We start from the raw sequence: 56,986 nt of genomic DNA on the forward strand, positions 1-56,986 counted from the left end.
CACCACCAGTGCGGTCTGCAGCACGAAGGCCTCGCGCGGCAGCATGGGATCCCATCCCGTGACGTCGCAGACCCGGCGCAGCCGGTACCGCACCGTGTTGGCATGGACAAAGAGCTCACGGGCTGTGGCTTCCAGGGAATGCCCCAGCGAGAGGTACGCGGAGAGGGTCTCCGCCAGGCCGTTCGAGGCCCCGAGCAAGGGGCGGTAAATGCTGCGCACCAGGGCTTTGCGGGCGATGTCGTCTCCGGACATGACCCGTTCGGGCCACAGGTCGTCAGCTGCCACGGGCCTGGGTGCCGCAAGCCATGCGCGGGCAGCCGTCAGGCCTGCAAAGGCCGCCTGAGCCGACGGTCCGGCCTCAACCAGGGACTCGGCCGGCGGACCGTACACCACGGGGCCGGGGCCGAAAAGTTCAGCAAGCCGGGTATAGGAGCCGGGCGTGTCCTCGAGCCCGCCCAGCACGAGGATCAGCCGTTCGCCCTGGATTCCCACCAGTGCGTCTTCGGTCAGCCGTGCGGTGGCGCGGCGCAGCTCATTGACGAAGGAAGCGTTGGTGTCCGACGGCGAGCTTCCCACCATGACGGTGATCCGGGCCGTGGAGGTCCAGCCGACGGCGGCAATCCGGGAGCGCAGCGCGTCTGAACTTTCGCCGCGGAGAATGGCGTCCACCACCAGGGCTTCGAGCCGCGTGTCCCAGGCACCGCGGGTTTCCGCGGCGCGGGCGTACACATCGGCGGCAGCGAAGGCCACTTCCCGGGAGTACCGGAGCACCGCTTCACGCAGCGGCCCCTGGACGTCGTCGCCGGCCAGTTCCGGAACGCGGTCCTCAACGACCTCCACCACCACCCGGATCAGCTGCAGGGCTTTCTGCAGGCTGATCGAGCGGGTCAGCTCGGTGGGTGCGGTGCCAAACACATCGCTGAGGACCCATGCCGGGGACGCCGGGCGCTCATACCAGTTCACGAACGACGCGATGCCCTTCTGGGCCACCATGCCCAGGGCCGAGCGCTCATCCGGCCGCAGTCCCCGGTACCAGGGCAGCGTTTCATCCAGCTGCTTAAGGGTGGCGGTGGAAAGCTTCCCGATGTTGGCTTTGAGCCGCTCCACCGTCGAGGGGTCCGCCGGGTCGGCACGCATCCTGGGTCCGGGCGCGGCTGTGCTGCGAGTCACTGGCATAAACCGAGCTTACGGGGTCTGCGGATCAAGCACCATTTTGTGCGAAGGCTACAACTCGGGGTATGGGTTCAGCCCACCGACCCGAGTTTACGGAACCGTTCCGTGCGCTGTGTGAGCCGCTCGTTTGCCGGCACCAGCTGAAGCGATGCCAGCTCGTATTCCACTGCAGAGGCCATGCGGCGGCAGAAATCCGGGGCTTCATCTGCGGCGTCGGGCTCTTCGGGAACAATGTGGTCCACGATCCCGTGGGCAGCCAGCGCGGACACCGTTACACCCTGGGCTTCGGCCATTTCGGCGCCGTGGTGTGTGTCCCGATAGACAATGGCACTGGCGCCTTCGGGCGGCAGCGAGGACAGCCAGGCGTGCTGCGCTGCGATGGTGCGGTCCGCCGGCAGCAGCGCCAGCGCACCGCCGCCGGCGCCTTGACCGAGCAGTACGGAGACCGTGGGGCAGTCCAGTCCCACGAGGTCGTTCAGACTGCGGGCAATCTCACCTGCAAGGCCTCCTTCCTCGGCCTCCTGCGACAGGGCGGCGCCGGCGGTGTCGATCACCGTCAGCAGCGGAAGGTTCAGTTCTTCCGCCAGCCGCATGCCGCGGCGTGCTTCCCGGAGGGACGCCGGTCCGAGGGCCGGTTGTTCGGTCCCGCGCTGGCGGTCCTGGCCGAGCACGACGCACGGTGTCTGTCCGAACCGGGCCAGCGCCAGCAGCAGCCCGGGGTCCTTTTCGCCCTGTCCGGTTCCGTTCAGCGGAAGCACGTCGGCGGCGCCAAAGTGCAGGAGCTGCCGCACTCCGGGCCGTTTCAAGTTGCGGGAAATGGTGATGGAGTCCCACGCCGGGGCGGCGGCGGGTGTGCTGTCCAGTGAAGCGGGAGCCGGCACGGCTGCGGCCGGACCCGGCACCAGCATGGACAGTGCCCGGTGGACGGTTTCCGCGAGGTCCTCAGGCCGCAGGACGGCATCCACCAGGCCGCGGGCCTGCAGGTTTTCGGCGGTTTGCACCCCCTCAGGGAAGGGCTCGCCGTACAGGGCCTCGTAAACGCGCGGACCGAGGAATCCCAGCAGCGCGCCCGGCTCGGCCACGGTGATGTGGCCCAGTGAACCCCAGGATGCCATGACGCCGCCGGTGGTGGGATGGCGCAGATAGACGAGGTACGGCAGGCCTGCTTCCTTGTGGGCCCGGACCGCGGCGGTGATCTTGACCATGGACAGGAAGGCGAGGGTTCCTTCCTGCATCCGGGTTCCACCGGACGCGGGTCCAGCCAACAGAGGCAGGCCTTCGCGGGTGGCCCGCTCGACGGCATCGGTCAGGCGGTCCGCGGCTGCCACGCCAATGGACCCGCCCAGAAAGCCGAATTCACAGACGACCAGCGCCACCCGGCGTCCCCGGACCAGGCCTTCCCCGGTCAACACCGACTCGTCCTCGCCGGTCTTTTCCCTTGCGGCGGCAAGGTCAGCCTCATAGGCGTCGCTGTGGGCGGCGTAGGCCACAGGGGAGTCCCACGAACGGAACGAGCCGGGGTCCACCACCAGATCCAGCAGTCCGCGGGCATTCAAACGCTTTGGTTTTGTTTCGACACTCATGCCTGTGCTGCCCGTTCGTTCTCCGGCGCCTCGGTGCCTTCAAGCCAACTGCGGATATCGGTGCCGTGCTGGTTGAGCAGGGGCGGAGCAAGGTGAGTGCGGTTGGTTGTTTCAGTGCCTTCTGCGGCTGAGAAAAAGCGCAGCGGCGGGCCGGGCAGGGTGATCGTGCCCAGGACGGGATGTTCAACATCAACTACGAGCCCCTGGGAATGGACCTGCTCCCACTCGTACACTTCATCGAGCGTGCGCACCTTGCCCGCAGGAATGCCGGCGGCGCGCAGCTTCTCCAGGAGGGGCTCGGCGTCGTATTCGGCGAAGGCCTCCTCCACGGCCTCGATCAGCGCGGCGCGATTGCGGACCCGCTGGGCGTTTCCGGCGAACTCGGGCCGGGATGTGTCGATGCCGAAAGCCGCGGCAAAGGTCTCCCACAGCTTTTCACTGCCCACGCTGATCTGCACCTTGCCGCCCCGGCAGGAGAACAGGCCGTAGGGGGCAATGGACGGATGGTGGTTGCCCTGGGCTTCGGGCACCTCGCCCGCCACGGTGTGGCGGGTGCCCTGGAACGCATGGACGCCGACGACGGCGGCCAGCAGCGATGTGCGGACCACCTGGCCCTTGCCGGTGCGTTCGCGTTCAAGCAGCGCCGCCAGAAGGCCGAACGCGCCGTACATCCCCGACAGCAGGTCAGCGATGGGGACACCGACACGCTGGGGATCATCGGGACCGGAACCGGTCAGCGACATCAGGCCGGCCTCGCCCTGGACAATCTGGTCATAGCCGCTGCGGGTGGCCTCCGGACCGTCGTGTCCGAATCCGCTGATGGAGAGGATCACCAGCCGGGGGTTGAGCTCATGCAGCTGCTCCGGCGAGAAGCCCAGCCGGTCCAGCACGCCCGGGCGGAAATTCTCCACCAGGACGTCGGCGCGCCGGACGAGGTCGCGGAGCACGGCCACGCCGTCGTCGGACTTCAAATCCAGGCTGATGGATTCCTTGTTCCGGTTGCAGGACAGGAAATAGGTGGCCTGCTGGTCATCCTCGGGTCCCACGAAGGGCGGGCCCCAGCTGCGGGTGTCATCGCCGGTGCCGGGTGTCTCAACTTTGATGACGCGTGCGCCGAGGTCGGCGAGCATCATGCCGGCATGGGGACCGGCCAGGGCGCGGCTGAGGTCGACAACGAGGTAGCCGTCCAGTGGTCCGCGGGAAACGGGAGTGGTGCTCATGGTGAAGTCTTTCTGTTGGGGAAATGCTGCGGCGCGGGCTGGAGGTTTAGAGCCAGCCGGGAACCACCATCACCAGCCAGGCCACCAGCGGTCCGGCGACGACAATGATTCCGCTGTAGCCAAGAATCTGCTTGTAGAAGCGGTCCTTGTCCACGCCTTCGGGCGCATTGGCCAGGACCAGGGCGCCGTTGGTGGAGAAGGGGGACACATCAACAATCGTGGAAGAGACGGCCAGGGCGCAGATGAGGCCGACGGCTCCAATCTCGCCGGAGGCAAGGAACGGAACAGCCAGCGGAATCAGCGCGGCGAGGATGGCGGTGGAGGAAGCGAAGGCGGAGACGACAGCACCGATGTAGCAAATGAGCAGGGCAGCCAGCAGCGGCATGCCCAGGCCGACGACGGCGTCGGACACGTACTCAACGGTGCCCGCTTCCTGCAGGACTCCCACGAAGGTGAGCATGCCGCAGATGAGCAGGACGGTGGTCCAGCTGATCTTGTTGATGGCGCCCTTCTGGGCCTGCGGGGACACCAGGGCCAGGACCATGGCGATCGTGATGGAGACAAAGCCAACGTCAACCTTGAAGCCGAGGGCAATGACCGCCAAAGCAATCAGCCCCGCAATGGTGACGATCTGCGGGAACAGCTCGCTGCGGCTCTTGGTGGCTGCAACGCCGTCACCGGCGGGGTCGCGGGGGCCGTACATGCCGGAGCCGAAGCCCTTGAGGGCCACGTCGCCGCGGCCGGCGGTGCTGAGGTTCATGCGTGCCTGGGCCACCTCTTCGACAAAGGCACCCGCCTTGCCGCTGCGCAGCTTGCTGCCGCCCAGGACAAAGAACAGGATGAGGGCGATGAACGTGTTGAACAGCAGGCTGGCCATGAAGACGGCGAAGGGGCTGGATTCCAGGTCAGTGCCGCCGATGATGCCGTTGACGGTGACGCCGTACACGGCAATGGGGGAGAAGCCGCCGGCCTGTGCGCCGTGGATCACCATCATGCCCATCATCAGCGGGTTGATCTTGTGCTTGGCGGCGAATCCGAGGGCGATGGGTGCCACGATGGCGACGGCAGCGGGGGACAGCGCACCGACGGCGGTGATGATGGCCGTGATGGCGAACATGATCCAGGGGATCAGCGCCACCCGGTTGCCGACAAGGCGCACGGCTCCCCGGACCAGCAAATCGATGGTTCCGTTGTTCTGCGCTATGGCGAAGAGGTAGGTCACCCCCACAATCGTCAGGAACAGACCGCCGGGGAAGTTGGCGAGGATGTCTTCCGTGCTCATGCCGAGGAAAACGAAACCCAGAAGGAAAGCGCCAACAAAGGCAAGCGCCCCCATGTTCAGGGGCAACACCGTGGCCAGGAGGAACATGGCCACCAGTATCAGGATGGAGAGGATTGGAGCGGACATCAAAAGTTCCCTACGTCGAAGGTTCCGGCGCATACCAGTGTCGTCCGCCGGGGTGAAAGTGACAAACACCACACTTGCACTGGACTAGCCTCTTAGACTCTGGGTCTCTTTGTCAATTGCTGGCTATACTCATTTCGGACCGGCGGACGCCCGGTCACCGTAGAAAGAGGTTGCCATGCCCGGCTCAGACGGCAAGGGGTTTGTCCGGGTTTCACGGCCGCGGCTGTACGAGCGCCTGGTGGAGCAGCTGCTGGGTTTCATCGCCTCGGCCGGTCTCGGACCCGGTGACCTGCTGCCTGCCGAGCGGGATCTGGCAGAGCGGATGGGAGTGTCCCGTGCCACCCTGGCGCAGGCGCTGGTGGCCCTGGAAGTGCTCGGAGTCATTGACGTTCAGCATGGGACCGGCGCAGTACTGGTCTACCGTCCCAGTGTCGCGTCGGTGCTGCGGGAACTGCGCGAGCACCGCGACCGGATGCCGGAGATCGTGGAGGCCCGAAGCACCTTGGAAGTGAAGCTGGCAGCACTCGCCGCAGAGCGCAGGACCTCGGAGGATCTCGAAACAATCGATGCGTCATTGACCGTGATGGCCAACGAGATCACCGACGGCAGCCGGGGAACCGAGGGGGACGAACTCTTCCACCAGGCCGTGGCCGCTGCTGCCCACTCATCCATCCTGGCGTCGATGATGACGTTCATTTCCGAGCTGGTGCGCGAGACCCGTTTGGCATCCCTGGGCCAGCCCGGACGGCCCGAGCGGTCCCTGGAATCGCACCGTGCCATCGCTGACGCCATTCGTTCGTCCGATCCGCAGGCTGCTGCGGAGGCCATGCAGGCCCATATCGATCTGGTCTCCGAAACCGCGATGTAGTTCTTTGGAAGCTGGTTCCCGCAACGGTGCCGGCTTGCCGGCGGGGGTCTGCGATGCGCCTGGTAGCCCCTGGGTTGCCTGTTCCCCACCTGACGAATCCATCGGTAGTTCTCCGAAAAAGACGGGTATCCGACCGGCAATAATGGGGCGCTTTTGGGCCTGCTTTGGGCTTTTTTGACGCTGGAAATGTCAGTGCCGGGTGACACCCTGAAGACATGGATCAGAACGGATCTCCCACCGGCCCCGGCCCCGGCCCCGGCCCCGGCACCGGCCCCGGCACCGCACAGGCGGCAGCTGGCAGCTTCTCGGTTTTTGTTGCCGGGTTCGGTATGGCGATTTCGGGTGACACTTGCCAGCCCGGCACTGTTGGCCAGCGGGCCGGCAGTGATCTCCAGGAGCAGGGCGGGGTTTACCGGGACGGATTCTCCGGTTCACTGGCGTTGCAAAGTGTGGGGTCTCTGAACGAGGAACAAGCCGGGGACGTGCTGTCCCGTTTGAACCACCTGTCCCGGTGGGTGCAGGCACAGCAGGCCAGGGTCCTGTCCCGGATGCAGACCATCTACGAGGATGAAAGCCTGTTCCTCTCCGGCCTTCCTGACAGGGACATGGCCTTCAGCCTGGCGGCGGAGGAAGCCGCGAGGATTCTGGGGGTGCCTACCGGTACGGGAACCAAGTTGATGCTCGAAGCCCGATCCCTCAGCACAACCCACGCCTCCACCCTGGAACGGTTGGGAACCGGGCAGGTCAGTTACGGACACGTTCAGACCATGGTTGAGCAGTCCGTAGGTGTGCCGGCCACCGAGCTGGCAGCGTTCGAAACCGAATTGTTGGAGTCTGCCGCGGGCGATACCGCTGCACAGTTTCGGGTGAAGGCTCGGCGGCTGCGCGAGAACCTGTATCCGGAAACCATTGTGGAGCGTCAGTGCACTGCGTTTGAGGCCCGGCGGATTTGCCTGCAGCCCGAAACCGACGGCATGTCCTGGATTTCAGCGCTTCTGGCCGCCGAGACAGCACAAACAATCTATAACCAGCTCAGCAAGGCCGCCCGGGGTGAGCAAGCGGCTGGAGATCCGCGCCGGGTGGATCAGCTGCGTGCGGATATCCTCGCGGAACTTCTGGAGGGGCATCATCATCCTGGCACTGGCACTGGCACTGGCACTGGCACTGGCACTGGCACTGGCACTGGCACCGGCGCCTACTCCGACGCCGGAGCGGATGCTGGGACCGACACCGACACCGACTCTGACGCCGACGGCGACAGTCGTGGCGTGCGCCGGGCCAAGACCAGCAAACAGTTCGATGATTGCCACGGATCAAAAGCCCGGACCGAAATCTTGGTGCTGATTAACGCCGAAACGTTGTTCGGAGCCGACGATCGCGCAGCTGAACTGCTGGGGTACGGTCCAATCAGTCCTGAAAGGGCCCGGCGGATGGCACGCGAAGCCGTGAAGTGGACACCTGTGGAGAGGGATCCCAACACCGCGGAGATCCTGCGGGTGGGCAATCGGCGAAAAGTTGCTGAGGGTCTCAAACGGTTCCTCCGGGCCAGAGACGGGACCTGCCGGTTCCCCGGTTGCGGGACCAACGCGCTGATCTCTGAGATAGACCATACAAAACCGTGGGCCCAGGGCGGAGCCACGCATCACGACAACTTGGAACACCTGTGCCGGCGGCACCACATGTTCAAAACCAGGGGTTTCTGGAAAGCCTGCCAGCCCAGTCCTGGAGTCATCGAGTGGACGTCGCCGGGAGGACGGAAGTACCGCACCGAGCCGCAGCTCAGCCTGGCCCGGGACAAGGACGGTTCTTCACCTGTGGAGGAGGCCGCAGATACTCCCGGTTGCCGCAACAGCCAAAGGGCGGATGCGATGGGAGGAACAGACCCACGGCTTCCAGGTTTATTGGACCGCGGTGACCCGGACGGTTATGGCTCCGATCCTCCGCCCTTCTAACAAGGCGTGCGATCTTTGTGAAGGCCTTCTTGCGACAGCTTCTTTCCGGGCGCCTGCCCTGTCCCTCAACTTTGCCGGCCGCTCGGCAACAGGAGCTCCGGTGGCAGAAAAGAAACGCGGGTGGCAGAACAAAGAAGAGAACCGCCGCAGGTTGCGACGGTTCTCTTCTTTACTCCTGTATCCAGGAGACCCTGTATCCAGAAGATGCCCTATTCAGGAAACCCTTGGCGCAGGAGCTGCCTGAACGCTTAGGCGTCGCCGCCGGCGTTGCCGGAGGTTCCCGCATTCACGTTGAGCAGGTCGTACTTCTTGATCGCTTCAGTCGGCGCACTGGCGTCAACCTCGCCGCGGCGGGCGAGCATTTCCAGGGTCCGGACAACCATGGAGTGCGAATCGATCTTGAAGTACCGGCGTGCGGCGGCCCGGGTGTCAGCGAACCCGAAGTCGTCAGCACCGAGAGTGGCGAATTCGTTGGGAACGAACTGCCGGATCTGGTCCGGTACGGCCTTCATATAGTCCGTGCTGGCGACGATCGGTCCGGTGGCGCCTGCGAGCTGCTTGGTGACAAACGGCACGCGGGGTTCGGCGTCGGGGTGCAGGAACGCGTCCTCCTCGGCAGCCAGGCCATCGCGGCGAAGCTCGTTCCAGGAAGTTACTGACCAGACATCGGCGGAAACGCCCCAGTCCTCGGCCAGGATCTTCTGGGCTTCCAGAGCCCACGGCACGGCAACGCCGGAGGCCAGCAGCTGGGCGCGGGGGCCGTCGATCTTGGCCGGCGCCAGCAGGTAGATGCCCTTGATGATGCCTTCGACGTCCAGCTCCTCAGGAGCCTTCGGCTGCAGGATCGGCTCGTTGTAAACCATGATGTTGTAGATGACGTTCGGATCCTTCGAATCCGGGCCGTACATCTCCTCAAGGCCGTGCCGGACAATGTGCCCGATCTCGTACCCGTAGGCCGGGTCGTAGGTCTTCACAGCCGGGTTTGTCGAGGCCAGGATCGGTGAATGGCCGTCAGCGTGCTGCAGGCCCTCACCGGTCAGGGTGGTGCGTCCTGCGGTTGCCGAAATCAGGAAGCCGCGGGCCATCTGGTCGCTGGCTGCCCAGATGTAGTCACCGGTGCGCTGGAACCCGAACATCGAGTAGAAGACGTACACCGGAATCAGCGGTTCACCATGGGTGGCGTAGGCAGTGCCGGCCGCGGTGAACGCAGCGATGGAACCGCCTTCGTTGATGCCCACGTGCACAATCTGGCCCTGCGGGGACTCCTTGTAGGCCAGGACGAGGTCCCGGTCCACGGAGAGGTAATTCTGTCCCTTGGGGTTGTAGATCTTTGCCGTCGGGAAGAAAGAGTCCATGCCGAAGGTGCGTGCTTCATCGGGGATGATCGGCACAATCCGCTTGCCGAATTCCTTGTCCCGCATGAGGTCCTTGAGCAAACGCACGAAGGCCATGGTGGTGGCGGCCATCTGCTTGCCGGAACCGCGGTTGGCAACCTCGTACGCCTTTTCATCCGGCAGCTTCACCGGTGCGTGCTTGACCCGGCGCTCGGGAACGTTGCCGCCGAGTTCGCGCCTGCGCTCAAGCATGTACTTGATCTCCGGAGCGTCGGGGCCCGGGTTGTAGTACGGGGGCTGGTACGGATCGGCTTCGAGCTGCTCGTCGCTGATCGGGATCCGCAGGTGGTCGCGGAAGGCCTTCAGATCATCCAGGGTCAGCTTCTTCATCTGGTGGGTCGCGTTGCGTCCCTCGAAGTGCGTGCCCAGGCCGTAGCCCTTGACCGTGTGGGCCAGGATGACGGTCGGCTTGCCCTTGAACTCCATGGCGGCCTTGTACGCAGCGTAGACCTTGCGGTAGTCATGCCCGCCGCGCTTGAGCTGCCAGATTTCCTCATCGGTGAGGCTCGCGACCAGTTCCTTGGTCTCGGGGCTCTTGCCGAAGAAGTGCTCGCGGACAAAGCCGCCGTTCTCGGCCTTGTAGGTCTGGTAGTCGCCGTCGGGGGTGGAATTCATGATGTCCACCAGCGCGCCGTTCTTGTCCTTCTCCAGCAGCGAGTCCCACTCGCGGCCCCAAAGAACCTTAATGACGTTCCAGCCGGCGCCCCGGAAGAAGGCTTCCAGTTCCTGCATGATCTTGCCGTTGCCGCGCACCGGACCGTCGAGGCGCTGCAGGTTGCAGTTCACCACGAACGTCAGGTTGTCCAGCTTGTCGTTGGCTGCAAGCTGGAGCAGGCCGCGCGATTCAGGCTCATCCATTTCGCCGTCGCCCAGGAAGGCCCAGACGTGCTGGTCGGACGTGTCCTTGAGACCGCGGTTCTGCAGGTACCGGTTGGACTGCGCCTGGTAGATCGCGTTCATGGGGCCAATACCCATGGACACGGTGGGGAACTCCCAGAAGTCCGGCATCGAGCGCGGGTGCGGGTACGAGGAAAGAGCGTGTCCCTCGCGGGACTTCTCCTGCCGGAACCCGTCCATGTCTTCTTCGGACAGCCGGCCTTCAAGGAAGGCACGCGCGTACATGCCGGGGGAGGCGTGACCCTGGAAGTAAATCTGGTCTCCGCCGCCCGGATGGTCCTTGCCCCGGAAGAAGTGATTCATGCCCACTTCATAAAGGGTTGCTGCACCGGCATAGGTGGAGATGTGTCCGCCGACGCCGATTCCGGGACGCTGGGCGCGGTGCACCATGATGGCGGCATTCCAGCGCAGCCATGCGCGGTAGCGCCGCTCGACTTCCTCGTCGCCCGGGAATTCCGGTTCCTGATCCACGGGAATGGTGTTCACATAGTCAGTGGTGGTGACCATGGGAACGCCAACCGACTGCGCACCGGCGCGCTGGAGCAGGGAACGCATGATGTACTGGGCCCTTTCGGTGCCCTGGGAACGGATCAGTTCATCGAGTGACTGCATCCATTCCGCGGTCTCCTCGGGGTCACGGTCCGGGAGCTGGTTGGTTAACCCGCTCAGGATGTCCGTTGTGTCTTCTGCGGCCACGGCAAACCTCTCTCATGTACAGATTGTGTCTGCACGAATACGTCTGTGGGGATCCGGTCTCTTTACCGGGCGATCACTCTCGGCTGCGCGGATGCTGGTGCCTCCGGAGCCTCTTCGCTCCACTCTAGTCCCGGCGGACGGGTGTTGCGTAGCCCGTTCGCTAACGGCGGTTGGGCTTCGGTTCGACATTACCCGTCCGCGCACGGGACGCGTACCCGCGCATGCGATACCTTGCCGCCGGAACCTTGTAGGTTCCGGACAAAAGGTGTTGGCTTGTGTCCTAGACACCACATCTCGCCCAAATATGTGATTCCCTTGTATTTATGCAGTCAACCAGGAGGAGTGAAGTGAGCGAGGCCGAAGCCGTCACGGATAAGAACGTGGCGGGAAGATTGGGTTTCAAAGACCAAGACCTGATTCAGGAATTCGGTTACGACGAGGACGTCGATTTCGACCTCCGAGACGGCCTCGAGGACTTGGTGGGGAGCGAGCTCCTGACGGAGGAGGACCACGAAGTCGTAGACGGAGTCATCCTCTGGTGGCGTTCCGACGACGGGGATCTGGTGGACGCCCTGGTGGATTCCATCACCACCCTCGACGACGGCGGCGTTGTCTGGGTCCTGACTCCCAAATCGGGACGGGACGGGTACGTTCCGCCTGCCGATATTGAAGAGGCAGCACCCACAGCGGGCCTGCACGTTACTACATCACCAGCAGTCAGCAGCGACTGGGCCGCAACCCGCCTCGTCGCCCGCCGCAAGAAGTAGCACCGGTTTGCCTCAAAGTCCGGAACCGGTTGCTGTTCGGCAGCGCCCGGCTCCGGACTTTGTGCTTTCCAACCAATTTGGCGAACCCTTGGCCTTGGCGGCCTTGCGGGGAACGCCCGTCGTCCTGGTCTTTTATCCATTCGCCTTCTCCGGTGTATGCACCGGAGAGCTGGATGAACTGCAGGGCGCCCAGACAGAGATCAACCGTGCGGGAGCCAGAATGCTGGCGGTTTCCTGCGACTCCAAGTACGCACTGCGGGCCTATGCGCAGCAGCGCGGATACACCTTTGACCTGCTGGCCGACTTTTGGCCGCACGGACAGGTGTCCGAAGCCTACGGTGCTTTCGACGCGGAGCTCGGCCGCCCGGTGCGGGCCTCGTTTATCATCGATGGTGGGGGACTGATCCGCAGCGAGATCCGGTCGGATCCTGGATCGCCCCGTCCTTTGCAGGCCTATCTGGATGCACTCAAGGAGATACCCCCGGCATGACCCACGCACCACAGCCATACGCAGGTTCGGGATCCGGATCGCCGGCCCCCGGACCTGCTTCATCCGGTTCCTCTCCCTCCGAGGCCCGCCCGGGCCTGGGACTTACCGGATTTGTCCGGTCGGAGCCGGCAACACCGGCCGCACCGGCACCCACACCCGAGGAGGAGCGCGGCCTGCGCCGCGCCGTCGAGCTGCTGAGCGGCCGACGGATCGCTGTCCTCACCGGCGCCGGTTTAAGCACGGACTCCGGAATTCCGGATTACCGGGGGCCGGAGGCGCCGCCGCGCAAGCCCATGACGTACCAGGAATTCGTGGGCGACGACGATCTCCGCCGGCGCTACTGGGCGCGGAACCACGTGGGCTGGCACCATCTGCGGCATGCCGCACCCAACGCCGGACACGCCGCCGTCGCCCGCTTGGAACGCCGGGGCCTGACCACCGGGCTGATCACCCAAAACGTTGACCGGCTGCACACCGATGCCGGCAGCGCCCTGTGCGTTGACCTGCACGGGCGCTTCGACCGGGTGCTGTGCCTGGATTGCGGCACCCGCTATTCGCGCCAAACGGTGTCCCGGCTGCTCGAAGAGCTGAATCCCGGATTCCTGGAGCGCACCCGGCTGGACGGGGACATCGCCCCCGACGCCGATGCCGACGTCGAGGACACCGCGGACTTTGTGGTGGCTGACTGTCCTGTCTGCGGCGGCATGCTCAAGCCCGACTTCGTGTACTTCGGCGAGAACGTGCCCCGGGACCGGGTGGCGGCCGCCTTCGCCATGCTGAACGCAGCCGATGCGCTCGTGGTTGCGGGTTCTTCGCTGACGGTCATGAGCGGGCTGCGCTTTGTTAAGCATGCGCATAAAACCGGTAAGCCGGTGGTGATCATTAACCGGGGGAGCACCCGCGGCGACGATCTCGCGGACGTGAAAATCGAAGCGGGCGTGGCCACGGCGCTGGAATATCTGGCTTCCGAACTGCCCGACCTCACCCGCCGATTCCCCGATGGGCAGGGGCAACAGGGCTCTGATTAGGTAATTTCCCAAAGCGTCGGGTAAAGTAATTCCTCGTGATGCGGCGCTGATCAAGGAGAACTTGAAAGGCATAACGGTCACAAAGGGTCTTTAGCTCAGCTGGTAGAGCGCCACGTTTACACCGTGGATGTCATCGGTTCGATCCCGGTAGGACCCACCGCAGAAGTAAGCGGTAAACAAGAAAACCCCGCCATCCGGTTCCGGACGGCGGGGTTTTCTGCTGTCTGCACCCGGCTAGCGGACGGCCAGGGCCTCCTGCGGAAGCTCCGACCCGGACACCGGCCCCGGTGCAAGGTAGGCCTCCAGGGTGTCATCCATCGCCCTAATCCACGGTGTGTGGTGCGGCTGTGACATGGTGCCGGTCATGACCGACCGGTGCACCCTGTCGCGGTAGCCCATGATGTCCTGCTTCTTCTCCCTCATCCAGGCCTTGAACAGCTCGGAGACGGCGTCCAGATCGAAGGTGGGGTAGTCCGTCCGGTCCATGAGGTCCCGCACATAGGCGCTTTGGAAATCGGCCTCGTCATCGTGCGTTTCCAGGGCATCCTGCGCCGAATGCCAGGCGGCTATGTCCGCGGCGCGTGCCTCGGCGGAAGGTATCCCGATCCGGCCCATCATCAGGTCGCGGGCGTACCAGGCCTGCACATCGAACATATTGAACGTGTAGTACTGGTCCTGCATGCCCAGGTAGATCAGGTTGGGGTTCTCCTGCCACAGGATGCCCTTGTACAGGTTCCCGGGGTAGAGGACGTTGCGCGAGACCAGGGACAGATCAGAGGGCAGGAAGGGGTACGTGTGGCGGTACCCGGTGCACAGTACGACGGCGTCGAAGTCTTGCGTTGTGCCGTCCAGGAAAGAAGCAGTGCTGCCGTTGAAGCCGGTCACCAGCGGGCGCTCCTCAATGCCTTCGGGCCAGTCGTAGCCAAGTTCATGGCTGCGGTAGCTGATGGTGACTGAGCTGGCACCCATCTTGTAGGCCTGCGAGCCAATGTCCTCCGCGGAATAGCTGCTGCCGATCATCAGGACATTGCGCCCGGCGAAGCGTTCGGCCCCGCGGAAGTCGTGGGCGTGCAGGACCTCGCCCGGGAACGTATTGATCCCTGCAAACTCCGGTACAACGGGGCTCGAAAAGTGCCCGGTGGCCACCACCAGTTTGTCGAAGACGTGCGTCTCAGTGAGGCCCGTTACAAGGTTTTCCACCTGAACGGTGAACTCATCGGCGGCCTCGTCCCAGGTGACCCACCGGGCCGCAGTGTTGAAGCGGACGTACCTGCGCACATCGCTCTTTTCCACCCGGCCCTTGATGTAGTCGAAGAGGACTTCGCGCGGAGGGTAGGAGGAAATAGGGCGGCCGAAGTGTTCGTCAAAGGTGTAGTCGGCAAACTCCAGGCACTCCTTGGGTCCGTTGGACCAGAGATGCCGGTACATGCTGGAGTGCACTGGTTCGCCGGCCCCGTCCAGCCCGGTCCGCCAGGTGTAATTCCACTGCCCGCCCCAGTCCGCCTGTTTCTCGAAGCAGATGATGTCCGGAATTTCCGCTCCGAGCTTGCGTGCCGACTCGAAGGCCCGCAGCTGAGCCATGCCGCTGGGACCGGCTCCGATGATTCCTACCCGTTGTGTCATGTGTCTCCTTGGTTCGGGGCCCCGGTGCCGCGGTGAGGCGTTCCCGGTCCGGAGGGGGAGCAGCGGTGCGCAAAAGTGCAAACATCAGCAGCGCCCGTGTTGAGGCTGCTGTTCAGCGAAGCGGAAGTGCAGCGCCCGGATCAGATCCGTCAGGAGAAAGGGGCGGCAAGTCGTTCAGGCAGAACCGGCAAAAGCGGTGTTCCGGCACAGTTTGCGTACGGCCAGCCCGGGGCCCGTAGCGCCGGCCGGCCGCACTGCAACCGAATCAGTTCTGCCGGGGCAAGTCAAAAGTGGCGGAACCAAAGGGCCGCGAAGCGGTGTTGGGCCGGTTGAGCGGGTAGAGTTCTCCGGGCCCTGAAGGTGAAGTTAGCCACCGGGAGCTTGCGGAGGCCTTGGATTTGCGCCGGAAACCGGTGGGTCACACAGATGACGGACAGGCTCCGCTGCTATTCCTGAATAACGGTACGAAACCAGACAGGAACAGGGGGCGCATGCTTTTGCAGACGGAATCGTCACGTACTTTTTTTCGGCGGCGTCCGGTCCTCCGGCGAACGCTCGCAGCGGCTGCTGCCCTGTTGATCCCGCTGACCGCCGGTTGCGCCGGGGTAACGGCAACAGAACAGGTCAAGGCTGCGGCAGAGTCCACCACGAAGGCAGCGCCGTCCGATGCACTGCCGGAGCAGGAAGCACGCCAGCTCGACGACGCCTTAACGGATTACGCCGCTGAGACCGGCTCCCAGTTTTCCGCGGCAATTTATGAGAAGTCGACCGGACGGTCCTGGTATTACAACGACGGCGGAACGTATCTGGAAGCCAGCCTGGTGAAGGTCCCGATCCTGCTGACGCTGCTGCGGCAGGCGACAGAAGAGGAACGGCAGCTGACGCTGGAAGAGGAATACCTTTCCGTCATGATGATCGAGTACAGCGACAATGACGCGACGACTGAGCTGTACCAGTCCGTTGGCGGGGCACCTGAGTTGTCCCGGACGTATGAGCTGCTGGGGGTAACGGAAACCAGCGCCACGGAAATCTGGGGAGCCAACGACACCCGGGCCGGGGATCAGCTGAAGATCGCCCGTGCGCTCCTAGAAGGGGTGGACTGGATCAGCGGCGGCCTGCAGGATTACGCCGTCGAGCTGATGGAAAACGTGGAGGACAGCCAGCGGTGGGGGATCAGCGCCGGGCTGGAGGAGAGCGGCGCCAAGATCGCGCTGAAAAACGGTTGGCTTCAGGACGATGACCTGGCGTGGAACGTGGGAAGCGTCGGCTTTGTGCGCGCCGGCGGCTCTGAATACGCGGTGGTGGTCCTGACAGCCGGAAGCGGATCAATGGAGGACGGCATATCGGCGGTGGAGGAAGTGGCCGGGGTCATTAACGCTTTCGAAACGACCGGAGGCACCAGTACCGGGATCCCGGGCAGGGACACCGGCGACACGCACGGCTCCGTGTGGCGGGCCGGTGGCCCGGAAGCATAGGCTGGAGGGTGAAGACGGCGGGTGAGCGCCGATCGCCACGCCCCTGGCTGGGGCCCCGAAGAATTCTGGAGAAAACTTGAGCGCACAAATTGGCGTCACCGGTCTGGCAGTAATGGGAGCAAACCTGGCCCGTAACCTGGCCCGGAACGGCTATACCGTGGCCCTTCACAACCGGTCCATCGAGAAGACTGACGCACTGCTGGAAGCACACGGCGACGAGGGCGACTTCATCCGCACCGAATCCCTGCAGGAACTGGTTGATTCGCTGGAAAAGCCGCGCCGGGTCCTGATCATGGTCAAGGCCGGAGCACCCGTTGACTCCGTCATCGAAAAGCTGGTGCCGCTGCTGGAAGCAGGCGACATCGTCATCGATGCCGGCAACTCCCATTACGAGGACACCCGCCGCCGTGAGGCTGCGCTGGCCGAAAAGGACCTGCACTTTGTGGGCGTCGGCGTGTCCGGCGGCGAGGAAGGTGCCCTGCTGGGCCCGTCCATCATGCCCGGCGGCTCCAAGGAATCCTACGATTCCCTGGGCCCGATGCTGGAAAAGATCGCGGCGAAGTACGACGGCGACCCGTGCTGCACCTGGATCGGCACCGACGGTGCCGGCCACTTCGTCAAGATGGTGCACAACGGCATCGAATACGCCGACATGCAGGTCATCGGGGAAGCCTATGATCTGCTGCGTTCGGCCGCAGGCATCGAACCGGCCGAACAGGCCAAGATCTTCACCGAATGGAACACCGGCCAGCTCAGCTCGTTCCTGATTGAAATCACCGCCGAGGTCCTGGCTCACACCGATGCCAAGACCAGCAAGCCGTTTGTCGACGTCGTCGTGGACTCCGCCGGTCAGAAGGGCACCGGCCGCTGGACCGTCGTTTCCGGCCTGGACCTGGGCTCGCCCGTGTCCGCCATCGCCGAGTCGGTCTTTGCCCGGGCCCTGTCCTCCCAGCGCGACCAGCGCGAAGAGGCTCAGGAAATCCTGGCCGGCGGCGAGTCCACCGTGGAACTGCCGGACACCTTCGTGGAAGACGTCCGGCAGGCGCTGTACGCCTCCAAGCTCGTCAGCTACGCGCAGGGCATCGACATGCTCACCGGTGCCGCCAAGACCTACGGCTGGGACCTGAAGCTGGATGAGATCGCATCGCTGTGGCGTGCCGGCTGCATCATCCGCGCCGAGCTGCTGGACGACATCATGAAGGCGTACGCCGGCGATGCCGCTCCGGCGAACCTGCTGCTCGCCCCGGCCTTCGCCGAGTCCATAGCAGCCGCTCTGCCGGCCTGGCGCCGCGTGGTGTCCGTCGCGGTCCAGCTGGGCATTCCCGTGCCCGTGTTCTCTTCTTCCCTGGCCTACTACGACGGACTGCGCCGCAAGCGCCTGCCCGCCGCACTGACCCAGGGCCTGCGGGACCTCTTCGGCGCACACACGTACCACCGCGTTGACGACGAAGGCACGTTCCACACACTGTGGGGCGCGGACCGTTCCGAGATTGCGGCAGTGGACACCCACTAAAGAAGCAGCCGCTCCCAGCCGGGAGCATCAAAAAGGCCGCCGTCACCCTGAGGGTGGCGGCGGCCTTTTCCTGCCCCGAGGCAGGTCAATCAGTTCATCTGCAGTGTCGGCTCAGATATAGATGGCCGGATCGATGTACTCCGCCGGATCCACCGCGGGCTGTGTTTCCTTGATCTGGCGGTGGCGCCAGCGGGCCGGAATTCCGGTAATGATGGAATCGGCCGGGGCATCCTTCACCACGACGGCGTTGGCACCGACGGCACTGTTCTTGCCGATCGTCACCGGGCCCAGGATCTTCGCGCCGGCGCCCACGGTCACGCCGTCACAAATGGTCGGGTGCCGCTTGATCCGTGCCAGGGAACGCCCGCCGAGGGTCACGCCGTGGTACAGCATGACGTCGTCGCCGATCTCGGCCGTTTCACCGATCACTACGCCCATGCCGTGGTCAATAAAAAACCGCCGCCCAATGGTGGCCCCGGGGTGGATCTCGATCCCGGTGGCAAAGCGGGTTAGCTGGGACAGCACCCGGGCCGGGAAACGCAGCCCCGGCCGGGCCCACATCCGGTGCGTCAGGCGGTGCATCCAGATGGCGTGAAGCCCCGAGTAGACCACGATGTTCTCGAGGGAGCCGCGCGCGGCCGGATCATGGGACGCGGCGGCGTCGAGGTCTTCACGCAGGCGTGCAATCAGGCTCACAGAGGACTTTCTGCTCGGGTGGATCCGGTCGGAAACCGGTGGAAGGCGGGTCTCAGCCGCGGATGTCGTCGTACAGCACGGTGGAGATGTAGCGCTCTCCGAAGTCGCAGACAATGGCGACAATCAGCTTACCGGCGTTCTCCGGGCGTTTGGCCAGCTCCAGGGCTGCCCAGACGATGGCTCCGGAGGAGATGCCGCCCAGGATGCCTTCCTGCGTGCCCAGGGCACGGGCAGTGGCCACGGAGTCCTCGATGGATGCGTCAATGACCTCGTCATAGATGTCAGTGTCCAGCACCTCGGGGACAAAGTTGGCGCCCAGGCCCTGAATCTTGTGGGGACCGGGGGATCCGCCGTTGAGGATCGCCGAGTCCTTGGGCTCGACGGCCACGATCTGCACGCCGGGATTGCGCTTCTTCAAGACCTGTCCGACGCCGGTGACCGTACCGCCGGTGCCGACGCCGGCGACAAAGATGTCAATCTTGCCGTCGGTGTCTTCCCAGATTTCCTCAGCGGTGGTCTGGCGGTGCACCTCGGGGTTGGCGGCATTGGCGAACTGCTGAGCCCAAATGGCGTTCTCCGTGGTTGCCACGATTTCCTTGGCCTTGTCCACGGCGCCGCGCATGCCTTCGGATCCGGGGGTCAGGACAATCTCGGCACCGTAGGCCCGGAGCATGACACGGCGTTCCGTGGACATGGTTTCCGGCATGGTGAGGATGACCTTGTAGCCGCGGGCGGCTCCGACCATGGCCAGGGCGATGCCGGTGTTGCCGGAGGTGCCTTCAACGATGGTGCCGCCGGGCTTCAGCGCACCTGCCTTTTCCGCGGCATCCACAATGGCGACGCCAATCCGGTCCTTCACGCTGTTGGCCGGGTTGTAGAACTCCAGCTTGACGGCGACCTCAGCGTCCAGGCCCTTCGTCAGCCGGTTCAGCCTCACCAGCGGCGTGCCGCCGACCAGCTGCGTCACGTCGTCGTAAATCCTTGCCATGGTGTGTCCTCAATCCGTTGGAGTGTCTTCGAAGTGCTGCGCCTCAACGCCGGTGGAAGATAGCTGCAGCGGGGGCCCGCTCCAGCTTATCCTCCAGCACGGGTGAGTATCAGTTGTCAAGCCATTCGGCGTAATATTTCCGGGCCTTGGCGAGCTTGGGGTTGATGATCACCTGGCAGTAGCCCTGTTCGGGGTGCTTCGCGTAGAAGTTCTGGTGTTCCTCTTCCGCCACATGGAACTCGGGCAGCGGAGAGATTTCCGTCACGATCGGATTGTCCCAATGTGCCTGGGCGCGGTCCCGCGCCTTCTCGAATTCCTCACGCTGGGTCTCGTCCGAGTAGAACATCGAGGACCGGTACTGCGTGCCGACGTCATAGCCCTGACGGTTCAGCGTGGTGGGGTCATGCGAGATGAAGAACATGTCCAGGATGACTTCGCCAGGGACGATGTCCTCGTCAAATGTGACCGCAACAACCTCTGCGTGGCCCGTGGTTCCCGAGCAGACGCTGTAGTAATCCGGCCGGGCGGTGTGTCCGCCGGTGTAGCCGGAAACAACCTCGGTGACCCCTCGGGTCTTTTGATAGAGCGCGTCGAGGCACCAAAAGCAGCCTCCGCCAAGTACATAGGTCTTCATACCCTCTATCAATGCACGCGGGCCCGGAACAATTCCCGGCTAGCGGTTTGCTCCGGGGCCACGGCCTGTGCCGCGCCACAGGCGGCCCGGAACTCCGGGCGGCACGGCGCGGCCGAATTGAGCGGGGGTACCCGAGCGGGTACAACTGAAACTATGGAAACAGACAAGCCCGCCGAAGGCAGCGCACCGGCGGCACCGGGAACGGTCCCCGCAGCGCCGGATGACAGCACGAAGCCCGCAGCAGCGGGGGATTCCGCTGAAGCGGCAACAGGCTCCGTTCCTACCCTTGGCGATGTCCTGCTTGCTGCCGAGGAACTGTGGCCCGAAGCATTGGCCGAAGGCTGGGACGCCGTCGGTTTGGTGGCCGGCCGCCCCTCCCGCCCCGTGGAACGCATCCTGTTTGCCGTGGACCCCACCACTGAGGTGATCGACGAGGCCCTGGAATGGGGCGCGGACCTGCTGCTGACCCATCACCCGCTGTTCCTGAAGCCGGTCCATTCGGTGGCCGGAACCGGATTCAAAGGTGACGTGGTCCACCGCCTGATTGAAGGCGGCTGTGCGCTGCTGACCGTGCATACCAACGGAGACAGCGCCGTCGGCGGTGTGTCCGATGTGTTGGCGGATGCCTTCGGCCTCGGAAACGTTGAACCGCTGGTCCGTGCCGAGGACGGACTGCCCGAGGAAGGCATTGGCCGGGTGGGGGACCTGCCCGAGGCCACCACCCTCGCGGACTTCGCGAAACTTGTCTTCAGCATCATGCCCGCCGTGGCCGGCGGTGTCCGCGTGGCCGGTGATCCGCACGGACTTGTCCGCCGGGTTGCTGTCTGCGGCGGCGCCGGAGACAGCCTTTTTGACGCCGTTCGCCGGCATCACGCTGACGTTTACGTCACAGCGGACCTGCGCCACCATCCGGCGTCGGAGGCCCGGGAAGCCGCCGTCAACGGGCGGCCGTACCTGATCGATGTGTCCCATTTTGGCAGTGAATGGCTGTGGTTGACCCCTGCGGCCAACGCCCTCGAGAACGTCCTCAATGACCAGGGCTTTACCGCGGAGATCCGGATCAGCGGCACCAACACCGATCCATGGGACTTTGTGCTGACCCCCGGGCTGAACTGACCCGCGCCCTTGGCATAGGCTAGGGGGAAGAACCGGCCAAGTTGGTCCGGTCATAGGTGGAGGTTTTTCGGTGGCAAAAGCATCGTCGGCGGAGCAGCTGAGGCTGCTCGATTTGCAGGCTCTGGACAGTAATATTCGTAAACTCCGGAACCGGGCTCGCAGCGTCAGCGACAACTCGGCCATCGCGGACCTTGGCGTGCAGCGCGCCGCCGCGCAGAGCAAGCTGGTGGCAGCATCCACCGAGGCGGCGGATGTTTCCCGCGAACTCACCCGCGCAGAGGCCGATGTTGCCTCTGTCGTAGCGCGCATTGAGCGCAACCAGAACCACCTGGACAGCGGAAAGGGCAGCTCCAAGGAACTCACTGCCCTGCAAAGCGAAATGGAATCGCTGAAACGCCGGCGCTCCGACCTGGAGGACGTGGAGCTCGAAGTCATGGAGCGACTGGAGGCAGCGAAAGCCGCCGAGGAGCAGTTCCGGGACGCAGCCCGTGCCCTGGACGCCGAGGTGGCAGTCCTGGAGGAAGCACGCGACGCCGAACTGGCGGAGATTGAGGCCGAGCGTGCCGCCGCTGTTGCCGAGCGCGCCGAACTGGCCGATACCTTTGAGCCGGCCCTGCTTGCGGTGTACGAGAAGACCCTCGCCAAGAACGGCATTGGCGCCGCGCGGCTGTTCAACGGCACATCCGAAGGCTCCGGCATGCAGCTGAGCCCCGGTGACCTTGCCGACATCCGCCGCGCCGCCGAGGACGATATTGTGTTTTGCCCGGATTCCGGCTGCATCCTGGTCCGTTCCGCCGAGTGGGGCAGCTGATCCGTGACCCTGTTTGACCCGTCCGACACTGCCGATCTTTCCGAAGGTGCCGGTGCTCCCCAAAGCGCGGCTCCTGCCGGTGGACGGACCGCGGCAGCAACCCGCCGCACCCTCATTGTGGAGGCCGACGGCGGTTCCCGCGGCAACCCGGGGCACGCCGGCTACGGCGCGCTGGTGCGCGATCCGGAAACCGGGGTAATCCTGGCGGAAAAGGCCGAGTACATCGGTAAGGCGTCCAACAACGTGGCCGAGTATTCCGGGTTGCTTGCAGCGCTGGAGATGGCCCACGAGATTGATCCCGACTGCTGGATCCTCGCCAAGATGGACTCCAAGCTTGTGGTGGAGCAAATGAGCGGGCGCTGGAAAATCAAGCATGAGGACATGCAGCGGCTCGCCGCCAAGGCACGCGGGATCGTCAACCCGCGCCGGGTGAAGTACCAGTGGATTCCGCGTGAGCTGAACAAGGACGCCGACCGGCTGTCCAACGAGGCCATGGACGCCGGGATGGCCGGGGTCCCCTGGGTCCACAAGGGGGGTCTGGCGCTCCAGGGCGGGGCGGCATTCGCTGCTTCCCGTGGTGAAACCGATGTCACGGCCGGGCAGGCCAGTAGTACAGCCGGGGACGCTGAAGAAAGCCAAGACCCACCCGTTGAAGCCCCCGTGCCGACCGGTCGGATCCACCACACGGAGCTCTGGGTCCGGGACTTTCCGGCCGCGGAAGCATCCCTGGGCTGGCTGCTGGAACGCCTGGGCTACGTGCGCGCCGACTCCTGGGACACCGGTGCGAAGTGGCAGGGCGCCGACGGTTATATCGTCATCGAGTCCGGGCCCGATGTGCTGGATGCCGCCCATGAGCGCCGGCGCCCGGGGCTCAACCACCTCGCTTTCCACGCAGGCGCACGGGCCGAGGTGGATCTGCTTGTCCGCCGGGCGGACAGCCACGGCTGGACACTGCTTTTTGCGGACAAGCACCCGCACGCCGGCGGGCAGAACCACTACGCCGCATATCTCGAAAACGCCGAAGGCTTCGAAGTGGAGCTTGTGGCGGACTAAGCCAGGATGATGTTCAGCGCGAACGGCTTGCGGGCGGTGGCCGGCACCAGCTCCGCCTCCCACTTTTCCTGCGCTGCCGCTAGTAGCTCTTCCGGTGTGGCGGGATCGCTGCCGTCCCGGGTGAGCAGATGACGGGCGAGCTCCCCACGGGTGTGCTTGGCGAAGTGTGAAACCACGGTCCGTTTTCCGTTGCGCACCTGGAAGACGTTGACGGCGGCGGCCGTCGACGGTTCCGGCCCCCACGCCGCCGCATAGGTGCTGGACCGGCAGTCCACCACCAGATGCCCGGCCGAGTACTCGTCCAAGACCCCAGTCAGGTGCTTCTTCCAGAAGGACGCCAGTTTGCCGGTTTCCGGCAGTTTTACGGCCATCGACAGCCGGTACGCGGGAATCGGATCGCTGAAGCCCAGGGCACCCCACAGTCCGGAGATGACGACGACGGCGGCGTCGGCTTTGGCCTGCTGCGCGGGTGTCATATCCGCATAGCCCAGGGCGTCATACAGGACGCCGGAGTAGATGCGGTGGGCCGGGGCACAGGGCTCGTTGTGGAGCACGGCGTTTCGGCGCACCTCAGCCGCCAGCGACGGACCGACGCCCAAAATGGTGTGAGCGTCGTCGGCTGCGCTGGCCTCTGCCAGGGCTGCCAACACCTTTTTTCGCGCATCGGTGAGCCCGGGGAAGTGCAGTTTGTCGGGGTCAAAGGCGGAACCGGTGACAGCCGGTGTTTTTCCTTCGGAGGGAGGCAGCAGAATCAGCACCAATTAATCCTACGCGAGGCCCGCGTGCCCTCCGTCCGGGACCCCCGAATCAGGAGAACCATGCGCAAGGCGGTAGCATTGAGGCTGGACGGGTTGGCCAGGCGATCGCGTTGGTTCCTTTTTTCGAAAGGGAGCCGCCGAGGAAAGTCCGGGCTCCGCAGAGCAGGGTGGTGGGTAACGCCCACTCGGGGAAACCCGCAGGCCAGTGCCACAGAAAAGAAACCGCCGCGGGCAGTGTTCCTCTTATAGGGAATGATTGCCCTCGGTAAGGGTGAAAAGGTGGTGTAAGAGACCACCAGCGTTCCGGGTGACCGGAGCGGCTAGGTAAACCCCACCCGGAGCAAGGCCATACAGGACACGTTTGAGGGCTGCTCGCCCGATGTGTCCGGGTAGGCCGCTTGAGGGCGCCGGCAACGGCGTTCCTAGATGGATGATTGCCGCCTCCGGTTTCGGTAACGGTCCGGAGCTACAAAACCCGGCTTATCGGCCAACCCGTCCCCTAAAACACGAAAACGCGTTCAGCCCCCGCGGATTCTCCCGGCACAAGAGTGCCGGGGCCCTGATGCCGGTTTTTCCACAGGATTTGCGAAAGACTGCCGCAATTAACGTGGCGCCGCTGCTCCCGGGACTATTCTGTGGCAATGTCCCGAACGATGACAAAGCCCCGGCCGCTGGTGGTCCGCAACGCGAATTTCCGTGCGCTGTGGGTTTCATCAACGGCGGGAATCTTCGGCACATCCGTTGCGGCCGTGGCTCTTCCCCTGATCGCGGCAGTGGAGTTGAATGCTTCAGACTTCGCCGTGGCGGCCCTGTCCGGCGTGGGCTTCCTACCCTGGCTTCTGTTTGGCCTGCCGATCGGCGCCCTGGTGGACAGGTACCGACGAAAACCCGTGGTCATGACCGCGCTGGTACTGAGGATTACCGTGCTGCTGTCTCTTCCGGTGGCGTTTTGGCTGGACCGCCTCACCGTGACGCAATTGTTCGTGGTCTCTTTCCTCTCCGGGCTGGCAGCCGTGTTTTCCATGCTGGCCGAGTCGGCTTTGCTGCCGCGGGCAGTGCCGCGCGGGGAACTGATCGAAGGCAACGGCCTGATGACGGGCTCAGCCGCCTCGGCCGACGCCGTCGGGCGCAGTTTGGGCGGGTGGCTGACGGGGGCGTGGGGCGCCTCGAACTCGCTCCTGCTGCAGGTGGGCGCATCCGCGGCGTCCCTGGCCTCCGTCGCAACCCTGAAGGTTTCCGAAACCGTGGCTGAACCCGGCGCCCCGAGCCGGATCTTTCGGGACATGGGGGACGGACTGCGCTACAGCTTCAGCACAGCACCGCTGCGGACCATCCTCCTCGCCGGTGCGCTGTGGAACCTGGGCGGAGCCATTGTTGTCTCCCTCATGGTGATCCTCGTGGTGCGCACCCTGGGGGAGTCGGGGGCGATGCTGGGCTTCCTGACCGCTTCCACCGCCCTGGGCGGCACCCTGGGAGGGCTCACCGTTACCCGCGCCACCCAGCGCTGGGGTTCCGGAACCGTCTGGCGGTTTTCCATGATCCCCGCAGTGCTGGGCTACGCAAGCCTGCTCCTGATGACCCCCGGCTGGGGCCTGGTTCCCGGCTTCATCGGCCTCTTCCTGGCCGGCTACGCCATCTCCATGAACGTTGTTGTCGGCACGAGTTTCCGCCAGCGCGTTTGCCCGCCGGGCATGCTGGGCAGGCTCGGATCAGCATCCCGCATGGTGACCTGGGGAATGCTGGCCATAGCCGGAGTCATCGGCGGAGCCCTCGTGGACCCGCTCGGCGTCCGCGGCGCCATCATCGCCGGCCTCGGCATCGCTGTCCTGGCACCGGCGGTGGCGGCCTTCGGCCCGCTGCGCAGCATCAAGCATCTGGAGGATCTGGAGCCTGCCCAGGAGGGGACCGCAGCCGAAAGCCGCTAGGTGATGTGACAAACATCTCCTGCAGCGTGCGGATGTGTCATGTGTGTCCTAATACACTTGGAGGGACCGAGGCGCGGGATATCCGCGGCCTCGGACGCACGTCGCACGTCCGCAGGTCCTGCAGCCATGAGCCGCAGTGCACCGCGGCGCAGTGGCCTGACCAACCGGCACAGAGCAGTGCCGGCTGAGAGAAGGATGTGAAAATCTTGAGCCAGATCTCCGATGCCTGCCTTGATACCTGGATGGACCGTGAGGCCATCGCCGAGGCAATGATCCCGCTGATCGGGCGGCTGTACCGGGAAAACAGTGTGGTCACTTCCGTTTACGGGCGGCCGCTGGTGAACCGGTCAGTCATCGACATTCTCAAGGCGCACCGCTTTGCCCGGCAGATCGACGAGGTGGAGTTGCCGGTCTCCGACACGTTCCCGCTGCTGCAGGCCCTCTCCGGGCTGGAACTTGGCGCGGCATCCATTGACCTCGCCCGCCTGAGCCTGAAGTACAAGTCCGAGGGCAACGGAACGGATCTGGTCGAGTTCCTCCGCGCGGAGCTGGCCGGTGTGGCCGGCAGGCACGGTGCTGACGACCGCACCAGCACCGACGTCGTGCTCTATGGCTTTGGCCGCATCGGACGCCTGCTGGCCCGCATTCTCATCGACCACGCCGGCGGCGGGCAGGGCCTTCGGCTGCGCGCCATCGTGGTTCGCCGGGGCTCGGACAATGACCTGGTCAAGCGCGCGTCGCTGCTGCGCCGTGACTCGGTCCACGGCGCCTTTGACGGCACCATCACGGTGGACGAAGAGAACAACACGATCCTCGCCAACGGCACGCTGATCCAGGTCATCTACTCCAATGATCCGGCCAGCGTGGACTACACGGCCTACGGCATCAACAACGCCGTTGTGGTGGACAACACGGGCCGCTGGCGCGACGAAGAGGGACTGTCCCAGCACTTGGCCGCCAAGGGCGTCTCACGGGTGCTGCTCACGGCTCCGGGCAAGGGCAACCTGAAGAACATCGTGCACGGCATCAACCACGCGTCGATCAGCGACGACGACAAGATCATCACCGCCGCATCCTGCACCACCAACGCCATCACCCCGGTGCTGAAGGTCCTCAACGACAAGTACGGGATTATTCACGGCCATGTGGAAACGGTGCACTCGTTCACGAATGACCAGAACCTCATCGACAACTTCCACAAGGGTGACCGCCGCGGCCGTTCCGCCGCACTGAACATGGTCATCACGGAAACGGGCGCCGCCAAGGCCGTGGCCAAGGCCCTCCCGGAGCTGGCCGGCAAGCTCAGCGGCAACGCCATCCGCGTGCCCACCCCGGATGTGTCCATGGCGATCCTGAACCTGAACTTCGAGACGTCCACCACCAAGGAAGAAATCAACGCGTTCCTGCGGGAAACGTCGCTGAATTCGGACCTGCACAAGCAGATCGACTACATCGATTCGCCGGAGGTCGTGTCCACCGACTTCGTGGGATCCAAGCGCGCCGGCATCGTGGACGGCCTGGCCACCATTTCCAACGGCAAGAACGCCGTGCTTTACGTCTGGTACGACAACGAGTTTGGCTACAGCTGCCAGGTCATCCGTGTGCTGGAGGAAATGGCGCACGTGAACCCGCCGGCCTTCCCGCGCGTCGAGGAGCTTGCCGCCTCGCTCTAAGCGGGGGCCCGCGAACAGTTCCCGTCCGCGAACTGGCAGAAGGTGCGCTTCCCAGGCCTGGGAAGCGCACCTTCTGCCAGTTCGGCGGGTGCTTTGCTAGTGGCCGAACGGATCGGGGTCCACGCCCGGCATCCAGGTCAGCCCCGGAACGTTCCAGCCGTTGGCCTTGATGGCCTTGCGGGCCTTGCGGCTCCACCGGTCGTTGAGCTTGTCCACGTACAGCTTGCCGTCCAGATGGTCGTACTCGTGCTGCAGGACCCGGGCAAACCAGCCGGTGGCCTCAAATTCCAGCGGTTTCCCGAACTCGTCACTACCGGAGATCTTGACCCACTCGGCGCGGTTCACCGGGAAATTCTCCCCGGGCACCGAGAGGCAGCCTTCGGCGTCCTCTTCCGGATCCGGGGCGGAACCGGGCACCTTGGAGGTGATGAGCACGGGATTGATGACGACGCCGCGGTCCGGTGCGTCGTCGTCGTTCTGGTAGGCAAAGGTGAACAGCCGCAGTCCCACGCCAACCTGCGTGGCTGCCAGCCCCACGCCGTTCGCCACATCCATGGTTTCGTACATGTCGGCAACCAGGGTGCGCAGTTCGTCATCGAACTTTTCCACCGGAAGGGCCCGGCGGTGCAGTACGGGTTCGCCGTGGATGACAATGGGACGGACGGTCATTGCTGGTCTTTCTCTAGGACGGATGGAAGGGGAGATCGGCTACGCGGTGATCTGCCGGCCGATGACTTCGCGCATGATCTCGGAGGTGCCGCCGAAAATGGTCAGCAGCCGGGCGGCGAGGAATGCCTGGGCCACCGGGTACTCCAGGATGTAGCCGTAGCCGCCGTGCAGCTGCAGGCAGCGGTCGGTGATGGACTTGACGCGTTCGCTGGCCCACAGCTTGGCCTTGGCCGCGGAAACGGCGTCCAGCTTGCCCTCATTGAAGGCCAGGATGGCCGAGTCCACGTAGGCTTCGGTCACCTCCACCTCGGTGAGGATGTCGGCGAGGACAAACCTGCTGTTCTGGAAGTCGGCCACACGCTCACCGAAGGCATTGCGTTCCTTCGTGTACTGCACGGTGGCTTCGTAGATCTGCCGGGCGACGGCGGAGGATGCGACGGCGATGGCCAGGCGGCCCTGCGGGAGCTGGCCGGCGGCGTACTCCAGTCCGCTGCCCACTTCGCCCACCAGGTTGCCCTCCGGGACGATGACGTTGTCGAAGAAGAGCTCGGCGGTGTCTGATGCCTTCAGGCCCATCTTGTCCAGCTGTCCGCCGGTCTTGTAGCCCTCGGTCTTTTCCACCATGAACATGCTGAAGGAGTCTTTGCCGCCGCGGCCGGTGCTGCCGTCAGTGCGGGCCAGGACCAGCGATGCGTCACCGCTGATGCCGTTGCCAATAAACGTCTTCTGGCCGCTCAGGCGCCAGCCGCCGTCGTCGGCACGCACTGCCTTGGTGCGGATCCCGCGCAGGTCGCTGCCGGCACCCGGCTCGGTCCAGGCGACCGAGGTGACTTTCTCGCCGCTGACCATGTCCGGCAGGAAACGCTGCTTCAGGTCATCGGAGCCGTAGGCCAGCAGGTGGGGGAGAACCATGTCGTCGTGCAGGTGGAAGGCCAGGCCGACGGCGAGGTGGTTGGCCCTGGCGAATTCCTCGTCCATGACGGCGCGGTAGCGGTAGTCGGGCATGCCGGCGCCGCCGAATTCCTCCGGAACCGCCAGGCCCAGCAGGCCCTGTTCGCCGGCGGCCTTCCACAGCTGCCGGGGCATGATGTGCTCGGCGTCCCACTGCGCGTACCCGGGAGCAACCTCGCGGGAGTTGAACTCCCGGGCGAGGTCGCGGAAAAGCTCATGGTCTTCTTCGAACAATCTGCGCTCCAAGGCGGCGTCTCCTCATTTGCTGGCCACACAGGGTTTAGTGGCTGAGTTGTCATAGTGGCGGTGTCTGCGCTGCGTCAGCACTGTGGCTGTCCCCGCAAGCCCGAACAGCACCGGTTACCAGTCAAACACAGCAAAGGCCGCCCCGAATTATCCGGAGCGGCCTTTGGGAAGCTGGACCTGCCAACCTCATTGGGGTGAGTAACGGGGGTTGAACCCGCGACCTCCTGGACCACAACCAGGCGCTCTGCCAACTGAGCTATACCCACCATGTGCCTCGGATAACATATTCGCAAAGTCCAGGCGAGTGGTCTTTGCGAACTCATTTATCTGAGGCAGCGGAATCAAGCTTACACGGTTTTTCGGGTGGCCCTGACCAACTTCGGTTGGAGCACCCCAAATGTGACCGAGCTAACCCTTCATGCCCTGGGCGATGTTCTTTGCCGTGGCGGAATCCGGGCCCGGAGCCGGGACAAAAATGGCCTCCCGGTAGTAGCGCAGCTCGTTGATGGAATCCACGATGTCGCCGAGCGCGCGGTGGTTTCCGGTCTTCGCCGGCGCCTGGAAGTACGCGCGGGGGTACCAGCGGCGTGCCAGTTCCTTGATGGTGGATACGTCGATGATCCGGTAATGCAGGTAATCGATCACCTCGGGCATGTCCCGGGCCAGGAACATTTTGTCGGTGCCCACGGAGTTGCCGGCCAGCTGGGCCTTCTTGGGCTCCGGGACCCATTTGGTGATGTATTCGATGACCTGCGCTTCGGCCTCCGCCATGGACATGCCGTTGGGCAGTTCGTCCAGGAGCTTGGATGTCGTGTGCATGTTCCGCACAAAGTCACCCATTTGGGCCAGGGCTGCGTCATCGGGGCGGATCACCACGTCCACCCCGTCTCCCAGGATGTTCAGCTCGGAGTCGGTCACCAGGACGGCCACTTCGATCAGGGCGTCATCCTTGATGTCCAGGCCGGTCATTTCACAGTCAATCCAGACAATGCGTTCATTAGTTATTGGCACAGAACCAATGTACCGCGCTGCTCCGGGAGGCACGGCAGCGTGGGATCGGGGCCGGGGAAACGGGTCCGGGGGAGTGGGGCCGGGAGGAAACGGTTCGGAGCGGCTCAGAGGCTGGAGTGGCTGCGCTGTTGGCGTTCCGTGCCGGAGGTGTCGACGGCGGATGCTGCGGCAACGTAGCGCTGGACCGGAAGCTGGCCGGTCTCGGGCGGCCCGAAGACCCGCGTCCACCGGCTTTCGCCGTCGCTGTTTTCGGCCGTGGCGGCAGTGTCTGTGGCGGCGTTGCCTGTGGCGGCAGTGGCTGCGGAAGCAGCGTCAGCGGCTGCCGTGGCGTCTGCTGGTGCGTCAGCTGGTACATCGCCTGGTTCATCGGGTGATGCGTCGGCCGGTGCATTGGTTGAGGGACCGGGAACGGATTGCGGACCCGCATCCGAAGCGGGCGCGGCAGGCGCGGCTCCCGCCGCGGCCTTCCCGGCGTTCTTCTTTTTGGTGGATGCGGCAGCGGCAGCAGCTGCGGCGCGTCGTGCCCGACGGCTGTCAGTGACAGCTGCACCGGTGTCGATACCCTGCAGGACAGCACCGGCCGGAGCCGCCGGAACCGCGGGATCCGCCGGGGATGAGCTGCTCCGGGCCGGTGACGTTGCGGGGCCGGAAGCCGGTTTGCGGGCGAAAACCGAGACCACCGGCATCACTCCGGTTGTGGGGTCGGCGGCGCGCATCTGCTTGCGGGTCAGCGGGGCTTCGGCGGCGGCCGCCTGGGAAGCCGCCGGGGCAGCTGCCGCCGGAACGGGCACCGGCTCCTTAGCGTTGGCAGCCTTGGCGCGGGTGGTTTCCTCAGCCGCAGCCATGGCCGACTGATGGTTCTTAGCCGGTTTCGCCACAGCTACCTTCGGCGCCGCAGTTTCCTTTGCCAGCGCAGCTTCGTCCACCGGAGCGGCGGGGGGCGCAGCCGGAGCGGCAGGGGGAGTGGAGGACACATACCAGACGGCACTGAAGGACAGCAGGAGAAGGAACCCGCAGACCGCAGTTACTTTCCAGTCAATGCCGGCCCACATCATGGCTGCGGCGGACGTGAGAGCGAGGAAAACCCCCCAACCGAGCAGGTCGTGGTTCCTCCGGACGGATTGCGGCAATGCGGTCCTGGCAGGCGATGCGGTCCTGACGGGTGCAGTCCGCGTGCTTCGGCTGGAAGTGCGGCGCGGGCGCAGCTGTGCACCGCCGTCGGCCTGTGCTCCGCCGTCGGCCGGCGACGACGCAGCGGTGCCTTGAGCCGGTTCGGCCGTGTCTTGAGCCGATGCAGCCGCCCCTTGAGCAGCCACACGGGCAATAGTGCCCTCCCCGGGCACCGGTTCGGGCGCTGGAATGCGCGGCCCGTCGTCGTGCCGTTGTCTGTCTTCACTGTCTGCCCGGTGGCGCCCCACAGCCAATACCGCCTTGCCTTGATGATCCAAACGGATTTCAGTCTATGTGACGCGCCCCGCATAGCCGTGTTCCGCTTCAGGCGCGTCACTGCCGTGCCGCGGCCGTCCCGGCCATGCAGGTCCCTCGATGCTAATATTTGGGCTAACTGACGGTCGTTGCCGCTGCGTGCCGCAGCTCGTGAAATCCGGCCTGCGCCGTGAATCCGGCCCGTGCCGCCACGCCGTTGGGCAATTTGTACGAACCCAAAGATTGGAACCACGCAGATGGCCGCCCAGGTCCCCGCGACCGAGCCTTCGCCTCCGGACACGGAAACGGCGAAAGCCCACAACCCCAACGTCGCGATTATCCAGGGGCTCGTTGGTTCCCTCATGATGCTCGCGGGTTCCCTTGGTGTCGGCTGGCTGTCGCTGGCTTCCTATGATCTTCGCCGCAACCCGGTCATCATGTGGCTGCGCTTTGAACCGGAGGGCTCCGTGCTCTCCGTCTTCCTGCTGGCGCTGGGCGGAATGCTTTTGGTTCGTTCCTGGCTGCGGCTTGGCCAGCGCATCACTTCCTGGGGACCGGAAAGCCGGCCGGTGGTGCTGAAGGCCGTCATTGCCTGGGGCGCCCCCATGTGCGTTGCCCTGCCGCTCTTCAGCCGTGACGTTTTCGCGTACATCGCGCAGGGACTGGTCATGGTCAGCGGGCTGAATCCGTATAAGGACGGCTATTCGCAGATCTCCAACTATCTGCAGATTGGCGCCGACGATCTCTGGGCGCAGAGCCCAACCCCCTACGGCCCGGTGTTCCTGTGGCTCGAGGAACTGGTCATCAGGGTCACCGACGGCCAGCCCGAATACTCCATCCTGCTCTTCCGCCTGATCTCCCTGATCGGCGTTGCACTGTGCGTCTACTACGTGCCCAAGCTCGCGGAACTGCACAACATCAACCCCAACCGTGCCCTGTGGCTCACTGCAGCCAACCCGCTGTTCCTGACCACCTTCATCGCCAGCATCCACAATGACGCGCTGATGATCGGACTGGCTTTGGCCGGCCTGTACCTGGCGGCCACCAAGCGCGCCATTCCGGGGATCCTGCTGATCACGCTCTCGGTCGGGATCAAGCCGATCACGCTGATTCTGCTGCCCTTCGTGGGCCTCCTGTGGGCCGGCAAGGGAGCATCCTGGCGGCGCAAGTTCCTCTACTGGTTCATGACGGCCGGCATTTCCCTGGGCCTGCTGTGGATCATGGGCGTCATCAACGGATTTGGCTTCGGCTGGGTGGGCGCGCTGAGCACCCCGGGCAGCGTCTGGATCTGGTACGCGCCCATCGGGTTCCTCGGTATGCTCGTCGCCACGCTGGGCAACGCCCTGGGCCTTCCCGGCTGGACGTTTGCGGACATCGTGCACACGCTGGGCCGCGTGGCCTCGATCATCATCGTGTTCTGGCAGATGTTCGTGGGCGAGTACAGCAGGCTGGTGCGCCGCCTGGCCCTGGCGTTCGCCGCCGTCGTGCTCCTGGCGCCGATGATCCAGTCCTGGTACGTGGTGTGGCTGATTCCGCTGTTTGCCGTGACCGGGATCCGCAACGACTGGCAGGTCAAGACGCTGTACCTGCTGGTGTCGTTCTTCATGGTCTACGCCATCAGTGACCAGCTCGATATCTGGCCCTACTTCGACTTCAGCCTCAGCGCCGCCCGGCAGATTGCTGCCGTGACGGCACTGGGCTTTGCGCTGTACCTGATTTTCCTGGACCCCAAAACGAAGGTCCTGTTCCGGAAAAAGCTTACGGAGCCGACTCCGGGCGAACTCCGGAAGCGGTGACCCGGCCGCTTCCGCCCGCCTTTGTCAGACGCACGATCCTCAGCAGGGACCAGCCGAACAGGACCAGGAGCAGGATATTGCGGACCGTGAGCAGCAGCGCAACAACCACGTTCAGGTCGTTGTACAGAGCTGCGTAGAACATGGGGTAAACCAGCGTGGTCAGCGAAGCAATGACCAGCATCAGGACGGCGGGGACCCGCCAGCTGCGGCCTTCCCAGGCAACGCCAACGGCCACCACCGCTCCGAGCCACAGCATGAACTGCGGCGAGCCCACCTTGTTGAAGACGATAAACGCCGCCACCAGCGCCAGCGAGCCCGCAATCAGCAGCTGGCCGGCGTCGGCGCCGCGGCGCATGGCCCAGAACAGCAGGACGACGACGGCGAGGGCCGCCAGCGCCAGCAGCGGCATCATGAGCGCGGCCACCGGTTCCCCCAGGGCGCCGCGGACCTCACGGGTGTTGATGAGCTTGTCCTCGTAAATGAAGGCATCGGACCCGCCCAGGATCGCCTGCCACAGCCCCGGAGTGGTGAACGGAGCCTCCATCTGCATTCCGCGTGCCCCCTGCGCTCCGACGAAGGACAGCAGATGGGACAGGCCGCCGCCGGCGATGACGATTCCGGCCATTACCAGGGATACCGCGGCGCCGGTCAGCACCAGAGTTCCGCGCCGGCGCCAGGTGACCAGGACCGCCAGAATAACCGCGGCCGGCCAGACCTTCATCCAGGTGGCGAACGCCAGCAGCGCCGACGCGATGACGGGACGGCTGGCCAGCAGCAGCAGGGCAATGATGACCAGCGGTGCGGTGAGTCCGTCGATCCGGCCCACGGCCACCGGACCCAGCAGCCCGGTGGCGAGCAGCCACCAGTAGGCGGACGCATAGCGCGGGGGCGTTCCCGGCTTGCTGATGACAGCCACGGCAGCGGCGTTCAGGGCCGTAAAGAGAAGGAACCAGATGAGCTGGTACGGCCCCCACCCCAGCACTGCGGCCAGAAGCATGGGAAGCAGGGCGCCGATGGGGTAGACCCAGTCAGTGCTGATGCCCTGCCAGACGCCGTCATTGATCCCCTGGAAAGCCCACTGCCGGTAGATATTGATGTCGCTGAGAACCCCGCCGGAAAAAATGAGCGACGACAACGCCGCAAAGAACACCAGATGGACCAGAGCGAAGCAAATCCATAACGATTTCCGGCGCATGAAGCGCTCCTGCAAAGGGGCCAGTTTCTGCGACATTCCGGGTGGTTCTCCTTAGGTGATGCAGGTGCCGTGCCCTGTTCGGACACAGCGATAAGGCTACCGGCGGCCGTGCCGCGGCATGCAATCCGTCGTTGGACACGGGATACTGGAGGAATGACCGACGGAACAGAACACGTAATCACGGCCGATTTTGATGTCTCGGAATGGGAACCCACGCCTTATCAGGTTGAAGGAACCAACAGTGAACTCTCCACAGTCCGGGCAGTGAAAATCTTCGAAGGGGACATTGTCGGCACCAGTGTCGCAGACCTCATCATGGCCGGAAACGCCGTCGGTGCCGGGTACGTCTGCTCCGAGGTGTTTGCCGGCTCAATCAACGGGCGTGAAGGCACCATGGTCATTCAGCACTGGGGAGTGGCCGAAGGCACCGCCACCGCCAGCTCAGGCCACATCATTCCCGGTTCCGGCACGGACGGACTGGCGGGAATCTCCGGCAAGGCGATCTTCACCCAGGAACCCGATGGCCAGCACCGGCTCGAGCTGCGTGTGACACTGCCCGAAGAGTAATCGCCGGGTCAGGTCCCCCAGGCACCGACGGCGGGGCGGGCCCACCAGAGGGCACCGGCCGCCGACAAGGCGATAACCGCGGCAAAGGCCACCAGCCAGACCGCTGACGGAACACCGGTGCGCTGGTACAGGATGTACGCGTCCGAGCTTTGCAGGGACCGCCGGCGCCGGGTGTGGACGCTGAGGACATTCAGCCAGTCCCGGACCGAGCCGGCCAGCAGCGCCATCCCCACCGCCAGCGTGATGCACGAAACGGCCAAGGGCGAAGCAAACCACACCAGCAGCACCGAGACCGCCGCGCAGCTGAAGGCGATCAGGAACCCCTGCGCATTGCGGATGAACAGCAGTGCCGCGAGCAGGACCAGCGCCCCGGCGGACAACGCGAAGCCGGCCCAGCCGGAAAAAGCAGCCCACACCAGGACAGCGCCCGTGACGGCGGGAACGGGGTAGCCCCAGAAGCCCGTCCACGCGGCGGCAAACCGGCTGTGTCCCATGCTGCGCATCTGTCCGGAATGATCGAACCTCAGCTGGATACCCTTCACCACCTGCCCGGTCATCAGGGCGGCAAAGGCATGTCCGAGCTCGTGGACAAAAGTGACAAACAGTCCGAACCACCGCCACACCGGCCGGGGAATGGTGAGCGCTGCGGCCGCCGCGGCTATCAGCAGCAGGACCTGCGGCGCCACCTCCAGGGGAGTGCCGCGCGTAAAGCCTTCCATCACCCGGTCCCACCACTGGCCTGCGACGTCCAAGAAGGAAGTGCCCAACTAGATGTCCAACTGGCCGCGCAGGATCGAATCGCCCGAGTGCGCAGGATCGCCGTCGTAGGGTTCGTCCGAAATATCCACTACCGGGTACTGGCTCAGGTCGAGGTCCGCGGGCAGCTCGAAGGAGGCCTCGGTGCCTTCCATCGTCCCGAGGCTGACCATGGATGCCGCATCCGGTGCGAGGAGCCACACCTCCCGGTAGCCCTGGGCTGAATCACTGCTGGAGGTCACCACCAGTTCACGCCGGCCGTCCGGCAGCCGGTCGATGACCGCGCTTCCGGTATCCGAATACGAGGCCAGGGGTGCCAGCTCCGCCGAAGCAACCACTTCCGGACCCGGGGCCGGGTCCACCGCGCTCACTGCGCCCCAAACACCTGCTCCGGCGACGACGACGGCGGCTGCCGCAGCGGCGAGCCAGGTTCCGGTTCTCCTCCGGCGGGCAGCAGCCAGTGACGTCACCGAAGCTCCGGCCGGGGGAGAGACCGGGGACGCGCCGTGAGCGTCGGAGGACAGCGGGTCCTGCCGAAGGTCTTCGCTGAGGTTCAGTTCACGGTGAATGCCGGCCCACACGGAGGAATCCGGGGCCTGCAGCGGCTCCCCGGGACCGCTGACGACCGCAGCTGAGCCGTCCGGCACCCCGCCGTCGTCGTTCTCCACGGTTCCGGCACGCCTTGCCGCAGTGACGACCCGGGAAAATGAACCCAGATCGGCTCGGCAGCGGGGGCAGTCCTGTAAATGGGACGCTTCTTCATCAGTGGCAGTTTCGCCTAACGCCAGGAGGGTGAGCGCGTCATCATGCAGGTGCTGCATCACTGACCTCCAATCTTTGCCTCAGGTGTACGAGGCTTCGGCGTATATGGCTCTTAACGGTTCCCAGCGGCATTTCGAGCCGGTCGGCGATTTGCTGGTGGGTCAGGTCCTCGTGGAAGGCCAGCCGGAGGATTGAACCCTGCGGCTCACCAAGCCGGTCAAGTTCAGCTTCGATGACCACCTTGTCGGCAACCCGGTCGGGGTTCCCGGCGCCGTCGTCCACCTCATCCCGGCGCTGGGAGGCCTCGGTTTCCCAGACGCTGACTTCGCGGCCCCGGGAGGTGCCCATCCCGGTGGCGACATTGCGGGTAATGCCGACCAGCCAGGACAGGAGCCCCGACTGTTCGGGGGAGTAGCTCGCCCGGTATTTCCAGGCCCGGATGAAGACTTCCTGCACCACGTCGTCTGCGGCGGCGGAGTCGAAAAGGCGCCTGAGTGCCAGTGAACGGATCAGGGGAGCAAACCGGCGGTATGCCTCGGCGAGCGCAGTTTCGCTGCCCGAAGCGAAGGCACGGTCAAGGGCCGTGTCCTGCTCCACGGAACCGGCTGGCATCGGGTGCGGTCTCCTGATCTCGGGAAGCCGGCCCTGTGTGGGGCGGCCGTCCGGCCGGCCCACCGGGTCGGCAGTTTTCCCTATGATAGCGGTGCCGCTGTCAGGACGACGTTATCTTCATAGTCATCCTGTGCCTCCAGCCATTCTCCGCCGCAGGTAACCAGTTTGAGACGCGGCTCGCCGGTGCGGTCAAAAAGGCGGTGCCCGTCCAGGCTCCTCTTCGCGATGTTTTCGACTCCCTCCGTTGCATAGCGCAGCACTGATCCGTCTTCCCGGGTCACCGTCAGGATGGTTCCCTCGGCCACGTCCTTCAACCCGGCTATTGGCAGCTGCTCGGTGCGCGAGTCCACATGGGCGGCCAGCACGCTTGAGCCTTCGTCCGCGCCGGGGGCCGGACCATAGCGGTACCAGGCGGCTTGGTAATGGTTGTCCGGCAGGGCCATGGCCCCGTTTTCCTCAACTCCTCCCGGAATCACTTCAAGGTCAATCCCTGTTCCTTCCACCTGGACCCGCACCGGCCGCGGGATGGTTACCTCCGGCTCCGGAACGGCGGGGCGGATCTGGACAGCGGCGGGACCCGGAATTTGGGCCGGGGTCTGGGCTGGTGCCGGGGTTTGGGCCCCCGGTGAGGCCTCGGCACCCTGGGCAGGCGCCGAGGGGGTGACCGTCGCCGTCGCAGTGCCGGATCCGGTGGAGGCCGGCCCGTTCCCGGCTTCCATCCCGCAGGCGGCACTACCGGCGGCCAATGCTCCCGCCAGGGCAGCACCGGTCAACAGGCGGCGGATGGAGGTGGTGCGGGGCATACGGACGGCCTTTCGTTTTGCTGCAGTTACAGGAGAAGCGGTGAAACAGATGAAGCAGTGGGGGCAGATAAAGCAGCGGGTCAGGTGAAGCAGTGGGACAGGTAAAGCGGGAAGCGGGGCCAGCCGCCGGGAAGAGTCCCGGCCGCTGGCCCCGTTACCGTCACGGATGGTTCCGGGAGAACCTGCCGCGTCGGTGCCGGAATAACCTACCGGCGGGCCGCTGCCGCACTGTTGCGGCGAACCACTACTGCGGTTCCGGCGAGAAGCAGGACCGCAAGGCCGGCACCTGCTGCGAGTACCTGCCCGTTGCCCTCGTTTGACGAGGCCAACGCACCGGGCACTGCATTCGGGGCTGATTCCATGCCCCCAATGGTCTGGGTTGCCAGGGCCAGGTTTCCGTCTTCCAGCGAGCCCCAGGCGTAAACGAAGGTGTGGGTGCCTTCCGCGAGGGTGAGGTCGGCCGGGCCAATGACAGGCTCGGTGGTTCCGGCCGCTGCCACGGAAGCTGAGATGGTGCCGGCGTCAACTGCCAGCGTCTCCTCACCCGGGTTCTCCAAACCGCTGATGACTGGGGTTCCGCCGGCCAGGACGTCGACGGCGGGGGCTGCCGCGGTGTGCCGGACCGTGAGGTGCGACTTCCCCGGAGCCACGGTTGAAAGGTCGTTCGTGTAGAAGTTTGCTGTTGGCGCGCCCGTGGCATCCAGATTGGCTACGGCGGTGTAGTTGCCTCCTGCAGCCATTTCGACCGTGACCGGCCCGATGATCGGCGCGGAAGCATCCGCGGCGTCCGGAGCGGTGATCGCGAGATCGTAACTTCCCGCGGGGAGGTCAAGCGGCCCGGCAAGCGTTCCGGGGGTGAAGTCGTCCAGGGTCAGTGCCCCGTTGACGTAAACATCCACTGTGGTGTCAGGGACTGCGTGCAGGACGGAGAGCTGGGCCGTGTCAGCGGCTGCAGCCGGAGTCAGGAACCCGATTCCGGCGGTCAGGCCTGCAGCTGCTGCGAGGGCGGTGACGGTCTTGCGCATGGTGTCTCCTTGCTGGTCGCATCTCCACCGGTTAGCGAAGATGTGGAACATGTGGTGTTGCTTACAACCCCTCTACTTCCGCGCGTCCGGGTTTGGATGCAGGCTCTGTGAAAATATTTGGAAAATTGCTGAGATAAGGGATCCGCAGCGCAAATGAAGGATCGGCAATATGTGGAGTGAGGGTCCGGCCGGCGGCGCGTCGGGGAGTGGGACCCGCTGCGTAGTATTATCGACAGGTCGCCTCCGTAGCTCAGGGGATAGAGCAGGAGCCTTCTAATCTCTTGGTCGCAGGTTCGAATCCTGCCGGGGGCACATGAATGACCGACCTCCTTGCCCGCAGCATTAATCGCTGTGGGCGGGGAGGCCGGTCTTTTTCGTTTAACTCCGGCCCTCCACAGCCCCTGAAACACAGCCGGCCGTCCACATTCTCCGCCGGCACTCTCCGCCTCCCGGCCCGGTGACACCAGACTTTCTCCTGCCGCGCAGAAATCGGCGGATACGGATAGATCACGGGAATCTCTCAAAGGCAGGCAGGGAACAACATGAGCGACACCATTACTCTCCGGGGCTATGTAGCCACGGAAGTGCGGAGCACCACGGCCGACAGCGGGCTCGCCATCGCGAATTTTCGGATGTGCACCACGGAGCGCCGCTATGACCGGGAAGCCGGCAGCTGGGTGGACGGGCAGACAAACTGGTATTCCGTCAGCCTGTTTCGGCAGCTGGCCACCAACGCCGCCTTCAGTGTGCATAAGGGGGACCGCGTCATAGTGACCGGACGGCTCAAAGTACGGCAGTGGGCCTTGGACGACGGCCGCAGCGGCACGTCCGTTGACGTAGACGCGGAGAGCATCGGACACGATCTGATGTGGGGCACTGCCAGTTACCGGCGTAACGTCCAGGACCGCGCCGGGGCCGGCGCCTCCGGCCAGGAAGAACCCGGAACTGACGATCTGCCGGCGGATTTGGATGTGGAGACCGGAGAGCTCGTGGGCACGGGGACCGGCGGGGAAACGGGTGGCGGCACTGATGACGGTCCGGACGATCCCTTTGCCGCAGCTGCCGCCGCCGAAGTATCCGGGCGGGGGCATGGCACAATGGGCGGATGATTCGCACACCGCACAGCCGCCGGCTCCCACTGCTGACCCTGACCGTTCTGGTGGCTGGAACCGCGGCGATTCTTGCCCCGGCAGCGGTTCCGGCAAGCCCGGGCATGACGTCGGAGTCCGCCGCAGCTGTCGGACTCCGCGAAGCTGCTGCTCCGGGATTGTCCGCGGCGTCGGTGCTTCCGGCCCAGCCGGCGCTTCCGCTGGCATCGGAGGTGACGGGTGACGGACTGACCGCTGCACTGACCGCGCTCGCCGCAACAAAACCGAGTCCCAACCGGGATGAGGTGCGGAAAGCCTTCGCCGATGCAGGGTTCCCGGCAGATTCCGTGGAAGTTTCCCTGGACCAAACCCCCACGGGCCTGGCCGTCGATTCGATTCGCGGCGCAGCCATGAACGGTGACACGTGCCTCTTCGGCGAGGTGCGCGAGGGACAGGTTTCGGTGACGGCCCTTCCCAAGCTGGATTCGGGCTACTGCTTCGTGGGGGACCAGCGATAGGCTTCCGGGCCATGAATTGAGCTTCGCCGCGCGGCAGGGCCGGGGTGGCGGGAGTCAGCGAATCCGGGCCAAATGGCACTTATCCCGGTTGACGCACTAGCCTTGGGAGTATGGCGGAATTTATCTACACGATGACCAAGGCCCGCAAGGCCGTTGGCGACAAAGTTATCCTCGACGACGTAAGCATGTCCTTCTACCCCGGTGCCAAGATCGGCGTGGTGGGTCCCAACGGTGCGGGTAAGTCCACCATCCTCAAGATCATGGCCGGACTGGATACCCCGTCCAACGGTGAGGCCCGGCTCAGCGCCGGCTACACCGTGGGCATCCTGCTCCAGGAACCGCCGCTGAATGAGGAAAAGACCGTACTCGGCAACGTCCAGGAGGGCGTTGGCGAGATTTATGCAAAAATTCAGCGGTTCAACGAAATTTCAGAAGCTATGGCAGAGCCTGACGCAGACTTTGACAGCCTGCTGGAGGAAATGGGCAAGCTGCAGGAAGCCATTGACGCCGCTGATGCCTGGGATATCGACTCCCAGCTCGAGCAGGCCATGGACGCACTGCGCTGCCCGCCGCCCGAGGCTGACGTAACACTGCTCTCCGGTGGTGAGCGCCGGCGTGTGGCATTGTGCAAGCTGCTGCTGCAGAAGCCTGACCTGCTGCTCCTCGATGAGCCCACCAACCACTTGGACGCCGAGAGCGTTCTGTGGCTCGAGCAGCACCTGTCCGCGTACCACGGCGCCGTTCTGGCCGTGACCCACGACCGGTACTTCCTGGACCACGTGGCCCAGTGGATCGCCGAAGTGGACCGCGGACACCTGTACCCCTACGAAGGCAACTACTCCACGTACCTGGAGAAGAAGCGTGCCCGTCTCGAGGTCCAGGGCAAGAAGGACCAGAAGCTGGCCAAGCGCCTGACGGAGGAACTGGACTGGGTCCGTTCCAACGCCAAGGGCCGCCAGACCAAGTCCAAGGCCCGTCTGGCCCGCTACGAGGAAATGGCCGCCGAGGCGGACCGCACCCGCAAGCTGGACTTCGAAGAAATCCAGATTCCGCCGGGCCCGCGCCTGGGCTCCCTAGTGCTGGAAGCCAAGGACCTGCAAAAGGGCTTCGGCGACCGCCAGCTCATCGAGGGTCTGTCCTTCTCCCTGCCGCGCAACGGCATCGTAGGCGTGATCGGTCCGAACGGTGTGGGTAAGTCCACGCTGTTCAAGACCATCGTGGGCCTGGAAGAGCTCGACGGCGGTGACCTGAAGATCGGCGATTCGGTCAAGATCTCCTACGTTGACCAGTCCCGCGGCGGCATCGATCCGGAAAAGAGCCTCTGGGAGGTTGTGTCCGACGGGCACGACTGGATCCAGGTCGGCCAGGTCGAAATGCCTTCGCGTGCCTACGTCTCGGCGTTCGGCTTCAAGGGCCCGGACCAGCAGAAGAAGGCCGGTGTGCTCTCCGGTGGTGAGCGCAACCGCCTGAACCTGGCGATGACGCTCAAACAGGGCGGAAACCTGCTCCTGCTCGATGAGCCCACTAACGACCTCGACGTGGAAACCCTCTCCAGCCTGGAGAATGCGCTGCTGGAATTCCCCGGCTGCGCCGTGGTGGTCTCTCACGACCGGTGGTTCCTGGACCGGGTGTCCACCCACATCCTGGCCTACGAGGGCACCGAAGAGAACCCGGCGAACTGGTACTGGTTCGAGGGCAACTTCGAGGCCTACGAGCAGAACAAGATCGAGCGCCTGGGCCCGGATGCGGCCAAACCGCACCGCGTGACCCACCGCCGTCTGACGCGCGACTAGGAAGTACCGCGGCTCTGGCCGCAGCAGGCATAGCATCAGACAAAAGAACCCGCTCCGTACATCGGAGCGGGTTCTTTGGTTTAAGCCCGGGAGCGTCCGGCGGGACGGGACCGGAAAATCCCGGAGGGGCCGGGAACGCTACGGCATGTCCGGAACCCGGACCATGCCTTCCTGCGCGACAGTGGCGACGAGTTCCCCCGCCTGGTTGAAAATGCGGCCGCTGGCCAGGCCGCGGGCGCCGGAGGCACTGGGGGACTCCTGCACGTACAGCAGCCATTCGTCCACCCGGAGCGGGCGGTGCCACCACATGGCATGGTCCAGGCTGGCAACGGACATCCCGGGCGCGGACCACGCCAGCCCGTGGCGCCGCAGCACCGATTCGAGCAGGGTGTAGTCGCTGGCGTAGGCGAGGGCTGCGCGCTGCAGGTTCTGGTCCCCGTGCAGCGGACCAAACGACTTCATCCAGACGGCGTTGCGGGCCACCTTGTCGGGGCCGGCTTCAAAGTAGACGGGTTTTTCGATATGACGGATATCCATCGGCCGCTGGTGTGACCACGCTTTGGCCACCGGATGGTCGATGCCCTTGAGCAGTTCCGCCGTGGTGGGCAGAGACTCCGGATCGGGAATGCCCTCGGGCATCTCCACCTGGTGATCAAGGCCCTCGCCGGGCACCTGGAAAGAGGCGATCATCGACAGGATGGGTACGCCGTTCTGATAGGCGTGGGTCCTGCGCGCCGAGAAGGAGCGGCCGTCACGCAGCCGCTGGACACCGAAGGTGATGGGAATCTCAGTGTCACCGGGACGCAGGAAATAGCCGTGCATGGAGTGCATCAGCCGGCCGGGCTCCACCGTGTTTGCGGCAGCAACGAGGGACTGTCCCAGGACCTGCCCGCCGAAGATGCGCTTCCGGGGTTCCGGCTGTGAGCCGCCCACGAAGATGTCCTCGTCCGTCTGCGCACCGTCCGCTGGGCTGAGGCTCAGCAGTTTTTGCAGTGATGTGGTGGGGTCGACGGCGTCGTCTAGGGCCATGGGGGATTAGTCTCCTCGGACAAACTTAGGGGCAGTGAAGGGGCTGGCGGCATGCCGGGCCCCTCTTCGAGATTAGACGCACCCGCGGGGAACCCCCAAGCCGGTGTTTACGCGGTTGCCCCGCAGGTTTGAGAGGATGGGCTCATGCCTATCAATCGTTTTCCGATCCAGCTGCGCTTCGGCGACGAGGATTCCAACGGGCACGTGAACAACGTGCGCTTTGTCCAGTTCCTGGAAGAGGCGCGCGTGCGGCTCGGTCTTTTGCCTTTGGGGGAGTCGCTGTGTCCCGGGGATCCGGCGATGAACTTCCGTTCCCTGACCGCGGAATCCGGGATGGCCCTCGTGGCGCGCCAGGAAATCGAGTACCGCTCACCGCTGGTGTACCGGCAAACGCCCGTCTGGGTGGAGATCTGGGTCACCGGCATCGGCAGTTCCAGCCTGACCTATGGCTTCCGCATAGCCGACGACGACGGCACCAGGGTCTACGCCTATGCAGAGGCCACGGTGGTGATGGCCGACCAGAGCGGCCGTCCCCGGCCGTTGTCCGACCTGCAGGTCCGGGTCCTGGAAAGCTGGCGGGGCGAGCCGGTTCCGTTCCGGAGCACCAACACCGGGCAGACCTCGCCGGCTGCTGCCGCCGAGCCGAGCGGAGCAAGCCGATGACCGCCTCCCACGAAGGGCTTCCCGCCGTTCCGGCCGGGCTGGTCCTGGCCGACCCTCAGGTCACCGCAGACCTGCGCACTTTCGTGATCCGCGCCCGTGCGGCGGACGACGGCGCGGTGCGGCTGCAGGCTGTCGGTTCCGTGCTCGCTGCCTATGTATGCGTGCTCCGGCCGCGTGCGCTCGGGGAGGATATACCCACGGTCCTGGGAATGCGCACCATGCCGCTGGCGCAGCCGGCACAGCTGGACACCGTGGTGTCCCTCGCCTCGATTGCTGACCGGCTGGCCCGCATGGATGGAGCGGATACCGTGCTTCCGGTGCCGCCCATGACGGTCACCGAGAGCTGGACGGGGGTCGGCGCACCCCGCAGCGGCTGGGAACGCGGAGCCGATGTTCCCTTCAAACTGCTGGAGCAGGCAGCTCACCGGGGAATCCGGGAAGTGGCAGCGCTGGTTCCGGCCAGTTCAGGCGCACCGGTGGTTAGCACCGCCCGGGGAGCAGTCTGGGGACAGCGGCTGCCGGACACCGAAGCCGCCATACCGGCCGGGGCGGCGTTCGCCGCGCTGACGCTTGGCTTCCTCCCCACCTCCGACGACAGTGAATCAGGGGCCAGCGCAGCAACCTTCCGCTGCGGACGCTGGACCCGTGTCAGCATGCCCAGAGGGCATGTGCTGGTCCGTTCGGCATCCGTCCTGGGGTTCTGACCCGGCCTCTCTCAGCAGGAGTTTCGGCTAGGCCGAGTTGACCATGGAGTGGGCCGCACGCTCCAGATAGTCCCACAGCGTTGCCTCATGCAGCGGGGACAGGCCCAGGGAATCAACGGCGTCGCGCATGTGCCCAAGCCAGGCATCACGTGCCTGGGGGGTGACGGCGAAGGGCATGTGCCGCATCCGAAGCCGCGGATGTCCACGCTGATCCGAGTACGTCCGCGGGCCGCCCCAATACTGCTCGAGGAACAGCAGCAGCCGCTGCTTGGCGTCGGTGAGGTCCTCCTCCGGATACATGGGCCGCATGAGGGGGTCCTCGGCGACGCCGCCGTAAAAGACATCGACCAGTTTCACGAATGTCTTATGCCCGCCGACTGCTTCGTAAAAGTTTTCGGTGTAGGCGGGCTGGGCAAATCCGGGCCTTCCGGACACGGGCAGCTGGGACGCCGACGGCGGCACGGGGGACACAGGCAGCGGGGGCCGGTTCTCGGAAGGTGTTGCCGGGGTGCTCACAGTGATTCTCCCTTGGTGGACGCTGCGGAGTTTGTGGAAGCTGCGGAGTTGGAAATCGGTGCAGCGGCAGGTGCGGCGGGCGCGGCAGCCGGAGCAGCAGCGGCAGCTGTCGAACCGGCGTCGGCGGCGGCTGCGGGCGCAGTCTCCGGTTCCCCCGCGGGCTCGCGGAAGTCGCCCTGGGACCGGTTTCCCACCTTGGCCAGCTCGCCGTTGCGGATGTACCAAATGACCCCGCGGTCATCGACAATGCGGGTGATCCGGATGCCAACCGACTGAACAGTTCCGATGGTGTCGCCAACCTCAATCACGTCACCGATGCCGTACTGGTCTTCAATGGTGATGAAGAATCCGGCCAGGGCGTCGCGGATGAGCTCGCGGGCGCCGAAACCGAGGGTGATGCCGACAATTCCCACACTGGCGATCAGCGGAGCGATGTCCCAGCCAACGGCTCCGAGCACCATGATGATGACCACAGTCCAGATACACAGGCTCACGGCGCTGCGCAGGAGCGCGCCGATGGTGTCGGCACGCTGGGCACGGCGCTTCTTGTCCAGGTTCCGCATGACGGGCTGTGCCCATTTCAGCTTCGATGAGCTGAAGAGGGCGTAGCCCTTCTGCGCCCGCTGGACAACGCGGTTGATCAGGAATCTTGCTGCCGTCCAGGCAAGGATGCCGACAACAATGATGATTCCGGCCTGGATCAGACCGGACCAGTCAAAGTCCTCGATCGGAATGGATGGCGTGTCAGTTTCAGCAGCGGTCAGCAACGGACGGATACCGTCCCTTTCGTTTGGGGAAGCTTGTCTGCCGTGTTGGAAAGCAAGCTGCGGGCACAGACAAGGCTACCGGGATAGGCTCCCAACATGCGCATCCTTATTCTTGGCGGAACCGTCTTTCTTTCCCGTGAGGTTGCCCGGCAGGCAGTTGCCCGGGGCCACGACGTCACGTGTTTGGCCCGGGGTGAATCCGGGCCGCCTGTCACCGGCGCGGCCTTCGTGACCGCAGACCGCGACGCCGGACCGGAGGCCTATAAGGACCTGGACGGATCCTGGGACGCAGTGATCGACGTCGCCCGCAGGCCGCAGCAGGTGTGGGAGGCGCTTCAGGCGCTGGCCGGTCGGAGCAGCTACTGGTCCTTCGTGTCCAGCGCTTCCGTGTATGCGGCGCATGACACCCCGGGTGCGGACGAAAGCGCGGGTTTGCTGGGACCGCTGGAAGCTGTCCACGGTGTTTACCCGGATCCGGCGGACAGCGAGTACGGCCAGGCGAAGGTTGCCTGCGAGGATTTGGTGAGGGAGCTTGGCCCCGCGAATGTCCTGGTGACACGTCCGGGCCTGATCGCCGGACCCGAGGATGACAGTGACCGCTTCGGGTACTGGCCGGCGCGGCTGGCCCAGGAACGCAGCCCGGTGCTGATCCCTTCCAACGCTGAAGTGATGACGCAAACCATTGATGTTCGTGACCTCGCGCTGTGGCTGGTCAGCGGTGCCGAGGATGCCAGGGCAGGGAGTTTCAACGTCATGGGCCCGTCCGTGCCCTTTGGTGAGCTGCTGACGCTTTCCGCGGACGCGGCCGGCTTCCATGGGAGCTTCCGTACTGCGGACCCGCAGTGGCTCCATGAGCAGGGCGTGGCGTACTGGGCCGGAAACGAGTCGCTGCCGCTGTGGCTGCCGGAGGAAGGCTACGACGGATTTTCCACGAGATCGAACGCAGCGGCACTGGCGGCCGGACTTAGCCTCCGCCCGGTGGAGCAGACCGTTCGCGACGTTCTGGAGGACGAGCAGGAGCGCGGACTGTTCCGTGAGCGGAAAGCCGGACTCTCAGCGGCCCGGGAAACTGTCCTCCTGCAGGCACTGGACGCACTGTAATTAAGAGGCCCGCAGTTAACCTGTAGTTATGATTTCCGGCTTGTGCAGCACCGGAAAGTTGACGCTGCGGGCAATGAAGCACATCCGGTTGGCCTCAGCGTGCAGTTCTTCCGCCGTGGTGGTGGAGTTGCCGGCCGCCACCGTCACCTGCGGACGGAGCACGACGCCGGTGAACTCGCCGCTGCCGTCCCGGTTCAGCCGAAGGGTGCCCTCGGCGTCGTCGTTGTAGGCCAGGACGGTGATGCCGTTTTTCACCGCCACGTGCAGGTAGGAGAGCATATGGCACTGGGAGAGTGCCGTCAGCAGGAGCTGTTCGGGATTCCAGCGGTCCCGGTCGCCGTGGAAAGTGGGGTCGGCGGTTCCGGCGAGGTCCGGAAGTCCGTCGGCCCGGACGATGTGGTCGCGGCCGTAGCTCCGGTAGCCGGACGTGCCGGTTCCACGGTTGCCCGTCCATTCCAGGGATACTGCATAGCTGTGCTCGGAGAGATTCACGGCGGCTGACCTTCCTTCCCGTTCCTGTGGTGCAGTTCAGCGAAGCGATATGCCCGAAGCTCCGTGGTGCTGCATTGTTCAGCACCACGGAGCTCCGGATTTGCTTGTGACTACTTATCGACCGACTGTGCCTTCAGCGCGCGGACCACGCCGTCGCGGCTTTCCAGGATGAGCCGGCGCAGCGAGGGCGCTTCGTCGCCCAGGGATGCCAGGAAGGCATCCGTGGCGTCCACAGTGGCCTGCGTCGTCAGCCGGGACGGGTACAGGCCGGTCACGATCTGCTGCGCAATTTCGTGCGTCCGGGTGCTCCACACATTGCGTACGGCGGCGAAGTACTTCTCCGCGTAGGGCTCCAGCAGCGACGTGTCATGGACCCGGCTAAAGCCCACGATGGCCGAACGCTGGGCTGCGTTGGGCATATCGGTGCGCTCCACGATCGCATCCCATGCAGCGGCCTTGGATTCGGCGGTGGGAAGAGCGGCACGGGCCATGGCAGCGGCGAGCTGGCCGGTGGCCGTGGCATCCGTCTCCAGCTCAGCGGCTATGTCCGCTTCGCCCATCCGGCCGCCGGCTACCAAGCCGGTCAGGAGCTCCCAGCGCAGGTCCGCGTCGATGTTCAGGCCCTCCAGCGTTTGGTCGCCGGACAGCAGCCCGGCCAGGGTGTCCAGATGTTCCTCCGACACGGCGTGGCCGGCGAAGGACTTGACGAACTGCAGCTGCGAATCGGATCCGGGAGCTGCCGCACTGGCCAGCTCCCACAGGCTGTCCGCCGCGGCGGCGGTCATGGGCTCCCGGTCGGCCGGTGCAACGTAGAAGGCCAGCGTGGTGGCCAGCTGGCGCAGCAGGACCTGGACCACGGAGGAATCGGACTCCGAGCCGATGTTCTGCAGCACCAGTTCCACGTAGTTGCGGGCCGGGATCTCGCCGTCGCGCGTTGCGTCCCAGGCGGAGGCCCACACCAGGGTGCGGGGCAGGGACTCGGAAATGTCGCGCAGGCGCCGGACGGCGGTGTGCTCCGACTTTTCATCGAGGCGGATCTTGGCGTACGCCAGGTCATCATCGTTGAGCAGCAGCAGGTCCGGACGCTGCCGGCCCACCAGCTCGGCGACCTCGGTCCGTTCACCGTCAATGTCCAGCTCCACGCGGTGCGTGCGGTGCAGCTTGCCGTCGTCGCCGCTGTCATAGAAGCCGATGGCGAGCCGGTGCGGCCGCAGTGTCGGATAGTCAGCCACAGCGCTCTGGAGCACGGCAAATGAGGTGATGACGCCGTCGTCGTCCAGCTCAAGCTCGGGGCGCAGGGTGTTCACGCCGGCGGTTTCCAGCCACAGCTCGGACCATTCCTTCAGGTCCCGTCCACTGGCCGTTTCCAGTTCCGAGAGCAGGTCCTTGAGCTCGGTGTTGCCCCAGGCATGCTTGCCGAAGTACTCGCGGACACCGGCCATGAACTGGTCCTGGCCCACCCAGGCAACGAGCTGCTTAAGCACCGAAGCGCCCTTGGCGTAGGTGATGCCGTCAAAGTTGACCTGCACGTCTTCCAGATCACGGATTTCGGCGACGATGGGGTGCGTGGTCGGCAGCTGGTCCTGGCGGTAGGCCCAGGCCTTTTCCATGGACGCGAAGGTGGTCCAGGACTGTTTGAATTCGGTGGCGTCCGCCGCTGCGAGCGTGGACATGAATTCGGCAAAGGACTCGTTGAGCCAGAGATCATTCCACCAGCGCATCGTGACGAGGTCGCCGAACCACATGTGGGCCAGCTCGTGCAGGATGGTGACGGCGCGGCGCTCGACGGTCGCGTCGGGTACACGGGAACGGAAGACGTAGCTCTCGAGGAACGTGACGGCTCCGGCGTTTTCCATGGCTCCGGCGTTGAATTCCGGGACAAAGAGCTGGTCGTACTTTTCGAACGGGTACGGCGTGCCGAACTGCTTTTCGTAGAACTCGAAGCCCTGCCGGGTCAGCTCGAACACGTTCTCCGCGTCCAGGTGCTGCATCAGGGACTTGCGGGCGAAAACGCCCAGCGGAATGGTTCGGCCGTCGGAGCTGGTGAGTTCGCTGCGGACGGACTGGTAGGGTCCGGCGATCAGCGCGGTGATGTAGGAAGAGATCCGGGGTGTCGGGTCAAAGGACCAGGTGGCGTGCTTTCCGCCCTCTTCCAGGGATCCGGCCGGAACCGGTTCCGGGGTGGGGGAGTTGGAAATGACGTCCCAGTGCGAGGGCGCCGTGACCGTGAACCGGAATGTTGCTTTCAGATCCGGCTGTTCGAAGACGGTGAACATGCGGCGGGAGTCCGGGACCTCGAACTGGGAGTAGAGGTAGACCTCGTTGTCCACGGGATCCACAAAACGGTGCAGGCCTTCGCCCGTGTTCATGTAATAGGCATCAGCTTCGACAACGAGCTCGTTGGACGCCGCAAGATTCGGGAGCTGGATGCGCACGCCGTCGGAGACTTCAGCTGCGTCCAGGTCCACGCCGTTGAGCGTGACGCGGTGTACGGCCGCGGTGACGGCGTCGATAAACGTGGATGCGCCCTGTTGTGCGGAGAACCGAACCACGGTGGTGCTGCCGAACACCTCATCCCCGCGTGTGAGGTCAAGATTGACGTCATAGGAATCGACACTGATCAGTTCTGCTCGTTCACGGGCTTCTGAGCGCGTGAGATTCATACCTGGCAAGGTGTTGCCTTTCCAATATGCGAAGGGGTGTCTGCCGTCCCGTGGAAATCGGCTTGACGACTTATAACAATTGCAACATTGTCTCACTGGTTGACGCTCAGGAAAGAAAGGAACGGCAAACTCGCGGGAGAAAAATGTCCGGCACTCCCGTGGTCCGGTGGGTCCGGAGGCCCGTTGACACATTATTTGTGCCCGATGATCAGCGGCTAGGCTGGAATGGCAGGATTTCCCCACCACATGAAACGGATGGAACATGCGCGTCCATATTGCAACTGACCACGCGGGCATGGAGCTCAGTGCCCACCTTCTGGCCCACCTCCGCAGCAAGGGCTATGACATGGTGGACCACGGCCCGCAGGTCTACGACGCAGAGGATGACTATCCCGCATTCTGCATCGCCGCTGCCGAGGCGGTAGTGATCGATCAGCAGAGCGGCGTGGAGGCTTTGGGCATTGTGCTGGGAGGCTCCGGCAATGGGGAGCAGATTGCCGCCAACAAGGTCCGCGGCATTCGTGCGGCGCTCGCCTGGAACCTCTCGACAGCCAAGTTGGCCCGGGAGCACAACAACGCGAACGTGATTGCCGTCGGGGGCCGCCAGCACACCGTCGAAGAAGCCACGGAAATCATTGAAGCTTTCCTGGCCGAGCCCTACAGCAACGCCGAGCGCCACAACCGCCGGATTGCCAAGATCGCCGAGTACGAAACCACCGGAGCCATCGCGGACTCCTGACAGGGAAGGGGTCCTGATGCCCGAGGGGCATTCGATCCACCGGCTGGCCCGGCAGTTTAACTCGGTGTTTGCCGGCCGGCGGCTGGAGGTGTCCAGCCCGCAGGGGCGCTTCGCCGCCGGTGCTGCTCGGCTCGACGGGCGGATCCTGGTCAACGCTGAGGCTCACGGCAAGCAGCTGTTCCTGGCTTTCGATCACGATCTGTTTCTTCGCATCCACCTCGGCTTGTACGGCGCGTTCGATTTTGGCGGCGACTCAAGCTTCCTCGGTGCATCCAGTATTGGTGCGCCGAGGAAGGTGGGGGAGCGCGAAATTGCGTCCGACGACGACGGCGCAGCGTACGCAGGTCCGCCTGCACCCAAGGGAGCTGTCCGCGTGCGGATGGTCTCGCCGAACGGGTGGGCTGACCTTCGTGGGCCCACGGCGTGCGAGGTGATCACTGATGCCGAAAGAGCCGCTGTTGTTGCCCGGCTCGGTCCTGATCCGCTGCAGCAGGATGCGGATGAATCCGAATTTGTTGGCCGGCTTCGGCGGCGCGCCTCGCCGGTGGGTTTGCTGTTGATGAATCAGGAAATCCTCGCTGGAGTTGGAAACGTTTATCGTGCCGAGGTGCTTTTCCGGCGCCGGCTCTCTCCTTGGCGTCTGGGTAAGGACGTCAGTGAGGATGAGGCGGCGGCTCTCTGGAGGGACATCGTTTCGATCATGAACGACGGCGTGGCCCAGGGCAGGATCATCACGACTCTTCCTGCTGACCGGGACAGCGACACTGAACCTGTTCCACGGGAGGACGCGCACTACGTTTACCAGCGCACCGGCCTGCCCTGCCGGAAATGCGGGACGGCGGTAGCCCTGACCGAAATGGGCGCCCGGAAGCTGTACTGGTGCCCGCGTTGCCAGGAACGCTGAAGCAAAGTCCCCCCCCGCTGCCCAGGCCCGTCCTGCTGCTAGCCCGCCAGGGCCTCAAGGAACGCCGCTGTCACGGCCACTGCGTCAGCGGAGCTGCCGGGCAGGAAGACGGCGACGGCGAGATCGGCCTGGATGGCCGCCACCCAGGCGTGGTCGGGCTTCTCGCCGGCGGTCCCCGCCGTGCCTGCCGCGGCCATGACAGGTTTGCCGGAGACGTATCCCAGGACCTCCAATTCCTCCGAGGCACGTTCGCCGGCCACATTGGCGCGCAGAATCGACTGCAGCTGTTCCGCCTCGTCGGCGAACAGGTCCGGGGTGTCGCCGGCGGACGAGGGGGGCGCAGTCTCTCCGTCCCCGGAGCCCTGCCCAGCCTCCGGGTTAGCCTCGGCGTTAAGGACCAGCACGGGAGAGACCCTGTCGCCCCTGCCCACAGAGGCCGCCACGGCTGCCACGGCGAAGGGCGAAGCGAGTACCGTTCCCGGAACATCCGCGGCCGCTGTCTGCTCGGCTCCGCCGTCCGGCACTCCGCCGTAGAACGCCGGCGTCCCCAGACCCTCGGCCGTGCCCAGCCCCAGGCTCTGCGACGCTGCCGCCAGGTCCGCGTCAGCGGGAATGTAAGGTTCTTCGGTTCCTCCCGCTGCGCCGGCACGGAGCCGGGCCAGCTCGGTAACCGGGAGGAATGAACTGCCCAGGGAGTATTCGCCCAGCAAGGCAGTCTGAGTCCCCTTGCCTCCGGATGAATTGGCGACGGCCAGGACATGGCCGGTGGAGGGCTGGACTGCCACCAGCGAAGCACCGGGTGTGTCGGAAAGGAGGGCATCTGCCTGGGACTGGATCCGCAGGTCAAGGGTGGTCTCCAGGGCCACGCCGGGTTCCGCCGGTGCTTCAAAAAGAGGCGGGGACGGAGTGTTGTCCGCGGTCAGGACACGAACCGTCACCGCGTCTGAGCCCCTGAGCTGGGAATCGTATTCACGCTGGAGTCCGGAGAGCCCGGTGAGGTCCCCCGGAGCCAGCAGGCCGCCAGCGGCCATCTCATCTGTTGCAGGGCCCACCGTCCCCAACAGGTCTGCCGCAAAGCCGGGGCTGGGACCCAGTACCCGCCTTTCCGGAAGGGCATCGGCGCCGGGAATGGTTGCGATCTCGGAATCGAAGGTCGGTGACACCTTGTCCTGGCGCACGGTAGTGACTTCAACGAACTCATCGGGCCCGGCAGCCTGGACTTTTGCCGTGAGTGCGTCAGCATCCAGGCCGAGGAAGAGAGAAAGGTAATAGACCGAAGCGGCGTACTCATTTGCGCCCAGCACTGACTTGTCCAGGATGACCCGCCAAACCGGCCAGTGGCCCATCAGCACGGACCCGCCAGCGCCCAGAATGTCCGCACGCGTGGGCGGGGATGCCTTGCGCACCAGCCTCTGCCACGGAAGAAGGTCCGGATGCACCGTGGTGGAACGGAAACGGGTTTGCCAGCCGGTGTCCCTTCCGCGCTCCAGGGTCACAGTGGTCTCGTAGGTGTAGTCCTCCGGTGACGCGTTGACGTCCCACACGTATTTCAGGGTGGCTACGGCCTCGTCGCCTGAGACTTCGTCGATTTTTGACACGGTGACGGAAGGTTTAATCTTCATGCCGGAGACCACGTACTCAAGCATGCCGTTCACGGCCTCGACGGTTGAACCGGCGAACTCATTTCCGGTGACGTCCACGCGGGAGAGCCCGTCCGCCAGTGCGGCGACGGCTTCTTCCGGTCCGGGGCGCTCTTCAGCGGAACATCCGGCCAGCGGAAGGCCCAGGAACGATAACGCAAGGATGGCGGCTGTCAGGCGGTTCTTCCCCATGCGGGAACGATAGCTGCGCGCAGGGAAAAAGGGACGGGGAAAGCTCCGATTTGCTCTTGCGGGGACCATAATTGGCCGCTCCGGCCAACCCGTCCAGGAACGCCTTCATCACCGGTCCGCCGGTGCGGCCCAGACACCCGAGAGGGCAGCAGCTCCGAAACTCACGCCTGCCTGTGGTTCGTGAAGGCCAACAAAAAAGGGCCCCGCACGTAAGTGCAGGACCCTTTCAAAGCCGGCATCTGCCGGATATATTTTGCAGAGGGGATGACGGGAATCGAACCCGCGTGATCAGTTTGGAAAACTGAGGCTCTACCATTGAGCTACATCCCCGGCGCCCTAAGGCAGGTTTTACCTTAGCACGGTAATTCAGCGGTTCGGAAATCCCATCCCGAATCGGCCTTCAGGAGGGCCGGGCCACACTCAATTGTGCACAAGGCCCTGCATGCCGGTAGGCTGTCAGGTGCACTGACGGGGTGTAGCTCAGCTTGGAAGAGCGCCTGCTTTGGGAGCAGGAAGTCGCAGGTTCAAATCCTGTCACCCCGACTCTGTAGTACACATGGTGCAGACCCAATCCCAGAACCCTCAGGAGAACTACGCTGTGAAGAGCGCTGTAGAAAACCTCACACCCACGCGGGTAAAGCTCGTTGTCGAAGTTCCGTTTGAGGAATTGAAGCCGAGCATCGAAGAGGCCTACAAGACCATCGCCACCCAGGTGCAGGTGCCTGGCTTCCGCAAGGGCAAGGTCCCCAACAGGCTCATCGACCAGCGCGTCGGCCGCGGCTACGTTCTGGAAACCGCCATCAACGACGGCCTGAACGGTTTCTACCAGGAAGCTGTATCGGAAACGGGAATCCGTCCGATGAGCCGCCCCGAGGTTGAAATCAGCGAAGTTCCGGACCCCGCCACCGACGAAGGCCAGCTGGTCTTCAATGTCGAGCTGGACATCCGCCCGGAAATCGAACTCCCCGATTACTCCGGCCTCGAGGTCACCGTCGAGCCCGCTGTTGCTTCCGACGACGACGTCACCAAGGCCCTGGACGAACTGCGCGGCCGCTTCGGCACGCTCAAGAGCGTTGACCGTCCCGCCGCCGACGGCGACTTCCTCACCATGGATCTCGTAGCCAAGGTTGGCGACGAAGAGATCGATTCCGCTGCTGACCTCTCCTACCAGGTTGGCGCCGGCACCATGCTCGAGGGCATGGACGAAGCAGTCACCGGCCTGTCCGCTGACGAATCGGCAACCTTCGAGACGAAGCTGGCCGGCGGCGAGCACGCCGGCGAGGACGCCACCGTCACCGTTACGGTCAAGGCCGTCAAGGAGCGCGAGCTTCCCGAGGCCGACGACGACTTCGCCCAGCTGGCCAGCGAATTCGACACCATCGAAGAACTGCGCGAAGACCTGACCAAGCGCGCCGCCGAGTCCAAGCTGATGGAGCAGGGCGTCGAAGCCCGCGACAAGGTCCTGGAGAAGCTGCTGGAAATGATCGAGGTTCCGGTTCCGGAGTCTGTCATCGAAGAGCAGCTCGAGCAGCACTTCAGCTCCGAGAGCGCGCAGTCCCAGGGTGAAGACCACGACACCGAAGAGCACCGTGCTGAAGTTCGCGAGAACACCGCAGCTGCCTTCAAGAACGAAATCATCCTTGACGCTGTCGCCGACAAGGAAGAGGTGGGCGTCAGCCAGAACGAGCTGATCGACTACATCGTTTCCGCCGCCGGCCAGTACGGCATGGATCCGAACCAGTTCGCCCAGCTGATCGACCAGAGCGGCCAGGTCCCGATGATGGTTGGCGAAGTCCGCCGCCGCAAGGCCCTTGCCAAGGTCCTGGAGCAGGCCAAGGTCACCGACACCGCAGGTGTCGAGATCGACCTCAGCGACTTCGTCCGCCCCGCCGGCGAAGAAGCACCCGCTGCTGAAGCCGAAGCCCCCGAGGCTGAGGTTGCCGATGAGGCCAAGAGCGACAAGGCATAATCTCCTTTTCGGAGACCGCTGAACCGCAGACGTGCGCCGCTTGCCCTGACGGGCCGGCGGCGCCGTCGTTTAAGATGCGTTGCCCGAGCGCCGTCGTTTAAGGCAAGCCGTTCATGGTGCCGCTGCTGTGATTCGCGCGTCCGCAGGCTGTGACGGGCATCGTGCGCCGTCAGCGAACAGTCCGCGAATCGGGAGCAGATCAGCGCCGCAACAGGTTAGTGTCCTAGAAGAGATAAACGGCGGGACCAGCTGACGCGGTTAGCGGTTCTGTACCCCGCCAGAGCGAGAGGTCACTCAGTATGGCAATTGCACCCAACACACCCACAATGGCAACGGTGGACCCGGCGAGCCGGGACGACTACATCTACAATCGTCTGCTGCGCGAGCGGATCATTTGGTTGGGCTCGGAAGTGCGTGATGACAACGCCAACGCCATCTGCTCTCAGCTGCTGCTGCTCTCGGCGGAGGATCCCGACAAGGACATCTTCCTGTACATCAACTCTCCCGGTGGATCCGTAACGGCCGGCATGGCGATCTACGACACGATGCAGTTCATCCCGAACGACGTCGTCACGGTGGCAACAGGTCTGGCCGCATCCATGGGACAGTTCCTGCTCTCCTCCGGCACCAAGGGCAAGCGCTACGCCAC

At 64.7% G+C, this 56,986-nt stretch carries 50 protein-coding genes, 5 tRNA genes and 1 other RNA gene (2 of these 56 running past the window's edge); 28 read left to right on the forward strand and 28 right to left on the reverse strand.

Annotated features, from left to right (window positions below):
• The 4 genes from AAE021_RS03960 to AAE021_RS03975 form a co-directional block, all read right to left on the reverse strand.
• Positions 1–1,137 carry the 5' portion of a helix-turn-helix domain-containing protein gene (locus AAE021_RS03960; protein WP_342025300.1) on the reverse strand. It extends 57 nt beyond the left edge of the window, so the window shows 1,137 of its 1,194 coding nt (coding positions 1–1,137); the start codon lies at positions 1,135–1,137; the stop codon falls past the left edge of the window.
• A gap of 107 nt (positions 1,138–1,244) precedes the next feature.
• Complete coding sequence (locus AAE021_RS03965; RefSeq protein WP_342024348.1) at positions 1,245–2,756, reverse strand: carboxyl transferase domain-containing protein; 1,512 nt, start codon at positions 2,754–2,756, stop codon at positions 1,245–1,247.
• On the reverse strand, positions 2,753–3,976 hold the full coding sequence (locus AAE021_RS03970; RefSeq protein WP_342024349.1) for a CoA transferase: 1,224 nt from the start codon (positions 3,974–3,976) through the stop codon (positions 2,753–2,755). Before AAE021_RS03970 ends, AAE021_RS03965 begins: the two co-directional genes overlap by 4 nt.
• Positions 3,977–4,022: 46 nt before the next feature.
• Entirely contained in the window at positions 4,023–5,384 is a 1,362-nt protein-coding gene (locus AAE021_RS03975; protein ID WP_342024350.1) for an SLC13 family permease, read from the reverse strand.
• A 175-nt stretch (positions 5,385–5,559) separates the two neighbouring features.
• On the opposite strand from AAE021_RS03975, the gene AAE021_RS03980 reads away from it, so the two are divergent.
• Both AAE021_RS03980 and AAE021_RS03985 read left to right on the forward strand, forming a co-directional pair.
• Entirely contained in the window at positions 5,560–6,252 is a 693-nt protein-coding gene (locus AAE021_RS03980; RefSeq protein WP_342024351.1) for a FadR/GntR family transcriptional regulator, read from the forward strand.
• Positions 6,253–6,467: 215 nt separating this feature from the next.
• The gene (locus tag AAE021_RS03985) at positions 6,468–8,204 is read left to right on the forward strand and encodes an HNH endonuclease signature motif containing protein (RefSeq protein WP_342024352.1); all 1,737 of its coding nucleotides are present in this window, start codon (positions 6,468–6,470) and stop codon (positions 8,202–8,204) included.
• 248 nt (positions 8,205–8,452) lie between these two features.
• Here the strand turns inward: AAE021_RS03985 and aceE are convergent, their stop codons facing one another.
• Positions 8,453–11,107, reverse strand: coding sequence for a pyruvate dehydrogenase (acetyl-transferring), homodimeric type (gene aceE, locus AAE021_RS03990; protein ID WP_342025301.1), 2,655 nt, complete (start codon positions 11,105–11,107; stop codon positions 8,453–8,455).
• Positions 11,108–11,538: 431 nt separating this feature from the next.
• On the opposite strand from aceE, the gene AAE021_RS03995 reads away from it, so the two are divergent.
• The 4 genes from AAE021_RS03995 to AAE021_RS04010 all read left to right on the forward strand — a co-directional run bounded on the left by AAE021_RS03995 (position 11,539) and on the right by AAE021_RS04010 (position 13,633).
• A complete protein-coding gene (locus tag AAE021_RS03995; RefSeq protein WP_342024353.1) occupies positions 11,539–11,958 on the forward strand; it encodes a DUF3052 domain-containing protein in 420 nt (139 codons plus the stop codon).
• 94 nt (positions 11,959–12,052) lie between these two features.
• Positions 12,053–12,448 (forward strand): redoxin domain-containing protein, encoded by a 396-nt coding sequence (locus AAE021_RS04000; protein WP_342024354.1) that lies wholly within the window; start codon positions 12,053–12,055, stop codon positions 12,446–12,448.
• On the forward strand, positions 12,445–13,476 hold the full coding sequence (locus tag AAE021_RS04005; protein WP_342024355.1) for an NAD-dependent protein deacetylase: 1,032 nt from the start codon (positions 12,445–12,447) through the stop codon (positions 13,474–13,476). Before AAE021_RS04000 ends, AAE021_RS04005 begins: the two co-directional genes overlap by 4 nt.
• An 84-nt stretch (positions 13,477–13,560) precedes the next feature.
• Positions 13,561–13,633, forward strand: a tRNA-Val gene (locus AAE021_RS04010).
• A 77-nt stretch (positions 13,634–13,710) separates the two neighbouring features.
• Here AAE021_RS04010 and AAE021_RS04015 read toward each other — a convergent pair.
• Entirely contained in the window at positions 13,711–15,099 is a 1,389-nt protein-coding gene (locus AAE021_RS04015) for an NAD(P)/FAD-dependent oxidoreductase (protein WP_342024356.1), read from the reverse strand.
• A 491-nt stretch (positions 15,100–15,590) separates the two neighbouring features.
• On the opposite strand from AAE021_RS04015, the gene AAE021_RS04020 reads away from it, so the two are divergent.
• A complete protein-coding gene (locus tag AAE021_RS04020; RefSeq protein ID WP_342024357.1) occupies positions 15,591–16,574 on the forward strand; it encodes a serine hydrolase in 984 nt (327 codons plus the stop codon).
• A 76-nt stretch (positions 16,575–16,650) separates the two neighbouring features.
• A complete protein-coding gene (gndA, locus tag AAE021_RS04025; RefSeq protein WP_342024358.1) occupies positions 16,651–18,087 on the forward strand; it encodes an NADP-dependent phosphogluconate dehydrogenase in 1,437 nt (478 codons plus the stop codon).
• Between the two features lie 111 nt (positions 18,088–18,198).
• On the opposite strand, the gene epsC is transcribed toward gndA, so the two are convergent.
• The 3 genes from epsC to msrA form a co-directional block, all read right to left on the reverse strand.
• Positions 18,199–18,783, reverse strand: coding sequence for a serine O-acetyltransferase EpsC (gene epsC, locus AAE021_RS04030; RefSeq protein WP_342024359.1), 585 nt, complete (start codon positions 18,781–18,783; stop codon positions 18,199–18,201).
• Positions 18,784–18,835: 52 nt separating this feature from the next.
• On the reverse strand, positions 18,836–19,771 hold the full coding sequence (gene cysK, locus AAE021_RS04035) for a cysteine synthase A (protein ID WP_342024360.1): 936 nt from the start codon (positions 19,769–19,771) through the stop codon (positions 18,836–18,838).
• 109 nt (positions 19,772–19,880) lie between these two features.
• A complete protein-coding gene (gene msrA, locus AAE021_RS04040; protein WP_342024361.1) occupies positions 19,881–20,405 on the reverse strand; it encodes a peptide-methionine (S)-S-oxide reductase MsrA in 525 nt (174 codons plus the stop codon).
• 153 nt (positions 20,406–20,558) lie between these two features.
• On the opposite strand from msrA, the gene AAE021_RS04045 reads away from it, so the two are divergent.
• From AAE021_RS04045 to AAE021_RS04055, 3 genes are all read left to right on the forward strand, one after another.
• Positions 20,559–21,521, forward strand: a complete 963-nt coding sequence (locus AAE021_RS04045; protein WP_342024362.1) for a Nif3-like dinuclear metal center hexameric protein — start codon at positions 20,559–20,561, stop codon at positions 21,519–21,521.
• 70 nt (positions 21,522–21,591) lie between these two features.
• Positions 21,592–22,332: a zinc ribbon domain-containing protein gene (locus AAE021_RS04050; RefSeq protein ID WP_342024363.1), complete on the forward strand. Its 741-nt coding sequence runs from the start codon at positions 21,592–21,594 to the stop codon at positions 22,330–22,332.
• A gap of 3 nt (positions 22,333–22,335) precedes the next feature.
• A complete protein-coding gene (locus AAE021_RS04055) occupies positions 22,336–23,385 on the forward strand; it encodes a reverse transcriptase-like protein (RefSeq protein WP_425362444.1) in 1,050 nt (349 codons plus the stop codon).
• Here the strand turns inward: AAE021_RS04055 and AAE021_RS04060 are convergent.
• On the reverse strand, positions 23,382–24,143 hold the full coding sequence (locus AAE021_RS04060; protein ID WP_342024364.1) for a peroxide stress protein YaaA: 762 nt from the start codon (positions 24,141–24,143) through the stop codon (positions 23,382–23,384). The two genes, AAE021_RS04055 and AAE021_RS04060, sit on opposite strands and share 4 nt — an antisense overlap.
• Before the next feature lie 89 nt (positions 24,144–24,232).
• On the opposite strand from AAE021_RS04060, the gene rnpB reads away from it, so the two are divergent.
• The 3 genes from rnpB to AAE021_RS04075 all read left to right on the forward strand — a co-directional run bounded on the left by rnpB (position 24,233) and on the right by AAE021_RS04075 (position 27,741).
• Positions 24,233–24,642: RNase P RNA component class A (gene rnpB, locus AAE021_RS04065), an RNA gene on the forward strand.
• Between the two features lie 142 nt (positions 24,643–24,784).
• The gene (locus AAE021_RS04070; RefSeq protein ID WP_342024365.1) at positions 24,785–26,068 is read left to right on the forward strand and encodes an MFS transporter; all 1,284 of its coding nucleotides are present in this window, start codon (positions 24,785–24,787) and stop codon (positions 26,066–26,068) included.
• A 242-nt stretch (positions 26,069–26,310) separates the two neighbouring features.
• On the forward strand, positions 26,311–27,741 hold the full coding sequence (locus AAE021_RS04075) for a glyceraldehyde-3-phosphate dehydrogenase (protein ID WP_342025303.1): 1,431 nt from the start codon (positions 26,311–26,313) through the stop codon (positions 27,739–27,741).
• Positions 27,742–27,837: 96 nt separating this feature from the next.
• On the opposite strand, the gene AAE021_RS04080 is transcribed toward AAE021_RS04075, so the two are convergent.
• From AAE021_RS04080 to AAE021_RS04100, 5 genes are all read right to left on the reverse strand, one after another.
• Positions 27,838–28,410, reverse strand: a complete 573-nt coding sequence (locus tag AAE021_RS04080; RefSeq protein ID WP_342024366.1) for a peptide deformylase — start codon at positions 28,408–28,410, stop codon at positions 27,838–27,840.
• 39 nt (positions 28,411–28,449) lie between these two features.
• Positions 28,450–29,607: an acyl-CoA dehydrogenase family protein gene (locus AAE021_RS04085; protein WP_342024367.1), complete on the reverse strand. Its 1,158-nt coding sequence runs from the start codon at positions 29,605–29,607 to the stop codon at positions 28,450–28,452.
• A 190-nt stretch (positions 29,608–29,797) separates the two neighbouring features.
• A tRNA-His gene (locus AAE021_RS04090) sits at positions 29,798–29,873 on the reverse strand.
• A gap of 142 nt (positions 29,874–30,015) precedes the next feature.
• Positions 30,016–30,618, reverse strand: coding sequence for an oligoribonuclease (gene orn / locus AAE021_RS04095; RefSeq protein WP_342024368.1), 603 nt, complete (start codon positions 30,616–30,618; stop codon positions 30,016–30,018).
• A 104-nt stretch (positions 30,619–30,722) separates the two neighbouring features.
• On the reverse strand, positions 30,723–31,748 hold the full coding sequence (locus AAE021_RS04100; RefSeq protein ID WP_342024369.1) for a hypothetical protein: 1,026 nt from the start codon (positions 31,746–31,748) through the stop codon (positions 30,723–30,725).
• Positions 31,749–32,300: 552 nt separating this feature from the next.
• On the opposite strand from AAE021_RS04100, the gene mptB reads away from it, so the two are divergent.
• A complete protein-coding gene (gene mptB, locus AAE021_RS04105) occupies positions 32,301–33,839 on the forward strand; it encodes a polyprenol phosphomannose-dependent alpha 1,6 mannosyltransferase MptB (RefSeq protein ID WP_342024370.1) in 1,539 nt (512 codons plus the stop codon).
• On the opposite strand, the gene AAE021_RS04110 is transcribed toward mptB, so the two are convergent.
• The gene (locus tag AAE021_RS04110; RefSeq protein WP_342024371.1) at positions 33,802–35,070 is read right to left on the reverse strand and encodes a glycosyltransferase 87 family protein; all 1,269 of its coding nucleotides are present in this window, start codon (positions 35,068–35,070) and stop codon (positions 33,802–33,804) included. The genes mptB and AAE021_RS04110 overlap by 38 nt on opposite strands.
• Positions 35,071–35,187: 117 nt before the next feature.
• Here AAE021_RS04110 and AAE021_RS04115 point away from each other — a divergent pair, with 117 nt between their 5' ends.
• Positions 35,188–35,601 carry a DUF3224 domain-containing protein gene (locus AAE021_RS04115; RefSeq protein ID WP_342024372.1) on the forward strand — a complete coding sequence of 138 codons (414 nt, stop codon included), beginning with the start codon at positions 35,188–35,190 and terminating at the stop codon, positions 35,599–35,601.
• An 8-nt stretch (positions 35,602–35,609) separates the two neighbouring features.
• Here AAE021_RS04115 and AAE021_RS04120 read toward each other — a convergent pair whose 3' ends face one another.
• The 5 genes from AAE021_RS04120 to AAE021_RS04140 all read right to left on the reverse strand — a co-directional run bounded on the left by AAE021_RS04120 (position 35,610) and on the right by AAE021_RS04140 (position 39,559).
• On the reverse strand, positions 35,610–36,368 hold the full coding sequence (locus AAE021_RS04120; RefSeq protein WP_342024374.1) for a M50 family metallopeptidase: 759 nt from the start codon (positions 36,366–36,368) through the stop codon (positions 35,610–35,612).
• A complete protein-coding gene (locus AAE021_RS04125) occupies positions 36,369–37,178 on the reverse strand; it encodes an anti-sigma factor (RefSeq protein ID WP_342024375.1) in 810 nt (269 codons plus the stop codon).
• Positions 37,162–37,731 (reverse strand): RNA polymerase sigma factor, encoded by a 570-nt coding sequence (locus AAE021_RS04130; RefSeq protein WP_342024376.1) that lies wholly within the window; start codon positions 37,729–37,731, stop codon positions 37,162–37,164. The genes AAE021_RS04125 and AAE021_RS04130 overlap by 17 nt, the downstream gene beginning before the upstream one ends.
• Before the next feature lie 80 nt (positions 37,732–37,811).
• A complete protein-coding gene (locus tag AAE021_RS04135) occupies positions 37,812–38,534 on the reverse strand; it encodes a class F sortase (protein ID WP_342024377.1) in 723 nt (240 codons plus the stop codon).
• 206 nt (positions 38,535–38,740) lie between these two features.
• On the reverse strand, positions 38,741–39,559 hold the full coding sequence (locus AAE021_RS04140; RefSeq protein WP_342024378.1) for a DUF4397 domain-containing protein: 819 nt from the start codon (positions 39,557–39,559) through the stop codon (positions 38,741–38,743).
• Between the two features lie 239 nt (positions 39,560–39,798).
• Between AAE021_RS04140 and AAE021_RS04145 the strand changes: the two genes are divergently transcribed.
• The 4 genes from AAE021_RS04145 (at position 39,799) to ettA (ending at position 42,958) form a co-directional block, all read left to right on the forward strand.
• Positions 39,799–39,871 (forward strand) — tRNA-Arg (locus AAE021_RS04145).
• A gap of 230 nt (positions 39,872–40,101) precedes the next feature.
• Positions 40,102–40,668 carry a single-stranded DNA-binding protein gene (ssb, locus tag AAE021_RS04150; RefSeq protein ID WP_342024379.1) on the forward strand — a complete coding sequence of 189 codons (567 nt, stop codon included), beginning with the start codon at positions 40,102–40,104 and terminating at the stop codon, positions 40,666–40,668.
• Positions 40,665–41,165, forward strand: coding sequence for a DUF6993 domain-containing protein (locus tag AAE021_RS04155; protein WP_342024380.1), 501 nt, complete (start codon positions 40,665–40,667; stop codon positions 41,163–41,165). Before ssb ends, AAE021_RS04155 begins: the two co-directional genes overlap by 4 nt.
• A gap of 110 nt (positions 41,166–41,275) precedes the next feature.
• A complete protein-coding gene (gene ettA, locus AAE021_RS04160) occupies positions 41,276–42,958 on the forward strand; it encodes an energy-dependent translational throttle protein EttA (protein ID WP_342024381.1) in 1,683 nt (560 codons plus the stop codon).
• Positions 42,959–43,096: 138 nt separating this feature from the next.
• Here the strand turns inward: ettA and AAE021_RS04165 are convergent, their stop codons facing one another.
• The gene (locus AAE021_RS04165) at positions 43,097–43,987 is read right to left on the reverse strand and encodes an acyl-CoA thioesterase II (protein ID WP_342024382.1); all 891 of its coding nucleotides are present in this window, start codon (positions 43,985–43,987) and stop codon (positions 43,097–43,099) included.
• Positions 43,988–44,131: 144 nt separating this feature from the next.
• Here AAE021_RS04165 and AAE021_RS04170 point away from each other — a divergent pair, with 144 nt between their 5' ends.
• Complete coding sequence (locus AAE021_RS04170) at positions 44,132–44,650, forward strand: thioesterase family protein (RefSeq protein WP_342024383.1); 519 nt, start codon at positions 44,132–44,134, stop codon at positions 44,648–44,650.
• Positions 44,647–45,354: a hypothetical protein gene (locus AAE021_RS04175; protein ID WP_342024384.1), complete on the forward strand. Its 708-nt coding sequence runs from the start codon at positions 44,647–44,649 to the stop codon at positions 45,352–45,354. Before AAE021_RS04170 ends, AAE021_RS04175 begins: the two co-directional genes overlap by 4 nt.
• A 27-nt stretch (positions 45,355–45,381) precedes the next feature.
• On the opposite strand, the gene AAE021_RS04180 is transcribed toward AAE021_RS04175, so the two are convergent.
• Together AAE021_RS04180 and AAE021_RS04185 are read right to left on the reverse strand one after the other, a co-directional pair.
• On the reverse strand, positions 45,382–45,831 hold the full coding sequence (locus AAE021_RS04180; protein WP_425362467.1) for a globin: 450 nt from the start codon (positions 45,829–45,831) through the stop codon (positions 45,382–45,384).
• A 35-nt stretch (positions 45,832–45,866) separates the two neighbouring features.
• Positions 45,867–46,637, reverse strand: coding sequence for a mechanosensitive ion channel family protein (locus tag AAE021_RS04185; RefSeq protein ID WP_342024385.1), 771 nt, complete (start codon positions 46,635–46,637; stop codon positions 45,867–45,869).
• Between the two features lie 96 nt (positions 46,638–46,733).
• Here AAE021_RS04185 and AAE021_RS04190 point away from each other — a divergent pair, with 96 nt between their 5' ends.
• Positions 46,734–47,738, forward strand: coding sequence for an NAD-dependent epimerase/dehydratase family protein (locus AAE021_RS04190; RefSeq protein WP_342024386.1), 1,005 nt, complete (start codon positions 46,734–46,736; stop codon positions 47,736–47,738).
• A gap of 15 nt (positions 47,739–47,753) precedes the next feature.
• Here the strand turns inward: AAE021_RS04190 and AAE021_RS04195 are convergent, their stop codons facing one another.
• Both AAE021_RS04195 and pepN read right to left on the reverse strand, forming a co-directional pair.
• Entirely contained in the window at positions 47,754–48,230 is a 477-nt protein-coding gene (locus AAE021_RS04195) for an OsmC family protein (protein WP_342024387.1), read from the reverse strand.
• Between the two features lie 110 nt (positions 48,231–48,340).
• A complete protein-coding gene (gene pepN, locus AAE021_RS04200; protein WP_342024388.1) occupies positions 48,341–50,893 on the reverse strand; it encodes an aminopeptidase N in 2,553 nt (850 codons plus the stop codon).
• Between the two features lie 262 nt (positions 50,894–51,155).
• Between pepN and AAE021_RS04205 the strand changes: the two genes are divergently transcribed.
• Both AAE021_RS04205 and AAE021_RS04210 read left to right on the forward strand, forming a co-directional pair.
• Complete coding sequence (locus tag AAE021_RS04205; protein ID WP_342024389.1) at positions 51,156–51,632, forward strand: ribose-5-phosphate isomerase; 477 nt, start codon at positions 51,156–51,158, stop codon at positions 51,630–51,632.
• A gap of 16 nt (positions 51,633–51,648) precedes the next feature.
• On the forward strand, positions 51,649–52,536 hold the full coding sequence (locus AAE021_RS04210) for an Fpg/Nei family DNA glycosylase (RefSeq protein ID WP_342024390.1): 888 nt from the start codon (positions 51,649–51,651) through the stop codon (positions 52,534–52,536).
• Positions 52,537–52,574: 38 nt separating this feature from the next.
• Here AAE021_RS04210 and AAE021_RS04215 read toward each other — a convergent pair whose 3' ends face one another.
• Both AAE021_RS04215 and AAE021_RS04220 read right to left on the reverse strand, forming a co-directional pair.
• Complete coding sequence (locus AAE021_RS04215; RefSeq protein WP_342024391.1) at positions 52,575–54,368, reverse strand: hypothetical protein; 1,794 nt, start codon at positions 54,366–54,368, stop codon at positions 52,575–52,577.
• A gap of 259 nt (positions 54,369–54,627) precedes the next feature.
• A tRNA-Gly gene (locus tag AAE021_RS04220) sits at positions 54,628–54,698 on the reverse strand.
• A 139-nt stretch (positions 54,699–54,837) separates the two neighbouring features.
• Between AAE021_RS04220 and AAE021_RS04225 the strand changes: the two genes are divergently transcribed.
• The 3 genes from AAE021_RS04225 to AAE021_RS04235 all read left to right on the forward strand — a co-directional run.
• A tRNA-Pro gene (locus AAE021_RS04225) sits at positions 54,838–54,911 on the forward strand.
• Positions 54,912–54,966: 55 nt separating this feature from the next.
• Positions 54,967–56,337 (forward strand): trigger factor, encoded by a 1,371-nt coding sequence (gene tig / locus AAE021_RS04230; protein WP_342024392.1) that lies wholly within the window; start codon positions 54,967–54,969, stop codon positions 56,335–56,337.
• Between the two features lie 326 nt (positions 56,338–56,663).
• Positions 56,664–56,986, forward strand: partial view of an ATP-dependent Clp protease proteolytic subunit gene (locus AAE021_RS04235; protein ID WP_152218864.1) — the 5' portion only. The gene runs 298 nt beyond the window's last position; the window shows 323 of its 621 coding nt (coding positions 1–323); its start codon is at positions 56,664–56,666; the stop codon falls past the right edge of the window.

Origin of the sequence: Arthrobacter citreus (assembly GCF_038405225.1) — a bacterium.
Lineage (GTDB): Bacteria > Actinomycetota > Actinomycetes > Actinomycetales > Micrococcaceae > Arthrobacter_B > Arthrobacter_B citreus_A.

What these genes read in the sequence shown, in the direction of transcription:
- AAE021_RS03965 (WP_342024348.1), bottom strand. Translation starts at nt 2,756, where the DNA reads ATGAGTGTCGAAACAAAACCAAAGCGTTTGAATGCCCGCGGACTGCTG.
- AAE021_RS03970 (WP_342024349.1), bottom strand. Translation starts at nt 3,976, where the DNA reads ATGAGCACCACTCCCGTTTCCCGCGGACCACTGGACGGCTACCTCGTT.
- AAE021_RS03975 (WP_342024350.1), bottom strand. Translation starts at nt 5,384, where the DNA reads ATGTCCGCTCCAATCCTCTCCATCCTGATACTGGTGGCCATGTTCCTC.
- AAE021_RS03980 (WP_342024351.1), top strand. Translation starts at nt 5,560, where the DNA reads ATGCCCGGCTCAGACGGCAAGGGGTTTGTCCGGGTTTCACGGCCGCGG.
- AAE021_RS03985 (WP_342024352.1), top strand. Translation starts at nt 6,468, where the DNA reads ATGGATCAGAACGGATCTCCCACCGGCCCCGGCCCCGGCCCCGGCCCC.
- aceE (WP_342025301.1), bottom strand. Translation starts at nt 11,107, where the DNA reads ATGCAGTCACTCGATGAACTGATCCGTTCCCAGGGCACCGAAAGGGCC.
- AAE021_RS04005 (WP_342024355.1), top strand. Translation starts at nt 12,445, where the DNA reads ATGACCCACGCACCACAGCCATACGCAGGTTCGGGATCCGGATCGCCG.
- AAE021_RS04015 (WP_342024356.1), bottom strand. Translation starts at nt 15,099, where the DNA reads ATGACACAACGGGTAGGAATCATCGGAGCCGGTCCCAGCGGCATGGCT.
- AAE021_RS04020 (WP_342024357.1), top strand. Translation starts at nt 15,591, where the DNA reads ATGCTTTTGCAGACGGAATCGTCACGTACTTTTTTTCGGCGGCGTCCG.
- cysK (WP_342024360.1), bottom strand. Translation starts at nt 19,771, where the DNA reads ATGGCAAGGATTTACGACGACGTGACGCAGCTGGTCGGCGGCACGCCG.
- msrA (WP_342024361.1), bottom strand. Translation starts at nt 20,405, where the DNA reads ATGAAGACCTATGTACTTGGCGGAGGCTGCTTTTGGTGCCTCGACGCG.
- AAE021_RS04045 (WP_342024362.1), top strand. Translation starts at nt 20,559, where the DNA reads ATGGAAACAGACAAGCCCGCCGAAGGCAGCGCACCGGCGGCACCGGGA.
- AAE021_RS04070 (WP_342024365.1), top strand. Translation starts at nt 24,785, where the DNA reads ATGTCCCGAACGATGACAAAGCCCCGGCCGCTGGTGGTCCGCAACGCG.
- AAE021_RS04075 (WP_342025303.1), top strand. Translation starts at nt 26,311, where the DNA reads ATGGACCGTGAGGCCATCGCCGAGGCAATGATCCCGCTGATCGGGCGG.
- AAE021_RS04080 (WP_342024366.1), bottom strand. Translation starts at nt 28,410, where the DNA reads ATGACCGTCCGTCCCATTGTCATCCACGGCGAACCCGTACTGCACCGC.
- mptB (WP_342024370.1), top strand. Translation starts at nt 32,301, where the DNA reads ATGGCCGCCCAGGTCCCCGCGACCGAGCCTTCGCCTCCGGACACGGAA.
- AAE021_RS04110 (WP_342024371.1), bottom strand. Translation starts at nt 35,070, where the DNA reads ATGTCGCAGAAACTGGCCCCTTTGCAGGAGCGCTTCATGCGCCGGAAA.
- AAE021_RS04115 (WP_342024372.1), top strand. Translation starts at nt 35,188, where the DNA reads ATGACCGACGGAACAGAACACGTAATCACGGCCGATTTTGATGTCTCG.
- AAE021_RS04125 (WP_342024375.1), bottom strand. Translation starts at nt 37,178, where the DNA reads ATGCAGCACCTGCATGATGACGCGCTCACCCTCCTGGCGTTAGGCGAA.
- AAE021_RS04130 (WP_342024376.1), bottom strand. Translation starts at nt 37,731, where the DNA reads ATGCCAGCCGGTTCCGTGGAGCAGGACACGGCCCTTGACCGTGCCTTC.
- AAE021_RS04135 (WP_342024377.1), bottom strand. Translation starts at nt 38,534, where the DNA reads ATGCCCCGCACCACCTCCATCCGCCGCCTGTTGACCGGTGCTGCCCTG.
- AAE021_RS04140 (WP_342024378.1), bottom strand. Translation starts at nt 39,559, where the DNA reads ATGCGCAAGACCGTCACCGCCCTCGCAGCAGCTGCAGGCCTGACCGCC.
- ssb (WP_342024379.1), top strand. Translation starts at nt 40,102, where the DNA reads ATGAGCGACACCATTACTCTCCGGGGCTATGTAGCCACGGAAGTGCGG.
- AAE021_RS04155 (WP_342024380.1), top strand. Translation starts at nt 40,665, where the DNA reads ATGATTCGCACACCGCACAGCCGCCGGCTCCCACTGCTGACCCTGACC.
- ettA (WP_342024381.1), top strand. Translation starts at nt 41,276, where the DNA reads ATGGCGGAATTTATCTACACGATGACCAAGGCCCGCAAGGCCGTTGGC.
- AAE021_RS04165 (WP_342024382.1), bottom strand. Translation starts at nt 43,987, where the DNA reads ATGGCCCTAGACGACGCCGTCGACCCCACCACATCACTGCAAAAACTG.
- AAE021_RS04170 (WP_342024383.1), top strand. Translation starts at nt 44,132, where the DNA reads ATGCCTATCAATCGTTTTCCGATCCAGCTGCGCTTCGGCGACGAGGAT.
- AAE021_RS04175 (WP_342024384.1), top strand. Translation starts at nt 44,647, where the DNA reads ATGACCGCCTCCCACGAAGGGCTTCCCGCCGTTCCGGCCGGGCTGGTC.
- AAE021_RS04190 (WP_342024386.1), top strand. Translation starts at nt 46,734, where the DNA reads ATGCGCATCCTTATTCTTGGCGGAACCGTCTTTCTTTCCCGTGAGGTT.
- pepN (WP_342024388.1), bottom strand. Translation starts at nt 50,893, where the DNA reads ATGAATCTCACGCGCTCAGAAGCCCGTGAACGAGCAGAACTGATCAGT.
- AAE021_RS04205 (WP_342024389.1), top strand. Translation starts at nt 51,156, where the DNA reads ATGCGCGTCCATATTGCAACTGACCACGCGGGCATGGAGCTCAGTGCC.
- AAE021_RS04210 (WP_342024390.1), top strand. Translation starts at nt 51,649, where the DNA reads ATGCCCGAGGGGCATTCGATCCACCGGCTGGCCCGGCAGTTTAACTCG.
- AAE021_RS04215 (WP_342024391.1), bottom strand. Translation starts at nt 54,368, where the DNA reads ATGGGGAAGAACCGCCTGACAGCCGCCATCCTTGCGTTATCGTTCCTG.